The sequence below is a fragment of the Streptomyces sp. NPDC045701 genome (assembly GCF_056432045.1).
On record NZ_JBWKJV010000019.1, the window covers coordinates 1 to 57,179 of the forward strand.

At 71.8% G+C, this 57,179-nt stretch carries 49 protein-coding genes and 1 pseudogene (1 of these 50 running past the window's edge); 36 read left to right on the forward strand and 14 right to left on the reverse strand.

All coding sequences use genetic code 11. From position 1 onward, the window contains the following. Nucleotides 1–104 precede the first annotated feature (104 nt). From AC07DW_RS20320 to AC07DW_RS20330, 3 genes are read left to right on the forward strand one after another with little or no spacing between them, the layout of a single operon-like run. A complete protein-coding gene (locus AC07DW_RS20320; RefSeq protein ID WP_478859052.1) occupies nt 105–689 on the forward strand; it encodes a DUF5998 family protein in 585 nt (194 codons plus the stop codon). Beyond that, a complete protein-coding gene (locus AC07DW_RS20325) occupies nt 689–1,894 on the forward strand; it encodes an alkaline phosphatase family protein (protein WP_478859053.1) in 1,206 nt (401 codons plus the stop codon). Before AC07DW_RS20320 ends, AC07DW_RS20325 begins: the two co-directional genes overlap by 1 nt. A gap of 47 nt (nt 1,895–1,941) precedes the next feature. Further along, nucleotides 1,942–2,634, forward strand: a complete 693-nt coding sequence (locus AC07DW_RS20330) for a thymidine kinase (RefSeq protein ID WP_478859054.1) — start codon at nt 1,942–1,944, stop codon at nt 2,632–2,634. On the opposite strand, the gene AC07DW_RS20335 is transcribed toward AC07DW_RS20330, so the two are convergent. Beyond that, nucleotides 2,606–3,379 (reverse strand): VOC family protein, encoded by a 774-nt coding sequence (locus AC07DW_RS20335; RefSeq protein ID WP_478859055.1) that lies wholly within the window; start codon nt 3,377–3,379, stop codon nt 2,606–2,608. The genes AC07DW_RS20330 and AC07DW_RS20335 overlap by 29 nt on opposite strands. Before the next feature lie 275 nt (nt 3,380–3,654). Here AC07DW_RS20335 and AC07DW_RS20340 point away from each other — a divergent pair, with 275 nt between their 5' ends. Next, a complete protein-coding gene (locus AC07DW_RS20340; protein ID WP_478859056.1) occupies nt 3,655–4,482 on the forward strand; it encodes a sulfurtransferase in 828 nt (275 codons plus the stop codon). Between the two features lie 188 nt (nt 4,483–4,670). Here AC07DW_RS20340 and sepH read toward each other — a convergent pair whose 3' ends face one another. After that, nucleotides 4,671–5,714 carry a septation protein SepH gene (sepH, locus tag AC07DW_RS20345; protein WP_478859057.1) on the reverse strand — a complete coding sequence of 348 codons (1,044 nt, stop codon included), beginning with the start codon at nt 5,712–5,714 and terminating at the stop codon, nt 4,671–4,673. Nucleotides 5,715–6,244: 530 nt separating this feature from the next. Between sepH and AC07DW_RS20350 the strand changes: the two genes are divergently transcribed. Next, nucleotides 6,245–6,985: a hypothetical protein gene (locus tag AC07DW_RS20350; RefSeq protein ID WP_478859058.1), complete on the forward strand. Its 741-nt coding sequence runs from the start codon at nt 6,245–6,247 to the stop codon at nt 6,983–6,985. Between the two features lie 4 nt (nt 6,986–6,989). On the opposite strand, the gene AC07DW_RS20355 is transcribed toward AC07DW_RS20350, so the two are convergent. Both AC07DW_RS20355 and AC07DW_RS20360 read right to left on the reverse strand, forming a co-directional pair. Next, a complete protein-coding gene (locus tag AC07DW_RS20355; RefSeq protein WP_478859149.1) occupies nt 6,990–8,303 on the reverse strand; it encodes a D-arabinono-1,4-lactone oxidase in 1,314 nt (437 codons plus the stop codon). Then, nucleotides 8,269–9,525 carry an MFS transporter gene (locus AC07DW_RS20360; protein ID WP_478859059.1) on the reverse strand — a complete coding sequence of 419 codons (1,257 nt, stop codon included), beginning with the start codon at nt 9,523–9,525 and terminating at the stop codon, nt 8,269–8,271. Before AC07DW_RS20360 ends, AC07DW_RS20355 begins: the two co-directional genes overlap by 35 nt. Before the next feature lie 158 nt (nt 9,526–9,683). Between AC07DW_RS20360 and AC07DW_RS20365 the strand changes: the two genes are divergently transcribed. After that, entirely contained in the window at nt 9,684–10,811 is a 1,128-nt protein-coding gene (locus AC07DW_RS20365) for a ferrochelatase (protein WP_478859150.1), read from the forward strand. Nucleotides 10,812–10,820: 9 nt separating this feature from the next. Next, a complete protein-coding gene (locus AC07DW_RS20370) occupies nt 10,821–11,630 on the forward strand; it encodes an inositol monophosphatase family protein (protein ID WP_478859060.1) in 810 nt (269 codons plus the stop codon). Between the two features lie 282 nt (nt 11,631–11,912). Here the strand turns inward: AC07DW_RS20370 and AC07DW_RS20375 are convergent, their stop codons facing one another. After that, complete coding sequence (locus AC07DW_RS20375; protein WP_478859061.1) at nt 11,913–12,086, reverse strand: hypothetical protein; 174 nt, start codon at nt 12,084–12,086, stop codon at nt 11,913–11,915. Nucleotides 12,087–12,412: 326 nt separating this feature from the next. On the opposite strand from AC07DW_RS20375, the gene AC07DW_RS20380 reads away from it, so the two are divergent. The 4 genes from AC07DW_RS20380 (at nt 12,413) to AC07DW_RS20395 (ending at nt 15,942) form a co-directional block, all read left to right on the forward strand. Further along, a complete protein-coding gene (locus AC07DW_RS20380; RefSeq protein ID WP_189553714.1) occupies nt 12,413–13,066 on the forward strand; it encodes a response regulator transcription factor in 654 nt (217 codons plus the stop codon). Between the two features lie 4 nt (nt 13,067–13,070). Further along, nucleotides 13,071–14,300: a sensor histidine kinase gene (locus tag AC07DW_RS20385; RefSeq protein WP_478859062.1), complete on the forward strand. Its 1,230-nt coding sequence runs from the start codon at nt 13,071–13,073 to the stop codon at nt 14,298–14,300. A gap of 394 nt (nt 14,301–14,694) precedes the next feature. Further along, entirely contained in the window at nt 14,695–14,991 is a 297-nt protein-coding gene (locus AC07DW_RS20390) for a DUF4193 domain-containing protein (RefSeq protein ID WP_003955561.1), read from the forward strand. Nucleotides 14,992–15,003: 12 nt separating this feature from the next. Next, nucleotides 15,004–15,942, forward strand: a complete 939-nt coding sequence (locus AC07DW_RS20395) for a hypothetical protein (RefSeq protein ID WP_478859063.1) — start codon at nt 15,004–15,006, stop codon at nt 15,940–15,942. Between the two features lie 107 nt (nt 15,943–16,049). Here the strand turns inward: AC07DW_RS20395 and AC07DW_RS20400 are convergent, their stop codons facing one another. Beyond that, nucleotides 16,050–16,535, reverse strand: a complete 486-nt coding sequence (locus tag AC07DW_RS20400) for a DUF3093 domain-containing protein (RefSeq protein WP_478859064.1) — start codon at nt 16,533–16,535, stop codon at nt 16,050–16,052. Between the two features lie 58 nt (nt 16,536–16,593). Between AC07DW_RS20400 and AC07DW_RS20405 the strand changes: the two genes are divergently transcribed. The 7 genes from AC07DW_RS20405 to AC07DW_RS20435 all read left to right on the forward strand — a co-directional run bounded on the left by AC07DW_RS20405 (nt 16,594) and on the right by AC07DW_RS20435 (nt 23,165). Next, nucleotides 16,594–17,169, forward strand: a complete 576-nt coding sequence (locus tag AC07DW_RS20405; RefSeq protein WP_478859065.1) for a PaaI family thioesterase — start codon at nt 16,594–16,596, stop codon at nt 17,167–17,169. Continuing rightward, complete coding sequence (dut, locus tag AC07DW_RS20410) at nt 17,169–17,681, forward strand: dUTP diphosphatase (protein WP_156691883.1); 513 nt, start codon at nt 17,169–17,171, stop codon at nt 17,679–17,681. Before AC07DW_RS20405 ends, dut begins: the two co-directional genes overlap by 1 nt. A 1-nt stretch (nt 17,682) precedes the next feature. Next, entirely contained in the window at nt 17,683–18,444 is a 762-nt protein-coding gene (locus tag AC07DW_RS20415; protein WP_478859066.1) for a DUF3710 domain-containing protein, read from the forward strand. 267 nt (nt 18,445–18,711) lie between these two features. Continuing rightward, nucleotides 18,712–21,258 (forward strand): DUF4118 domain-containing protein, encoded by a 2,547-nt coding sequence (locus AC07DW_RS20420; RefSeq protein ID WP_478859067.1) that lies wholly within the window; start codon nt 18,712–18,714, stop codon nt 21,256–21,258. Next, the gene (locus AC07DW_RS20425; RefSeq protein WP_478859068.1) at nt 21,255–21,941 is read left to right on the forward strand and encodes a response regulator; all 687 of its coding nucleotides are present in this window, start codon (nt 21,255–21,257) and stop codon (nt 21,939–21,941) included. The genes AC07DW_RS20420 and AC07DW_RS20425 overlap by 4 nt, the downstream gene beginning before the upstream one ends. A gap of 33 nt (nt 21,942–21,974) precedes the next feature. Continuing rightward, the gene (locus tag AC07DW_RS20430; RefSeq protein ID WP_392276907.1) at nt 21,975–22,373 is read left to right on the forward strand and encodes an OB-fold nucleic acid binding domain-containing protein; all 399 of its coding nucleotides are present in this window, start codon (nt 21,975–21,977) and stop codon (nt 22,371–22,373) included. A gap of 3 nt (nt 22,374–22,376) precedes the next feature. Continuing rightward, nucleotides 22,377–23,165: a DUF3159 domain-containing protein gene (locus tag AC07DW_RS20435; RefSeq protein WP_478859069.1), complete on the forward strand. Its 789-nt coding sequence runs from the start codon at nt 22,377–22,379 to the stop codon at nt 23,163–23,165. 296 nt (nt 23,166–23,461) lie between these two features. On the opposite strand, the gene AC07DW_RS20440 is transcribed toward AC07DW_RS20435, so the two are convergent. Together AC07DW_RS20440 and AC07DW_RS20445 are read right to left on the reverse strand one after the other, a co-directional pair. After that, nucleotides 23,462–24,139 carry a potassium channel family protein gene (locus AC07DW_RS20440; RefSeq protein ID WP_478859070.1) on the reverse strand — a complete coding sequence of 226 codons (678 nt, stop codon included), beginning with the start codon at nt 24,137–24,139 and terminating at the stop codon, nt 23,462–23,464. Further along, the gene (locus tag AC07DW_RS20445; protein ID WP_478859071.1) at nt 24,139–24,807 is read right to left on the reverse strand and encodes a potassium channel family protein; all 669 of its coding nucleotides are present in this window, start codon (nt 24,805–24,807) and stop codon (nt 24,139–24,141) included. Before AC07DW_RS20445 ends, AC07DW_RS20440 begins: the two co-directional genes overlap by 1 nt. A gap of 460 nt (nt 24,808–25,267) precedes the next feature. Between AC07DW_RS20445 and AC07DW_RS20450 the strand changes: the two genes are divergently transcribed. The 10 genes and pseudogenes from AC07DW_RS20450 to AC07DW_RS20495 all read left to right on the forward strand — a co-directional run bounded on the left by AC07DW_RS20450 (nt 25,268) and on the right by AC07DW_RS20495 (nt 37,792). Next, nucleotides 25,268–27,316, forward strand: coding sequence for an APC family permease (locus AC07DW_RS20450; protein WP_478859072.1), 2,049 nt, complete (start codon nt 25,268–25,270; stop codon nt 27,314–27,316). A 72-nt stretch (nt 27,317–27,388) separates the two neighbouring features. After that, on the forward strand, nt 27,389–28,714 hold the full coding sequence (locus tag AC07DW_RS20455) for a class I SAM-dependent RNA methyltransferase (RefSeq protein ID WP_478859073.1): 1,326 nt from the start codon (nt 27,389–27,391) through the stop codon (nt 28,712–28,714). A 377-nt stretch (nt 28,715–29,091) separates the two neighbouring features. After that, a pseudogene (locus AC07DW_RS20460) lies at nt 29,092–29,590 on the forward strand (site-specific integrase); the annotation flags it as partial. Between the two features lie 2 nt (nt 29,591–29,592). Further along, nucleotides 29,593–29,766, forward strand: coding sequence for a hypothetical protein (locus tag AC07DW_RS20465; RefSeq protein WP_478859154.1), 174 nt, complete (start codon nt 29,593–29,595; stop codon nt 29,764–29,766). 70 nt (nt 29,767–29,836) lie between these two features. Further along, nucleotides 29,837–31,342: an ABC transporter substrate-binding protein gene (locus AC07DW_RS20470; protein WP_478859074.1), complete on the forward strand. Its 1,506-nt coding sequence runs from the start codon at nt 29,837–29,839 to the stop codon at nt 31,340–31,342. 116 nt (nt 31,343–31,458) lie between these two features. Next, nucleotides 31,459–33,267 (forward strand): ABC transporter permease subunit, encoded by a 1,809-nt coding sequence (locus AC07DW_RS20475; protein WP_478859075.1) that lies wholly within the window; start codon nt 31,459–31,461, stop codon nt 33,265–33,267. Further along, nucleotides 33,264–34,556, forward strand: a complete 1,293-nt coding sequence (locus tag AC07DW_RS20480; RefSeq protein WP_478859076.1) for an MDR family MFS transporter — start codon at nt 33,264–33,266, stop codon at nt 34,554–34,556. The genes AC07DW_RS20475 and AC07DW_RS20480 overlap by 4 nt, the downstream gene beginning before the upstream one ends. Before the next feature lie 384 nt (nt 34,557–34,940). Further along, nucleotides 34,941–35,969, forward strand: a complete 1,029-nt coding sequence (locus AC07DW_RS20485) for a FecCD family ABC transporter permease (protein WP_478859151.1) — start codon at nt 34,941–34,943, stop codon at nt 35,967–35,969. Continuing rightward, nucleotides 35,969–36,754, forward strand: coding sequence for an ABC transporter ATP-binding protein (locus tag AC07DW_RS20490; protein WP_478859077.1), 786 nt, complete (start codon nt 35,969–35,971; stop codon nt 36,752–36,754). The genes AC07DW_RS20485 and AC07DW_RS20490 overlap by 1 nt, the downstream gene beginning before the upstream one ends. A 15-nt stretch (nt 36,755–36,769) precedes the next feature. After that, nucleotides 36,770–37,792, forward strand: coding sequence for an ABC transporter substrate-binding protein (locus tag AC07DW_RS20495; RefSeq protein WP_478859152.1), 1,023 nt, complete (start codon nt 36,770–36,772; stop codon nt 37,790–37,792). Between the two features lie 648 nt (nt 37,793–38,440). Here the strand turns inward: AC07DW_RS20495 and AC07DW_RS20500 are convergent. After that, nucleotides 38,441–38,989 (reverse strand): tellurite resistance TerB family protein, encoded by a 549-nt coding sequence (locus AC07DW_RS20500; RefSeq protein ID WP_478859078.1) that lies wholly within the window; start codon nt 38,987–38,989, stop codon nt 38,441–38,443. A gap of 577 nt (nt 38,990–39,566) precedes the next feature. Here AC07DW_RS20500 and AC07DW_RS20505 point away from each other — a divergent pair. The 4 genes from AC07DW_RS20505 (at nt 39,567) to AC07DW_RS20520 (ending at nt 41,738) form a co-directional block, all read left to right on the forward strand. Further along, on the forward strand, nt 39,567–39,770 hold the full coding sequence (locus AC07DW_RS20505) for a cold-shock protein (RefSeq protein ID WP_004986771.1): 204 nt from the start codon (nt 39,567–39,569) through the stop codon (nt 39,768–39,770). 401 nt (nt 39,771–40,171) lie between these two features. Next, entirely contained in the window at nt 40,172–41,002 is an 831-nt protein-coding gene (gene trhA, locus AC07DW_RS20510) for a PAQR family membrane homeostasis protein TrhA (protein WP_478859079.1), read from the forward strand. Nucleotides 41,003–41,177: 175 nt separating this feature from the next. Then, a complete protein-coding gene (locus tag AC07DW_RS20515; protein WP_478859080.1) occupies nt 41,178–41,534 on the forward strand; it encodes a PRC-barrel domain-containing protein in 357 nt (118 codons plus the stop codon). A 36-nt stretch (nt 41,535–41,570) separates the two neighbouring features. Then, a complete protein-coding gene (locus AC07DW_RS20520; RefSeq protein ID WP_478859081.1) occupies nt 41,571–41,738 on the forward strand; it encodes a hypothetical protein in 168 nt (55 codons plus the stop codon). A gap of 79 nt (nt 41,739–41,817) precedes the next feature. On the opposite strand, the gene AC07DW_RS20525 is transcribed toward AC07DW_RS20520, so the two are convergent. Beyond that, nucleotides 41,818–43,056: a PP2C family protein-serine/threonine phosphatase gene (locus tag AC07DW_RS20525; RefSeq protein ID WP_478859082.1), complete on the reverse strand. Its 1,239-nt coding sequence runs from the start codon at nt 43,054–43,056 to the stop codon at nt 41,818–41,820. Nucleotides 43,057–44,113: 1,057 nt separating this feature from the next. Between AC07DW_RS20525 and AC07DW_RS20530 the strand changes: the two genes are divergently transcribed. Beyond that, nucleotides 44,114–46,336, forward strand: coding sequence for a GAF domain-containing SpoIIE family protein phosphatase (locus tag AC07DW_RS20530; protein ID WP_478859083.1), 2,223 nt, complete (start codon nt 44,114–44,116; stop codon nt 46,334–46,336). 7 nt (nt 46,337–46,343) lie between these two features. Here the strand turns inward: AC07DW_RS20530 and AC07DW_RS20535 are convergent, their stop codons facing one another. The 4 genes from AC07DW_RS20535 to AC07DW_RS20550 form a co-directional block, all read right to left on the reverse strand. Continuing rightward, nucleotides 46,344–46,466, reverse strand: a complete 123-nt coding sequence (locus tag AC07DW_RS20535) for a hypothetical protein (protein WP_478859084.1) — start codon at nt 46,464–46,466, stop codon at nt 46,344–46,346. A 331-nt stretch (nt 46,467–46,797) separates the two neighbouring features. Beyond that, nucleotides 46,798–47,220 carry an STAS domain-containing protein gene (locus AC07DW_RS20540; RefSeq protein WP_478859085.1) on the reverse strand — a complete coding sequence of 141 codons (423 nt, stop codon included), beginning with the start codon at nt 47,218–47,220 and terminating at the stop codon, nt 46,798–46,800. 82 nt (nt 47,221–47,302) lie between these two features. After that, nucleotides 47,303–49,741 carry an ATP-binding SpoIIE family protein phosphatase gene (locus AC07DW_RS20545; RefSeq protein ID WP_478859086.1) on the reverse strand — a complete coding sequence of 813 codons (2,439 nt, stop codon included), beginning with the start codon at nt 49,739–49,741 and terminating at the stop codon, nt 47,303–47,305. A gap of 147 nt (nt 49,742–49,888) precedes the next feature. Further along, nucleotides 49,889–50,245 (reverse strand): STAS domain-containing protein, encoded by a 357-nt coding sequence (locus AC07DW_RS20550; protein ID WP_478859087.1) that lies wholly within the window; start codon nt 50,243–50,245, stop codon nt 49,889–49,891. Between the two features lie 676 nt (nt 50,246–50,921). Here AC07DW_RS20550 and AC07DW_RS20555 point away from each other — a divergent pair. The 3 genes from AC07DW_RS20555 to AC07DW_RS20565 all read left to right on the forward strand — a co-directional run. Then, entirely contained in the window at nt 50,922–55,088 is a 4,167-nt protein-coding gene (locus AC07DW_RS20555) for a SpoIIE family protein phosphatase (RefSeq protein ID WP_478859088.1), read from the forward strand. Beyond that, a complete protein-coding gene (locus tag AC07DW_RS20560; protein ID WP_478859089.1) occupies nt 55,088–55,375 on the forward strand; it encodes an STAS domain-containing protein in 288 nt (95 codons plus the stop codon). Before AC07DW_RS20555 ends, AC07DW_RS20560 begins: the two co-directional genes overlap by 1 nt. Before the next feature lie 380 nt (nt 55,376–55,755). Continuing rightward, on the forward strand, nt 55,756–57,179 hold the 5' portion of the coding sequence (locus AC07DW_RS20565; protein WP_478859090.1) for a cellulase family glycosylhydrolase. The gene runs 253 nt beyond the window's last position; the window shows 1,424 of its 1,677 coding nt (coding positions 1–1,424); the start codon lies at nt 55,756–55,758; its stop codon lies off the right edge, out of view.

A 57,179-nucleotide genomic window follows, 5' to 3' on the forward strand; every position in this document is an offset into this window, starting at 1 on the left:
AGAGCCTGGATGGAGCCAGATGTGACGGCCCCGGCACACTCGAACAGCCCGCCCGCCTTCACAACCGGCCAGACCGCCCTTACCCGGGGATTAGGATGGAGCCCATGGCGAAGACCGGTACGACCACCCAGGGGCTGCGCGCGGCGATCGAGCGCAGCGGCTACTACCCGGCCCTTGTGGCCGAGGCGGTGGAGGCCGCCGTCGGCGGGGAGCCGATCGCGTCGTACCTGGTCCACCAGGAGACCACCTTCGACGCCAACGAGGTGCGCCGGCACGTCACGGTCCTCGTCCTGACGAACACCCGTTTCATCGTCAGCCACACCGACGAGCAGAACGCCGACACCAGCTCCCCGACGCCGTACGCGACGACCTCCACCGAGTCGGTCAAGCTCGGCCGGATCTCGTCCGTCGTCGTCAGCCGCGTCGTCGCCAACCCCGAGTCGTACACGCCCGGCACCCTGCCGCGCGAGGTCGTCCTCACGATCGGCTGGGGCGCCGTCTCCCGGATCGACCTGGAGCCCGCCGCGTGCGGCGACCCGAACTGCGACGCCGACCACGGCTACACCGGCAACTCCACGGCCGACGACCTGAGTCTCCGCGTCAGCGAGGCCGGTGACGGCCCCGAGACGGTGCGCCAGGCCCTCGCCTTCGCCCAGGCCCTGTCCGAAGCCACCGCGGCCACCCGCTGATGGTCCAGCCCGCGCACATGGCGTCCGCCTGGCCCGACGAACCGGTGCCGCTCGCCCTCGACACCGCGCCGGTCCCGGAGTACGGCTCCGGCTCCCTCGCGGACCTGCTGCCGACCATCGCCGCCGGCCTCGGCGTGCCCGGCTTCGAGCACCGCATCGCCGAGCTGACGCCCGCCGACCGCAACTGCGTGTTCCTGATCGACGGGCTCGGCTGGGAGCAGATCAAGGCCCACCCCGACGAGGCCCCCTACCTGGCCTCCCTCCTCGGCAGCTCCCGGGGCGGCACCGGACGGCCCATCACCGCCGGCTTCCCCGCCACCACCGCGACCTCCCTCGCCTCGGTCGGCACCGGACGCCCGCCCGGCGAGCACGGCCTGCCCGGCTACACCGTGCGCGACCCCGCGATCGGGGAGCTGATGAACCAGTTGCGCTGGAAGCCCTGGACACCGCCGCACGCCTGGCAGCCGTACCCGACCGTCTTCCAGCTCGCCGACACCGTCGGCGTCCACACCGCGCAGGTGTCCTCCCCGACCTTCCGGGAGACGCCCCTGACCAAGGTCGCGCTCAGTGGCGGAACGTTTCACGGCCGGCTCACCGGCGAGGAGCGGATGGACCTGGCCGCCGGGCAACTGGCCGCGGGGGACCGGTCGCTCGTCTACACGTACTACAGCGAGGTCGACGGCAGCGGCCACCGCTTCGGCGTCGACTCCGATGCCTGGCGCGGCCAGCTCATGTGCGTCGACCGGCTCGTCCAGCGCCTCGCCGAGCAGCTCCCGCCCCGGTCCGCGCTCTACGTCACCGCCGACCACGGCATGATCGACATCCCGTTCGACGAGCAGTCCCGCATCGACTTCGACGAGGACTGGGAGCTGCGCGCCGGAGTCGCCCTGCTCGGCGGCGAGGGCAGGGCCCGCCACGTGTACGCGGTGCCGGGAGCCGAGTCGGACGTACTGGCCTGCTGGCGCGAGGTGCTCGGCGAGCAGTTCTGGGTGGCGAGCCGCGACGAGGCGATCGAGGCCGGCTGGTTCGGTCCGAGGGTCGACGAGCGCGTCCGCGGCAGGATCGGCGACGTCCTCGCGGCCGCCCACGACGACGTCGTCATCACGGCCTCCGTCAACGAGCCGAACGAGTCCGCCATGGTCGGCATGCACGGCTCGATGACCCCCGTGGAGCAGCTCGTCCCGCTCCTCGAAGTACGTCCGTAGTCCCGTTCCCCCCATCGTGCCCCGACCCGAAAGGCCGTCACTTCCCCATGCCCGAGCTGGTGTTCTTCTCCGGAACCATGGACTGCGGAAAGAGCACCCTCGCTCTGCAGATCGAACACAACCGTTCCGCGCGTGGCCTCCAGGGCATGATCTTCACCCGTGACGACCGGGCCGGCGCGGGCAAGCTCTCCTCCCGGCTCGGCCTGGTCACCGACGCCGTCGAGGCCGCCGAGGGCTTCGACTTCTACGCATATCTGGTCGGTCACCTCTCCAGGGGCGGCCGCTGCGACTACGTGATCGCGGACGAGGCCCAGTTCCTCGCGCCCGAGCAGATCGACCAGCTCGCCCGCGTCGTCGACGACCTCGAACTGGACGTCTTCGCCTTCGGCATCACCACCGACTTCCGCTCCAAGCTGTTCCCCGGCTCCCAGCGCCTCGTCGAGCTCGCCGACCGCGTCGAGGTGCTCCAGGTCGAGGCGCTGTGCTGGTGCGGTGCCCGCGCCACCCACAACGCGCGCACCGTCGGGGGCGAGATGGTCGTCGAGGGCGCCCAGGTCGTCGTGGGTGACGTCAACGCCGGCGACGAGGTGGGCGAGGTCGGGTACGAGGTGCTCTGCCGCCGTCACCACCGGCGCCGGATGACCGCCGCCACCGCCCGTGCCGCGGCCCTGTCCCCGGACGTGCTGCCCGTACCGGCCGAGGAGTTCGGCGTCAGCGACCGGCCGACCGCACGATCGTGAAGACCGCGCCCTCCGGGTCCGTCACGGTCGCCAGCCGCCCGGCCGGGTCGTCGCACGGCGCCCGCAGCACCTGACCACCCAGCTCGGTCACCCGACGCGCGGCGGCATCGGTGTCCGCCACCTCGAACCAGGTCATCCAGTGGGCGCCCCGATCGCGCGGCAGGGAGGCGCCGACGCCGTGCAGGGAGGCGACAGGCCGCTCGCCGACCTTCAGCATCACCAGGTCGGGACCGGCCGAGCCCGCCGGGTCCAGCTCGTACCCGAACACCGTCTTGTAGAACTTGCTGACCGACTCCGTCTCGCGGGTCAGCAACTCGTTCCAGGCCGGGGTGCCATGAGCGCCCACGACGGTGCTGCCGTGGTGCGCGGCGGCCTGCCAGACGCCGAAGACGGCCCCCGCCGGATCGGAGCAGATCACCAGCCGCCCCGCGTCTGCCGCGGTGAGCGGACCGACGGCGACCGTGCCGCCGCTGCACCGGATCGCCTCCGCGGTCTCGTCCGCGTCGTCCGTCGCGAGATACGTCGTCCAGGCGGGCGACAGGTGCCGGTCGGCCGGCAGCTGGCCGATGCCCGCCACGTCCCTGCCGTCGAGCAGCCCGCGGACGTACGGGCCCAGCTGCTGCGGCCCCGGCTCGAACTGCCAGCCGAACAGCTCCCCGTAGAACTCCTGCGTCGCGTCAAGGCGATGCGCCATCAAGCTCACCCAGCAGGGTGTACCGGGTTCGTGCCGAGTCGCCTCGGTCATCGTCACTCTCTCCTCGGACCATCGTCGTGGCCGTACGGGGACCGGGCGTGCGCCGCGCCGGTGCGGGTCGCCGGTGCGGTCCCGCCACCAGCCGCGGGTCCGGCTCCACGCCCCGTCAGATGCTCGCACCGCCGGCCGCGCGGTGCGTCCCGGCCGCGCCGTGGAATGGCGCGATTCCGCGAGAGGATGCCCGGAAAATCGTTGGTCATCCCCACGTCGGCCCGCAAGAAACGTCCCCGCGCCCGTCACGCCCGCTTCTGCGCGAGGATGGCGTCATGAACCCCATCATCTCGGCAGCAGAACTCGGCGACGAGCTGGCCGGCGCGCGCCCTCCCGTCGTCCTGGACGTCCGTTGGCAGTTGGGCGGGCCGCCCGGCAGGCCGGCCTACGAAGCGGGGCACATTCCGGGTGCCGTGTACGTCGACCTCGACACCGAGCTGGCGGGCCCGCCCGGCGCGGGCGGCCGGCATCCGCTGCCGGACGTGGCGGAGTTCGGCGCGGTGATGCGCCGCGCGGGCGTGCGTGCCGACTGCCCGGTCGTGGTGCACGACGGTGGCCAGGGCTGGGGGGCCGCCCGCGCGCGGTGGCTGCTGCGCTGGGCGGGGCACGCGGACGTACGGGTGCTCGACGGTGGGCTGGCCGCCTGGCGCGGCGAGCTGACGACCGACCCGCCCACGCCGGTGCCCGGCGACTTCACGCCCGAGCCGGGCGCCCTCCCGCTGCTGGACGCGGACGGGGCGGCGGCGCTGGCGCGCAGGGGCCTGCTGCTGGACGCGCGGGCGGGGGAGCGGTACCGGGGCGAGGTGGAGCCGATCGATCCGGTGGCCGGCCACATCCCGGGCGCGGCCTCGGCCCCGACGACGGAGAACGTCGACGAGAGCGGCCGGTTCCTGCCGGCCGAGGCACTGGCGGCCCGCTTCAAGACCCTGGGCGCGGCCGACGCCCCGGAGGTCGGCGTGTACTGCGGCTCGGGTGTCTCCGGTGCCCACGAGGTGCTGGCCCTGGAGATCGCGGGCATCCGGGCGGCGTTGTACGCGGGCTCCTGGTCGGAGTGGTCGTCCGACCCGGCCCGTCCGGTCGCCACCGGTTCCGCCCGCGGCTAGGGCCTGTCGTTGGGAGCAGGGCGCAGGAAAGGGGCGGGTGCTGTCCAGGGCCGGTGAGCGTGGTCCGAAGGACAGGCCCTGGTCCCGGGCGCGGTGCGGGCCGGCCCCGAAGCCGCCCACGCCGACCCGGGCCGGACGGGCCGGGCGGTGCGCCCGGGGTGGCCCCGGCCCCGGCACCACTCCCGGTGCTACTCCTGTTTCTTGCGGCGCGTGCCGAAGACGATCTCGTCCCAGCTGGGGACCGCCGCGCGCCGCCCGGGCCGGACGCCGTCCGCCTCGGCCTGCCGGTCGGTCGTGCCCGTCAGCCGGTCGCGGTGACCGCTCACCGCGCGGGGCATCAGCACGTCCGCGTACGCCGAACCGGCGCCCGCCGAGGCGGCGGGAGCCGGGGGCTCCTCCGCGTCGGGATCCTGGACGGGCTCGGTCACGGAGGGGTCGACCGCCGGGCGTTCGGGAACGACCATGTCGCCCCGGAAGCTCGGCACCGCCTCCAGCAGGCTGGTCAGCGAGTCGCGCTCGGGCTCCTCCTCCGGCTCGGGAGCCGGGACGGGCGCCGGGCGCTCCATCTGCCGGTCGAGCGCGCGGTCCAGCGGCCGGTCGCGCGGGAGGCGCGCGATGCGCGGGACGAAGGGGAAGCTCGGCTCCTGCACGGCCACCGCGTCGTCGGTCTCGCCGATCAGCGCGCGGGCCTCGTCGTCCACGGCCTGGACCAGCCGGCGGGGCGGGTCGTACGTCCAGCTCGCCGAGTGGACCTCACCCGCGACGCGGTAGACCAGCAGCACTTCCCACGTGCCGTCGTCGCGGCGCCAGGAGTCCCAGATCACCGTGTCCTTGTCGGCGCCGCGCAGCAGCAGCCGCTCCTGGACCGCCTCGCCCAGTTGCGGGCCGGTGTTCTCGCCGGGCCGGCGCACCGGGGTCTTCCGGGCCCGCTCGGCCATGAAGGCGCGCTCCGCGAGGACGGGGCCCTCGAAGCGGCGTACCCGCTCGACGGGGATGCCCGCGAGCTGGGCGACCTCTTCGGCGGAGGCTCCCGCGCGTATACGCGCCTGGATGTCCCGGGGGCGGAGGTGGCTCTCCACCTCGATCTCGATCTGACCGAGGCGGGCACGGTCGTTGCGCACGGCGGCGCGGAGCCGCTCGTCGATCGGAAGCGTGTACTCCGTGTTGTCAGCAGCCTTCAGCACCAGTCGTGTGCCGTCATTGGAGACGGCCACGACACGCAGTTCGGGCATGGGGACCTCCCGGGTGGTGCCTGCCGACGTCACCTGCGTCGCTGCTTCCGCTAGTCGAGTGTGGCCTGCCCGGGTGCAGCCTGCCACAACCTTGCCGAGTTGCCCGGCGTGTCGGGCGTGGGCCCTGGAACGCCGTTATGGCACGGTTACCTGTTTACCACTCAGAGTGACCGTCCTGGTCACTCCGTGCAGCAGGCGGCCGTGCGGTGCTGCGGCGCCGCCGGAACGAGTGCCGCTTTCGGCCCCCTCCCGTTGGTCCCGGACGCCCGAAAAGGGAACGGGGCCCAGGGCTCGCCACAGTACTCCATTCGGGCCACCTGGGTGGACCGGCGCGCCGCCGTAGTTCTCCCCGGGTCCGGCGGATGGATTCCCTGATCGGCCGTCATACGTGGTGACCTTCACAGAATCCCCTGAACTGGAACCATTCACTTCGCCCAAAGGTCTCCTCTCCCTGCATGCTGGTACGGATGGGTGAACCAAGGACGAAAATGGATGAGAAGGTGTACACGCGCTATAGCCGGACAGAAGGGGTGCGAGAGAACGGGAAGCGGCTCGACCTGAACGTCGCGCAGGTCGCGGGAAGCGCCGTGGCGGCCGTCGTGGCCGCCAAACTCGCCTCCAACATGGGGGTGTACGGCACCGTGCTGGGCGCGGGCGTGATCAGTGTCATCGCCACGTGCGGGGGCTCGGTCTTCCAGCACATGTTCCGGAGTACCGGGGAACGGGTGCGCGAGGTCGCGGCACCGGTCGGCCGGACCCGGCCGGGTCACCGGGAGGAGCGGCCGGGCGCGCCGGGGGAGTTCGGCGGGGCCACCGTGTACGGCACGCGGGTCCGTGGCTGGAAACGTTCGGTGGTCGCGGCGGCGCTGGTCTTCGGTGTGGCCATGGCGGGCATCACCGCGTACGAGCTGATGTCCGGTCAGGACCTGAGCGGCGGCAGGGGGACCACCATCAGTGGCGTCGTACGCGGCGGCCACTCCGGGCACCACCCGGCCACCACCCCGTCACCCACCCACCCGGAACAGCGCCCGGAGCGGCACCGGGACGAGCACGACCCACAAGAGCCGACGCCGGAGCCGGACGACCGGGACACCGGACGGGACGGCGACGCCCGCACCGCGACCCCGGCGCCGGACCCGGCCGGCCCCACGGTCCCCGCGCCGACCCCGCCCCCCACTCCGACGCCGCCCGCGCCGACTCCGACCTCCACACCGTCGGCCCCCGTGCCACCGTCCGCCGCGGCGCCGTCCGGGGACACCCCGGCCGGGTGAGCGGTCAGGCGCCCAGGACCCGCCGCAGGTAGTCGTTGCCGAACACCCGGTCCGGGTCCAGGCGGTCACGCAGCGCGGTGAACTCCCCGAACCGCGGGTAGACCTCCGCGAAGTACGCCGCGTCCCGCGTGTGCAGCTTGCCCCAGTGCGGCCGTCCGCCGTGGGCGGTCATGATCCGCTCCGCCGCCGTGAAGTACGAGCGGTACGGCGTGCCCTTGTACATGTGCACCGCGATGTAGGCGGTGTCCCGGCCCGAAGCCGTGGAGAGCGTGATGTCGTCGGCGGGTGCCGTCCGGACCTCGACGGGGAAGCTGACGCGCAACGGCGACCGGTCGACCATCGCCCTCAGCTCGCGCAGGGCGTCGACCGCCGTCGCCCTCGGCAGCGCGTACTCCATCTCCACGAACCGCACCCGCCGGGGGCTCGTGAAGACCTTGTAGGGGATGTCCGTGTACGTACGGGCGGACAGCGCGCGGCTGGAGACCCTGGCGATGGCGGGAACGGTCGCGGGCACCGCCCGGCCGAGCGAGTTCACCACCTGGAACAGGCCGTTGGACAGCAGCTCGTCCTCGATCCAGCCGCTGACCCGGCCGGGCGGCGCCGCCGGGCCCGCGCTGCGGTTGTTGCGCTTGGTGTTGCAGTTGCCGGTGTGCGGGAACCAGTAGAACTCGAAGTGCTCGTTCTCCGCGTGGAGCGCGTCGAACTCCGAGGTGACCCGGTCGAAGGACATGGGCTCCTCGCGCGCGGTGAGCAGGAAGATCGGCTCCACGGCGAGGGTGAGGGCCGAGACGATCCCCAGGGCGCCCAGCCCGATCCGGGCGGCCGCGAAGACCTCGGCGTTCTCCTTCTCGGAGCAGGTCAGCACCCGGCCGTCCGCCGTGACCAGCTCCAGCTCCCTGATCTGCGCGGCGATCGAGGCCGAGTCCCGGCCCGTGCCGTGCGTACCGGTGCTGGTGGCGCCCGCCACCGTCTGCTCCATGATGTCGCCCATGTTGGTGAGCGACAGGCCCTCCCGGGCCAGGACCGCGTTCAGCCGCTTCAGCGGAGTGCCCGACTCCACCGTCACCGTCATCTCGTGGCGGTCGATCCGGCGGATGCCGGTCAGCAGGTCCGGACGGACCAGTACGCCGTCGGTGGCGGCGATGGACGTGAACGAGTGACCCGTACCGACCGTCTTGACCCGCAGACCCTCCCGGGCGGCCGACCGCACGGTCTCCGCCAGCTCGCGCACGGAAGCGGGACGGGCCTCCCGCACCGGCCTGGCGGCGACGGTCCCCGCCCAGTTACGCCACGTGTCCTTCTCGTTCCGGCTCCGCAGAGCCCTGAGAGTCCCGCTCACGCTGCCCCTCCCGCGTCGGCACCGGCCTGCGCAGCCGGCGGTACCCCAGGAACGCCACCACGGCCGCGAGCACTCCGGCGATGCCGGGCACCGCGTACCCCGCGGCCGCCCCGTGGGAGTCGACCACCCAGCCGGCGGCCGAGGAGCCGAGCGCCACGCCGACCGCGAGCCCGGTACTCGTCCAGGACATGCCCTCGGTCAGTTTGGTGCGCGGTACGTGGGTCTCGACGAGGGCCATGGTCGTCACCATCGTCGGCGCGATGGCGAGGCCCGCGACAAAGAGCGCCACGGCCAGGAACGGCAGGCTCCCGGCCAGTTGGAGGGGGATCATACTCACGGACATCGCACACACACCCACGACCCACCTGCGCGACGGCTCGCCCTTGAGGTGCAGCAGCCCGAAGACGGCACCCGCCACGCACGAGCCCAGCGCGTACACCGCCAGCACCAGGCTGGCCGCCGCCTTGTGACCCTCCTCCTCGGCGAACGCCACCGTCACCACATCCACCGCGCCGAAGATCGTGCCGGTGGCGACGAACGCGGCCACCAGCACTTGCAGGCCGGGGGACCGCAGCGCCGAGCCGCCGGTGTGCTGCTCGACCGGGTGGGGCTTCGGCTCGGTGGCGCGCTGGGCGGTCAGCCACCACACGCCGACGGCCAGGAAGACGGCCGCCAGCAGCGGACCCGCCTCGGGGAACCACACGGTCGACAGCCCGATGGAGATGATCGGGCCGAAGATGAAGCACACCTCGTCGATGATCGACTCGAAGGAGTACGCGGTGTGCAGCTCGCGCGGCGAGCCCCGGTAGATCGTCGCCCACCGGGCCCTGGTCATGGCGCCGACGCTCGGCACGCAGCCGGCCGCCGCCGAGAACACGAACAGCGTCCACTCCGGCAGCCCCAGTTGTGTACAGGCCAGCAGCCCGGCCACGGCCGCGACGGTGACCAGGGTGGCCGGGCGCAGCACCCGCCGCTGGCCGTACCGGTCGACCAGCCGCGAGACCTGGGGACCCAGCACGGCGGCGGAGACGGCGAGCGTCGCGGAGAGCGCGCCGGCCAGTCCGTAGCGGCCGGTGACCTGGGAGATCATCGTGACGATGCCGATGCCCATCATGGCCAGCGGCATGCGGCCGAGGAACCCGGCGGTGGAGAAGCCCACGGTGCCGGGAGCGGAGAAGATCGCGCGGTAGGGACTGGGCAAGGTGGTACTCCGGCCGGAAGGCGTAGGGCGCGCGTGGCGTAAGGCGTATGGGCAGCCTTGACAGGTTACGTCCGAAAGGGTGACGACGCACGGCGGTTTCCCGGCGGCCGGACCCGGGTGGCAGGATCGATCCCATGTCCGATGCCATGGCCGACCCCGTGTCCGATCAGCGCGATCCCGCCCCGTACGACGCCTTGCTGCTGCTCTCCTTCGGCGGTCCCGAGGGCCCCGACGACGTGGTCCCGTTCCTGGAGAACGTGACCAGGGGCAGGGGCATCCCCAAGGAACGCCTCAAGGAAGTGGGGCAGCACTACTTCCTCTTCGGCGGCGTCAGCCCGATCAACGACCAGAACCGCGCGCTGCTCGCCGCGCTGCGCAAGGACTTCGCGGACGCCGGACTCGACCTGCCCGTGTACTGGGGCAACCGGAACTGGGCGCCGTACCTCACCGACACGTTGCGCGAGATGGTCACCGACGGCCACCGCCGGATCGCGGTGCTCGCCACCAGCGCCTACGCCTCGTACTCCGGCTGCCGCCAGTACCGGGAGAACCTGGCGGACGCCCTCGCCACGCTGGAGGCGGAGGGCCTGCCGCTGCCGCGGGTCGACAAGCTCAGGCACTACTTCAACCACCCCGGCTTCGTCCGGCCCATGGTCGACGGGGTCCTCGCGTCGCTGGCCCAGCTCGACGAGTCCGTGCGCGCGGGCGCCCACCTGGCCTTCACCACGCACTCCATCCCGACGTCGGCGGCCGACACCTCCGGTCCCGCGGAGGAGCACGGGGAGGGCGGCGCCTACGTGAGGCAGCACCTGGACGTCGCCCGGCTCGTCGCCGACGCCGTACGGGAGCAGACGGGCGTCGAGCACCCCTGGGAGCTCGTCTACCAGTCCCGCAGCGGCGCCCCGCACATCCCGTGGCTGGAGCCGGACATCTGCGACCACCTGGAAGCCCTGCACGGCGCCGGGGCGCCCGCGGTCGTCATGGTGCCGATCGGGTTCGTCTCGGACCACATGGAGGTCCTGTACGACCTGGACACCGAGGCCACCGCCAAGGCCGCCGAGCTCGGCCTCCCGGTGCGCCGGTCGGCGACCGTGGGCGACGACCCGCGCTTCGCGGCAGCCGTCCGCGACCTGGTCCTGGAGCGCGCGGCGGCCGAGCGCGGGACCGCGGTGGAGCGCTGCGTGCTGGGTGCCCTCGGCGCCTCGCACGACCTGTGCCCCATCGGCTGCTGCCCGGCCCGCACCGCGCGGCCCGCGGCGGCCGGCGCCGACAGCCCGTACGCCTGAGGAGGCGCCGTGACCGACCCGCGTGACCCGCTGCTCACCGAGCTCCTCGACCTGGCCCTGGAGGCCGGCCGCCGGGCCGGTGCCCTGCTGCGCGACGGCCGCCCGGCCGACCTCGGTGTCGCGGCGACCAAGTCGAGCCCCATCGACGTCGTCACCGAGATGGACATCGCCGCCGAGAAGCTGATCACCGGCTTCCTCGCCGAGCACCGCCCCGACGACGGGGTCCTCGGCGAGGAGGGGGCCGCCGCCGAGGGCGTGAGCGGCGTCCGCTGGGTCGTCGACCCGCTCGACGGCACGGTCAACTACCTGTACGGCCTGCCGACCTGGGCGGTGTCCATCGCCGCCGAGCGGGACGGCGAAACCCTTGTCGGGGTCGTCGAGGTGCCGATGCGTGGCGAGACGTTCCGGGCGGTCCTCGGCGGCGGTGCGTTCCTCGACGACCGGCCCGTCCGCTGCCGGCCCGCCCCGCCGCTGGACCAGGCCCTGATCTCGACCGGTTTCAACTACGTGGCCGAGGTCCGCGCCCACCAGGCCGACGTGGCGCAGCGCCTGATCCCCAGGCTCCGCGACATCCGGCGCGGCGGCTCGGCCGCGACCGACCTGTGCGACGTGGCCGCCGGCCGCCTGGACGGGTACTACGAGCGGGGGCTCAGCCCCTGGGACCTGGCGGCCGGCGCCCTGATCGCCCGCGAGGCCGGCGCCCTGACCGGCGGCCGGCCGGGGACGCCGCCGACGGGCGAGCTGACGGTGGCGGCGCCCCCCGGCGTCTTCGAACCGCTCCAGGCCCTCCTGGAGGACTTCGGCGCCTGGCACGACTAGCACGGGGCCTCCACCGCGGCTCCGGCCCGCCACGCCGCCGCAGCCGGGCGGACCCGCCACGAGCCCCTTGAGCGGCCGCGCGGACCCGCCACGAGCCCCGGCAGCCGCAGGCCGGCACACGCCCCTTCAGCGGCCGCGCGGGCCCAGCCCCGGCCACGAGCGCCCCTCCCGCGTCCGTTCGCCCATCCGGCGACCGGCTCCCGCACAGGGGCGGCACAGCGAAGGGCCCCGGCCGTCCCGCGGGTGTCCGCGCGACGGCCGGGGCCCCGGCGCCGTCCGTGGTCAGGCCATCGCGGTGGTGATCTCCACGCCGTGCTCCGCCGCGAGGCGGCGCAGGTCGTCGAGCTCAGCCTGCTCGACATCGGCCAGGAAGTCGTCTCCCGTCTCGCGAGCCCGAGTGAGGTCGGTCTCCGTGGTCCTTATGCGCTGCAGCAGTCCTGCGGTGAAAGCGTCCATCGTGCGCCCCCTCGTCATGAGTCGGTGGCACGGGGGTGTGCCGAGGGTTGTCGTTCGATCACGCACAGCACCTCTGGGGGACAGAGCGATTTGTGGCGCGCCACATACGGGGCGTGATCTCGGGTGTGCAGTCGTCCTCCCCAACGGCTTCCTCATGGAAACCTCAACTCGTGCGCGGATTCCGTTGATTCCCGTACCGCCGCACCGGGCCACCCTCCCCTCGCAGGCCGCCTTACAGCCGGTTTACGCGCGTTCGGGGCAGGATGGACACGCACAGTCAGTGCGAGGAATACGCCCGGGACCGGGCTCGGAGGAAGGAACCACCTGTGCGCGTACTCGTCGTCGAGGACGAGCAGCTGCTCGCCGATGCGGTGGCCACCGGTCTGCGCCGGGAGGCCATGGCCGTCGACGTCGTGTACGACGGGGCGGCCGCCCTGGAGCGCATCGGGGTCAACGACTACGACGTGGTCGTCCTCGACCGCGACCTTCCCCTCGTCCACGGTGACGACGTCTGCCGCAAGATCGTCGATCTCGGCATGCCCACCCGCGTCCTGATGCTCACCGCGTCCGGTGACGTCAGCGACCGGGTGGAGGGCCTGGAGATCGGCGCCGACGACTACCTCCCCAAGCCGTTCGCGTTCAGCGAGCTGACGGCCCGGGTACGGGCGCTCGGACGGCGTACGACGGTGCCGCTGCCGCCCGTCCTGGAGCGGGCCGGGATCAAGCTCGACCCGAACCGGCGCGAGGTCTTCCGGGACGGCCGGGAGATCCAGCTGGCGCCCAAGGAGTTCGCGGTCCTGGAGGTCCTCATGCGCAGCGAGGGCGCCGTGGTCTCGGCCGAGCAGCTGCTGGAGAAGGCCTGGGACGAGAACACCGACCCCTTCACCAACGTCGTGCGTGTCACCGTGATGACCCTGCGCCGCAAGCTCGGCGAACCGCCGGTGATCGTCACCGTGCCGGGTTCCGGGTACCGGATCTGATCCCGTGGCCGCGACCCCGACGCCGGTGCCACCACAGGCGCCCCCCAAGCCGACCTGGGACCCCAGAGAGCCGGTCCGCCCCTGGCTGCGCCCGACGATCCGCATACGGCTCACGCTGCTGTACGGCGGGATGTTCCTGATCGCCGGCATCCTGCTGCTGTCGATCATCTACCTGCTGGCCGCCCAGGCCCTCCACATCGGCAGCGAACTCCCGTTCAAGATCGTCAACGGCCAGGTGACGAGCAACGTCTGCAACTTCCCGGTCGAGGCCGGCCCCGACGAGTTCAACCGGGCGATGAACTCGTGCGTCAACGAGCAGCGCCAGCACGCCCTCGACGATCTGCTGCGCCGTTCGCTGTTCGCCCTCCTGGGCCTCAGCGTCATCGCCTTCGCCTTCGGTTACGCGATGGCGGGACGGGTGCTGTCGCCGCTGGGCCGCATCACCCGCACCGCCCGGAACGTGGCCGGTACCGACCTCTCCCGCCGGATCGAGCTGGACGGCCCGGACGACGAGCTGAAGGAGCTCGCCGACACCTTCGACGACATGCTGGACCGGCTGGAGCGGGCGTTCACCGCCCAGCAGCGGTTCGTCGCCAACGCCTCGCACGAGCTGCGGACGCCGCTGGCGATCAACCGCACCCTGCTGGAGGTGCACCTGTCCGACCCCGGGGCCCCGACCGAGCTGCACCAGCTGGGCAAGACGCTGCTGGCCACCAACGAGCGCAGCGAGCAGCTCGTGGAGGGCCTGCTGCTGCTCGCTCGGAGCGACAACGAGATCGTGGAGCGCAAGCCGGTGGACCTGGCGGAGGTCGCCTCGCGCGCCCTCGACCAGACGCGGGCGGAGGCCGAGGCCAAGGGCGTGGAGATCCGCGGTGAGCGCGCCCCCGCCGCCGTACAGGGCAATGGCGTCCTGCTGGAGCGGATCGCCCTGAACCTGGTGCAGAACGCCGTCCGGTACAACGTGGACGGAGGCTGGGTGGAGGTGACCACCGGGACGCAGCCCGGGCAGGCGGTGCTGGTGGTGTCGAACACGGGGCCGGTGGTCCCGGCGTACGAGATCGACAATCTCTTCGAACCGTTCCGGCGGCTCCGGCAGGAGCGCACCGGGAGCGACAAGGGCGTCGGCCTGGGCCTCTCGATCGCCCGGTCGGTGGCGCGGGCCCACGGGGGCCGTATCATCGCGGAGCCCCGCGAGGGCGGCGGCCTCGTCATGCGGGTCACACTTCCGGTGTGACGCGCCGGACGAGCCGTCCCTGGTGTTCGCTTCACGCGGAATTTTCGTGACCGGTTCATGAGACTTCCGTGTGTGATCGATCACAAGGGACCGTTTCCGGTCATCTACTCTCCGTGATCAAGAATTCCCCCGGAAAACCGGGAAAAGTCCGGGTTTCCGGGGGGTGTAATCACGGGAAGTACACGGGGTGGCGCCCGTCGGGCGCGGCTTCCGGACCGTGTACGGTCCCGTTCGCCATCCAAACCCGATCCCTCTCCAGGGGTCCGGTTGGGTGTCGATTGAGTAACAGACCTTGATGTGAGGCAAAATCTCCGCCTCAGGTCGGGCACAAGTCCGGCCTCTCACGCGTTACGTGCGCTGGAGACACCGCAACCACCCAGAGGGGGAGAGCGACATGGCAACGGATTACGACACCCCACGCAAGACCGACGACGACGTCGACTCGGACAGCCTTGAAGAACTGAAGGCCCGGCGCAACGACAAGTCGACCTCGACCGTCGACGTCGACGAGTTCGAGGCGGCCGAGGGTCTGGAGCTGCCCGGCGCGGACCTTTCGAACGAGGAACTGGCCGTCCGGGTGCTGCCCAAGCAGGCCGATGAGTTCACCTGCATGAGCTGCTTCCTGGTCCACCACCGCAGTCAGCTGGCCCGCGAGAAGAACGGCCAGCCGATCTGCCGCGACTGCGACTGAGGTCCGTCGGCCGTGGCAGGCGACACCCCTTCTCGGAAGCGACGCTTCCGGCTCCACAGGAAGCCGGAGGCGTACCAGGGCGGCACAGACCCGGCACCAGGCGCTCACGACGCGCCCGCCGAGCACTCCGCCCTCCTGCCCCCTCCCGGCGCGCGTGACGACGAGCGGGGCCCCTCGGCCTCGCTCGAGGCGGCCGGAAGGGCAGGGGCGCCGGCCGGGCAGGACGGAACGGCCGGTGCGCCGGCCGGGACGCCCGCCAAGGGCCGACGTCTCGGCGCCGTCATGCGCGGCGTGCACAGGAGCCGTGAGGGCGTGAGGGCGGGCCTCGCCCACCTCGCCGACCGGCTCATCGAGAACGCCCCGCGCGTTCCCGTCCGGGACCTGGCGACCCTGCGCGGGCAGTTCCCGGGCCTGACCCCCGAGCAGCTCGCGGACAAGCTGATCGCGGGCGCGGCCAACGCCACCTCCACCGTGGGGGCCGGTATCGGCGCGGCCGCCATGCTGCCCGTACCGCCGGCCATGCCGGCCGAGATGGCCGCCGAGATCACCGGCGTCGCGGCGATCGAGCTGAAGCTCATCGCCGAACTCCACGAGGTCTACGGACAGCGGCCCCCGGGCAACCTCAAGGAGCGCGCGACCGCGTATCTGACCTCCTGGACGGAGGAGCGCGGGATCGACGTCACCAAGCCCACCACTCTCAACGCCGCCCTCGGCGGTCGTATGAAGCGCGAACTGCGCCAGCAGATCACGAAGCGCATGGTGCGCAACCTGCCGAACCTGATGCCGTTCATGGTCGGGGCGGCCGTCGGCGCCGTCATGAACGGGCGCGACACCAGGAAACTCGCCGAGCGCATCCGCAAGGACCTCCGCAGCCGGCAGGTGCCCTGGGACGCGCTTCCCCAGCTGCCCCCTCTGGAACAGCCGGAGAACCCCAAGGAGATCGGCTTCTAGCGCCCGGGCCCGCCGTCCACGATCGCCGGCCACCGCGCAGCCGCGCCTCCTCGGCACTGCCGCCCATGCGGCCGCACGTCCGGCCCCGCGCGCCGTACGCCGTTTGCCTAGCCCCGCGCCCGTACGCCGGTCAGCGCGGCCGCCAGCGCCTCCGGGTCGCGACTGGACAGGTACACGTACGGCGTCGGATCGGCCGGGTCCGTGACCTCGACGCGGACCGCCCCCGGGACGTACCCGCGCATCAGCATGAACGCGCGCGTGTCCGCCTTGTACGTCCGCCAGGCGCGCGCCTCCTCGGCGTCCAGCACCTCGGGCTCGCCCAGCGCCGACACCGGGATGCGCGCGTCCCCGGCGACCAGCGAACCGGCCACGACCCTGACCCGGGCGGAGCCGTACGAACTGACCCCCATGCACGCCAGCGCACCGGCCAGGATCACACCGCCCAGCATGGGCAGCGTGCCCAGCGGCAGCATGATCAGCCCGCCCGAGACCCCCACCAGGGCGGCCAGCAGCCACCAGGAGCGGGGAGCGGTGAGACGCTCGTCGTACTGCGGGGCGGAGGCCGGGACGGAGGCCGCTGCGGAAGGCTGCATACACCCAAGCTTGGCACGGCGCGACCGGTGGTCCGCCGCGCGGGTAAGGTCTCCCGCTGTGAGCACTGCACTGACGCCCCCGGCCGACGCCATACCGCCGGTACGGCACCCCGACGCGCCCGCCCCCGGCGAGCTCCTGGGCGCCCATTACGAGCACTGCTTCGGCTGCGGCGGCGGACAGCCCCACGGGCTGCACCTGGCGGCGCGGGCCGGCGAGGGCGTGACGATCACGGCCGAGTTCACGGTCACGACCGACCACCAGGGCGCCCCCGGCCTGGCGCACGGCGGGATCCTCGCCACCGCGCTGGACGAGACGCTCGGCTCGCTGAACTGGCTGCTGCGGGTCGTCGCGGTGACCGGTCGGCTGGAGACCGACTTCGTGCGCCCGGTGCCCGTGGGCACGGTGCTGCACCTGGAGGCCGCGGTCACCGCCGTACACGGCCGGAAGATCTACTGCACGGCGACGGGCAGGATCGGCGGCCCCGAGGGGCCCGTCGCGGTCCGTGCCGACGCCCTCTTCATCGAGGTCAAGGTCGACCACTTCATCGACAACGGCCGCCCGGAGGAGATCCGGGCGGCGATGGCCGACCCCGACCAGGTCCGGCGCGCCCGCGCCTTCGAGGTGAACCCCTGATGCGCAACCCCGTCGACGTCCTGATCCGCCGCGTGGACCCGGAGGTGCCCATTCCGTCGTACGGGCACCCGGGCGACGCGGGCGCCGATCTCGTCACCACCGAGGCCGCCGAGCTGGCCCCCGGCGAGCGCGCGGTCCTGCCCACCGGGGTGTCCATCGCGCTGCCCGACGGGTACGCGGCGTTCGTGCACCCGCGTTCGGGTCTCGCAGCTCGTTGCGGAGTGGCCCTCGTGAATGCCCCAGGGACGGTGGATGCCGGGTACCGTGGGGAGATCAAGGTGATCGTGGTCAACCTGGACCCGCGCGAGAGCGTGCGGTTCGAACGGTTCGACCGGATCGCCCAACTGGTCGTTCAGCAAGTCGAGAAGGTCCGTTTCCACGAAGTGGCGGAGCTTCCCGGCTCGGCGCGGGCCGAGGGGGGCTTCGGGTCCACCGGCGGCCATGCCGCCACGGAGGGCTGGACGGGTGGGAATCGATACGCTTCGGTCGTATCCGACCGGGAAGGACAGTGACGTGTTCGGACGTCGCAAGAAGAGCGGTGCCGCTGTCGAGGCAGCGGGCGAGGCCGAGCAGGTCGTCGACGAGGTCGGCACCGACGACGCGGACGGCGAGCCGCGCCGGGTGAACCTTCCGCCGGCACCCCGGCCCGACGGTCCGTGGGACGTCTCCGAGGTCTCCAGGCCCGACGAGGGCCGGGTGGACCTGGGCGGCATGTTCGTGCCCGGGGTCGAGGGCATGGAGCTGCGGGTCGAGGTCGCGGGCGACGCGATCGTCGCGGCGACGGTGGTGCTGCGCGACAGCGCCATCCAGCTGCAGGCCTTCGCCGCCCCCAAGAAGGAGGGCATCTGGGGCGAGGTCCGCGAGGAGATCGCCTCCGGCATCACCCAGCAGGGCGGCATCATCGACGAGGTCGAGGGCCCGCTCGGCTGGGAGCTTCGCGCCCAGGTGCCCGTCAAGCTGCCGGACGGCACCGGTGGCGTGCAGCTGGTGCGCTTCGTCGGCGTCGACGGCCCCCGCTGGTTCCTGCGCGGTGTCATCTCCGGGCAGGGCGCGGTGCAGCCGGAGGCCGCGGGGCTGCTGGAGCAGATCTTCCGTGACACCGTCGTGGTCCGGGGCGAGGGACCGATGGCGCCCCGCGACCCGATCGTCCTGAAGCTGCCGAACGACGCGCAGATGGTGCCCGAGGGCGTGCAGCAGGAGGACCAGGAGACGTCGCGCTTCTCCGGCGGCATGGGCCACCTCCAGCGCGGCCCGGAGATCACCGAGGTCCGCTGAGTCCTCCGCCGAGCGGTCGCACCACCGCGTGAGGACCGCGCGTCATGGGCCGCACCCCGTACTCCGGGGTGCGGCCCATCGCGTTGTCCACAGGCGCCGCCGGCCGTGACCGGGCCCGCACACACGCCCGTCCCGCCCGGCCCGGAGCGGGAGTATCAGAATCCCGTCAAGGGGTCCGGGAAGCGACCTCCCTGTCCCATTCGCCACGCCACCTGGTCGTAAGGTCTACGCACGAGCAGTCGAACGACACACAGCGACAATGAGGCCATGGGACGCGGCAAGCTTCGGATCTACCTCGGTGCGGCACCGGGCGTCGGCAAGACGTACGCGATGCTCTCCGAGGCACACCGCCGCGTCGAGCGGGGCACCGACTGCGCCGTCGCCTTCGCCGAGCACCACGACCGCCCCCGTACGGAGGCGATGCTCGACGGCCTCGAGCGCATACCGCCCATGGAGCTCGCCCACCAGAACACCGTCCTCGCCGAAATGGACGTGGACGCGGTGCTGGAGCGGCGTCCCGCCGTCGCCCTGGTGGACGAGCTCGCCCACACCAACCTCCCCGGCGCCCGCAACGCCAAGCGCTGGCAGGACGTGGAGGAACTGCTCGCCGCCGGCATCGACGTGATCTCCACCGTCAACATCCAGAACCTGGAGTCGCTGGGCGACGTCGTGGAGTCCATAACCGGCGTACGCCAGCGGGAGACCGTCCCCGACGAGGTCGTCCGGCGCGCCGACCAGATCGAACTGGTCGACATGTCGCCCCAGGCGCTGCGCCGCCGCATGGCCCACGGCAACATCTACAAGCCGGACAAGGTCGACGCGGCCCTCTCCAACTACTTCCGGCCCGGCAACCTCACCGCCCTGCGTGAACTCGCCCTCCTGTGGACCGCCGACCGGGTCGACGAGTACCTCCAGCAGTACCGCGGCGAGCACAACATCCGCACCACCTGGCAGGCCCGCGAGCGCATCGTCGTCGGCCTCACCGGCGGACCCGAGGGCCGCACCCTGATCCGCCGCGCCGCCCGGATGGCCGCCAAGGGCTCGGGCAGCGAGATCCTCGCCGTGTACATCGCCCGCAGCGACGGCCTCACATCCGCGTCCCCCAAGGAGCTGGCCGTCCAGCGCACCCTGGTGGAGGACCTCGGCGGCTCCTTCCACCACGTCATAGGCGACGACGTGCCCTCCGCGCTGCTGGAGTTCGCACGCGGGGTCAACGCCTCGCAGATCGTGCTCGGCTCCAGCCGCCGCAAGACGTGGCAGTACGTGTTCGGCCCCGGCGTCGGCGCGACCGTCGCCCGGGACTCCGGACCCGACCTCGACGTCCACATCGTCACCCACGAGGAGGTCGCCCGGGGCCGGGGCCTGCCCGTCGCGCGCGGCGCCCGCCTCGGCCGCTCCCGGATCATCTGGGGCTGGCTGACCGGCGTGGCCGGCCCCGCCCTGCTCGCCCTGCTGCTCACCCACATCGACGCGGACCCCGGCCTCGCCAACGACATGCTGCTGTTCCTGTCGCTCACGGTGGCGTCCGCGCTGCTCGGCGGCCTGGCCCCGTCCCTCGCGTCGGCCGCCTTCGGGTCCCTCCTCCTCAACTGGTTCTTCGCCCCGCCGCTGTACCGGTTCACCATCGCCGACCCCCGGAACATCGTCGCGATCGCCGTCTTCTTCGGGGTCGCCGTCTCGGTCGCCTCCGTCGTGGACCTGGCCGCCCGCCGCACCCACCAGGCGGCCCGGCTGCGCGCCGAGTCCGAGGTGCTGTCCTTCCTGGCCGGCAGCGTCCTGCGCGGCGAGACCGCCCTGGACGCCCTGCTGGAACGCGTCCGCGAGACGTTCTCCATGGAATCGGTGGCGCTGCTGGAGCGCGAGAGCGACGTCGAGCCGTGGACCCGCGCCGGCAGCGTCGGCCGCCGGCCCGTGGCGCGCCCCGAGGACGCCGACGTCGACATGCCGGTGGGCGACCACATGGCGCTCGCCCTGTCGGGCCGCGTCCTGCCCGCCGAGGACCGCCGGGTGCTGGGCGCGTTCGCCGCCCAGGCCGCCGTCGTGCTGGACCGGCAGCGGCTGGTCGGCGAGGCCGAGGAGGCCCGCAAGCTCGCCGAGGGCAACAAGATCCGTACGTCGCTGCTGGCGGCCGTCAGCCACGACCTCCGCACCCCGCTCGCGGGCATCAAGGCGGCCGTGTCCTCGCTGCGGTCCGACGACGTCGAGTGGTCCGAGGAGGACCGCGCCGAGCTCCTCGAAGGCATCGAGGCGGGCGCCGACCGGCTCGACCACCTGGTGGGCAACCTCCTGGACATGTCCCGCCTCCAGACCGGCACCGTCACGCCGCTGATCCGCGCCATCGATCTCGACGAGGTCGTCCCCATGGCGCTCGGCGGAGTGCCCGACGGCAGCGCCGAGCTGGACATCCCCGAGAGCCTGCCGATGGTCGAGGTCGACAAGGGCCTGCTGGAGCGGGCCGTCGCCAACGTCGTCGAGAACGCCGTCAAGTACGGTCTGGGCGCCGCCCCCGTCCTGGTGTCCGCCAGCGCCATGGCCGACCGCGTCGAGCTGCGCGTCGTCGACCGGGGCACCGGCGTGCCCGACGAGGCGAAGGACCGCATCTTCGCCCCCTTCCAGCGCTACGGCGACGCACCGCGCGGCGCCGGGGTGGGCCTCGGCCTCGCCGTCGCGCGCGGCTTCGTCGAGGCGATGGGCGGCACCATCACGGCCGAGGACACCCCCGGCGGCGGCCTGACCATGGTCCTCACCCTCAAAGCGGCAGCCCCCGCCGCCGCTCCCACCGTCCCCTCACTGGAGAAAGCAGGCCCCTCATGACGCGGGTGCTCGTGGTCGACGACGAGCCGCAGATCGTACGCGCCCTCGTGATCAACCTGAGGGCGCGGAAGTACGAGGTCGACGCGGCGCCCGACGGTGCCACCGCGCTGGAGCTGGCTGCCGGCCGCCACCCCGACGTCGTCATCCTCGACCTCGGCCTGCCCGACATGGACGGCGTCGAGGTGATCAAGGGACTGCGCGGCTGGACCCGCGTACCGATCCTGGTGCTCTCCGCCCGCCAGACCTCCGACGAGAAGGTCGAGGCCCTGGACGCGGGCGCCGACGACTACGTCACCAAGCCCTTCGGCATGGACGAGCTGCTGGCGCGGCTGCGCGCCGCGGTGCGGCGGGCCGAGCCGGTGGGTGGCGGCGACGACGGCACGGTCGTCGTCGAGACCGCCGGCTTCACCGTCGACCTGGCGGCGAAGAAGGTTCAGCGCGACGGGCGGGACGTGCGGCTGACCCCCACCGAGTGGCACCTGCTGGAGGTGCTCGTCCGCAACGGCGGCAGGCTCGTCAGCCAGAAGCAGCTGCTCCAGGAGGTGTGGGGACCCTCGTACGGCACCGAGACCAACTATCTGCGGGTCTACATGGCCCAGCTGCGCCGCAAGCTGGAAGCGGACCCGTCGCACCCCGAGCACTTCATCACCGAGCCCGGCATGGGATACCGGTTCGAGCGCTGATTTCCCGGCGGTGGGGGCCGGTACGCTTTCTGTATGAGCGCTGCACCGCGAACCGAGAAGCAGACCGGCCGTTTCCGCCGGATGCTCGACCGGCTGTCCAGCTCCCAGGGGGAGCTGGAGTCGGAGGAGCTCCGGGAGGACACGCAGGCTTCGGGGTGCATCCGTATCTCGGACTGCGACGACCGGCAGATCGTCAAGGTGACTGGTACCTTGCGGACGGTCACTCTGCGCCCCCGGGCCGGTGTGCCCGCCCTGGAGGCGGAACTCTTCGACGGCACGGCCCCCCTGGACGTGGTGTGGCTGGGCCGCCGTTCCATCGTGGGCATAGAGCCCGGCCGCAAGCTCATCGCCTCCGGCCGGATCTCCATGAGCCACGGACGCAGGGTCCTCTTCAACCCCAAATACGAACTCCGACCGCTCGGACAGGAGTAGCCGGTGACGTCAGTCGACAAGCCGACCACCACCGATCAGGACGCCCCCGTGGGCAACGCCTCCCAGGGCGCGCAGGACGCGAACGACGCGAAGGCCGTGACGGAAGCGGCCCTGTTCGACGCCTTCGGCGGCGTACGCGGCATGGTGGAGACCGTCCTCCCCGGCCTGCTCTTCGTCACGATCTTCACGATCAACAAGGACCTGCACCTCTCGGCCATCGCGGCACTGGGCGTCTCCCTGCTGCTCGTCGCGGTCCGCCTGATCCGCCGCGACACCGTGAAGCACGCCTTCAGCGGCGTCTTCGGCGTCGCCTTCGGCGTGGTCTTCGCGATGATGACCGGCAATGCCAAGGACTTCTACCTGCCCGGCATGCTGTACACGCTGGGCCTGGCGATCGCCTACATCGTCACCACGATCGCGGGCGTCCCGCTGATCGGCCTGATGCTCGGCCCGGTCTTCAAGGAGAACCTCTCCTGGCGCACCCGCAACCCCGGGCGCAAGAAGGCCTACGCCAAGGCCAGCTGGGCGTGGGGACTGATCCTGCTCGCCAAGTGCGCGATCCTCTTCCCGCTCTACTGGTGGGCGGACACCACCCAGCTCGGCTGGGTGCTGGTCACCCTGAAGATCCCGCCGTTCCTGCTGGCGGTCTACCTGACGTGGGTGTTCCTGGCGAAGGCGCCGCCGCCGATCGACGTGTTCGCGGAGATGGAGGCGGAGGAGCGCGCGGAGGAGGCCCGCAAGGCCGCCGCGGCCGCGCAGGCCGCCCGCCCACAGCCCCACGGCGAGGTGTGACCCCTCCGCCGCGGTCCGACTGGCCCGGCCGGTACGCCGTACGTGGGCACCCCGCCCACGTACGGCACGGCCACGCGCGTGTCCCGCACCCGCCGCGTACGCCGCGACCAACCCGCGTCCCGCGCCCGACCGGCACCCACGCCCGGCATGCGCCGACCGGCAGCACCCGACCGGGTCCAGCGGCCGGCAGCACCCTCCGACCGGCCCGGCCTCCTTTCCCCCGGACGCCGGAGGGCCCGGAACCGTGCGGGTTCCGGACCCTCCCGGGCGGACGAAGCCGTACGGACGGCGCGTCGTCAGCCCGCCGCGTCCTCGCGGCGCACCGACAGCAGGTCCTCCAGCTGCTCCTCCCGCGCCTGGGCCGCGACGAAGAGCAGCTCGTCGCCGGCTTCCAGAGTCTCCTCGGCGCTCGGCGTCAGGACGCGCGAGCCGCGGATGATCGTCACCAGGGAGGTGTCCTGCGGCCAGGCGACGTCGCCCACCGACGTACCGGCCACCGCCGACTCCGGCGGGAGCGTCAGCTCGACGAGGTTCGCGTCGCCGTGGCTGAAGCGCAGCAGCCGGACCAGGTCGCCGACGCTCACCGCCTCCTCCACCAGCGCCGACATCAGGCGCGGCGTGGAGACGGCGACGTCGACGCCCCACGACTCGTTGAACAGCCACTCGTTCTTCGGGTTGTTGACCCGCGCGACCACCCGGGGGACGCCGTACTCGGTCTTGGCGAGCAGCGAGACGACGAGGTTCACCTTGTCGTCGCCGGTCGCCGCGATGACCACGTTGCAGCGCTGCAGCGCGGCCTCGTCCAGCGAGGTGATCTCGCACGCGTCGGCCAGCAGCCACTCCGCCTGCGGCACCCGCTCCACCGAGATGGCGGTCGGCGCCTTGTCGATGAGCAGTACCTCGTGCCCGTTCTCCAGCAGCTCGCCCGCGATGGAACGGCCCACCGCGCCGGCGCCCGCAATAGCGACCCGCATCAGTGACCGCCCTCCTCAGGGCCTTCGGCGAACGCCGCCTCGACCTTCTCGATCTCGTCCGTCCGCATCATCACGTGCACCAGGTCGCCCTCCTGCAGCACCGTCTGCGACGTCGGCAGGATCGCCTCGCCCAGCCGGGTGAGGAAGGCGACGCGTACACCCGTCTCCTCCTGGAGCTGACTGACCTTGTGCCCGATCCAGGAGGGGGACGTGTGCACCTCGGCGAGCTGGACGCCGCCGCTCGGGTCGCGCCACAGCGGTTCGGCGCCGGACGGCAGCAGCCGCCGCAGCATCTGATCGGCGGTCCAGCGCACGGTGGCGACCGTCGGGATGCCCAGGCGCTGGTACACCTCGGCACGCCGGGGGTCGTAGATCCGGGCGGCGACGTTCTCGATGCCGAACATCTCCCGGGCCACCCGCGCCGCGATGATGTTGGAGTTGTCACCGCTGCTGACCGCGGCGAACGCCCCGGCCTCCTCGATCCCCGCCTCACGCAGCGTGTCCTGGTCGAACCCGACGCCGGTGACGCGCCGTCCGCCGAAGCCGGAGCCGAGGCGCCGGAAGGCCGTGGGGTCCTGGTCGACGACGGCGACCGTGTGGCCCTGCTGTTCCAGGGTCTGCGCGAGTGCGGCTCCCACTCGTCCGCAGCCCATGATGACGATGTGCACGTCTGCTTACCCCGCACTCCTGGTCATCCTGCTGACCTGCGAAAACACCCTGCTCACTCTTCTCTCTCAGCCTGCGTGCGGTGTTGCCCGACGACGAGCTTATGCCGCTACCGCGCTGTTGCCCTCATCCGAGGCGGCCGACGCGTCCGCGGCTCCTTTCGGCCACTCACCGGTACGGAACCCTCCATAGGGACGCCGCCGTCGTCCGCCCGGTTGCCGCCGGAACCACGGACGAACCGCGCACGGACGAGGAGGACCGTAAAGAGCGCGAAGCCGCTCCGCCGAGCGGGAACCCGGCGGGAAGACCGCCCGGACCAGGGGCGAACGGACGGCGAACGGACGGATCGGTGACCCGTCCCACAGCCTCCCGGCGGTGTCGGCGTTAAGGGAGTGCAAGTTTCTGGTGCAACCAGGGGTGGTGGGTGGGCCGGGCTCATTTCAAGCGCTTACGATCCTCTGCGTGTCCAAACTGACCGACGTGCCCAAACGGATCCTGATCGGCCGGGCGCTGCGCAGCGACAGGCTGGGAGAAACCCTTCTCCCCAAACGCATCGCGCTCCCCGTCTTCGCATCCGACCCGCTTTCCTCGGTGGCGTACGCGCCGGGAGAAGTCCTGCTGGTCCTCTCCATCGCGGGTGTGTCGGCGTACCACTTCAGCCCCTGGATCGCGGTCGCCGTCGTGGTCCTGATGTTCACGGTCGTCGCCTCGTACCGGCAGAACGTCCACGCCTATCCCAGCGGTGGCGGGGACTACGAGGTCGCCAACACCAATCTCGGCCCGAAGGCCGGCCTCACCGTCGCCAGCGCGCTCCTCGTCGACTACGTGCTCACCGTGGCCGTATCCATCTCCTCCGGAGTGGAGAACCTCGGTTCGGCCATTCCCTTCGTCGTCGAGCACAAGGTTTTCTCCGCCATAGCGATAATCCTCGTCCTCACCCTCATGAACCTGCGGGGTGTGAGGGAATCGGGGAAGCTGTTCGCGATTCCCACCTATGTCTTCGTCGCCGGCGTGTTCATCATGATCGCGTGGGGCGCGTTCAAGGGAATCGTCCTCGACGACACCATGAAGGCGCCGACCGCCGACCTCGAGATCCGGCCGGAACACGAGGGCCTCGCGGGCTTCGCCCTGGTCTTCCTGCTCCTGCGGGCCTTCTCCTCCGGCTGTGCCGCGCTCACCGGCGTCGAGGCGATCAGCAACGGCGTCCCCGCCTTCCGGAAGCCCAAGAGCAAGAACGCCGCGACCACGCTCGCCCTCATGGGCGGCCTGGCCGTGACGATGTTCTGCGGCATCATCGGCCTGGCCATGGCCACCGACGTCAAGATGGCCGAGCAGCCGGCCCACGACCTGATCCGCGACGGCGTGCCGGTCGGCGACGGCTACGTCCAGAACCCGGTGATCTCGCAGGTGGCCGCCGCGGTCTTCGGCGAGCACACGTTCTTCTTCGTCCTGCTGGCCGCCGCCACCGCGCTCGTGCTGTTCCTCGCCGCGAACACCGCGTACAACGGCTTCCCGCTCCTCGGCTCGATCCTCGCCCAGGACCGCTACCTGCCGCGCCAGCTGCACACGCGCGGCGACCGGCTCGCGTTCTCCAACGGCATCGTGCTCCTCGCCGGCGCCGCCATGCTGCTGGTGTGGCTGTACGGGGCGGACTCCACCAAGCTGATCCAGCTCTACATCGTCGGCGTGTTCGTCTCCTTCACGCTCAGCCAGACCGGCATGGTGCGGCACTGGAACCGCCACCTGCGGACCGAACGCGACCCCGTACGCCGCCGCCGCATGGTCCGCTCCCGCGCCATCAACACCTTCGGCGCGTTCTTCACCGGCCTGGTCCTGGTCGTCGTCCTCGCGACCAAGTTCACCCACGGTGCCTGGGTCGCCCTGCTCGGCATGGTCATCTTCTACGGGACGATGACCGCGATCCGCAAGCACTACGACCGGGTCGCCGACGAGATCGCGGCCCCCGACGAGCCGAGCGACGACACCGTCCGCCCGTCGCGCGTCCACTCCATCGTGCTGGTCTCCAAGGTCCACCGGCCGACGCTGCGGGCCGTCGCGTACGCCCAGCTGATGCGCTCCGACAAGCTGGAGGCGCTCAGCATCAACGTCGACCCGGCCGAGACCAAGGCGCTCAAGGAGGAGTGGGAGCGGCGCGGCATCAACGTCCCGCTGAAGATCCTCGACTCCCCGTACCGCGAGGTCACCCGGCCCGTCATCGAGTACGTCAAGAACATCCGCCGCGAGAGCCCGCGCGACGCCGTCAGCGTGATCATCCCCGAGTACGTGGTCGGCCACTGGTACGAGCACCTGCTGCACAACCAGAGCGCGCTGCGCCTCAAGGGCCGGCTGCTGTTCACCCCGGGCGTGATGGTCACCTCGGTGCCGTACCAGCTCCAGTCATCCGAGCTCGCCAAGCGGCGGGCGAAGAAGCGCCAGGAGTGGAACGCGCCGGGTTCGGTGCGCCGCGGCCCCGCGCTGGAGCGCCCCAAGGAGCCGACGGCGAAGAGCTGACCCCCGAGGCACGTAGACTGGAGGGCTGCCGCCTCCTGGCAGCCCCCTCTCATCCCTTGGAGTCACCCCTTCATGCAGAACGCACCCGAGTCCTCCCTCGTCGGGGCGGAGTACGAGGTCGAGGTCGGCCCCGTCGCGCATGGCGGCCACTGCATCGCCCGCACCGACGAGGGCCGTGTGCTGTTCGTCCGGCACGCGCTGCCCGGCGAGAAGGTCGTCGTGCGCGTCACGGACGGGAACGAGGACTCCCGCTTCCTGCGCGCCGACGCCGTACGCGTCCTAGACGCCTCCAAGGACCGGGTCGAGGCGCCCTGCCCGTACGCCGGGCCCGGCAAGTGCGGCGGCTGCGACTGGCAGCACGCCAAGCCCGGCGCCCAGCGCCGGCTGAAGGGCGAGGTCGTCGCCGAGCAGCTGAAGCGGCTCGCCGGCCTGACGCCCGAGGAGGCCGGCTGGGACGGCACGGTCATGCCGGCCGAGGGCGACAAGGTCCCGCCGGGCGAGGTCCCGGCCTGGCGCACGCGCGTCCAGTACGCCGTGGACGCCGACGGACACGCGGGGCTGCGCAAGCACCGCTCGCACGAGGTCCAGCCGATCGACCGCTGCCTGATCGCCGCGCCGGGCGTCAGCGAGCTGGGCATCGAACAGCGCGACTGGTCGGGCATGGAGTCGGTCGACGCCATCGCCGCGACCGGTTCGCAGGACCGCCAGGTCGTCCTGACCCCGCGCCCGGGCGCCCGCCTCCCGCTGGTGGAGCTCGACAGGCCGGCCTCGGTGCTGCGGGTCGCGGAGGACGGGGGAGTGCACCGCGTGCACGGCCGCCCCTTCGTGCGGGAGCGCGCCGACGACCGTACGTACCGCGTCGGCAACGGCGGCTTCTGGCAGGTTCACCCCCAGGCGGCCGACACCCTGGTGCGCGCCGTCATGCAGGGCCTGCTGCCCCGCAAGGGCGACACGGCCCTGGACCTCTACTGCGGCGCCGGCCTTTTCGCGGGCGCGCTCGCCGACCGGGTGGGCGACAAGGGAGCGGTCCTCGGCATCGAGTCGGGCAAGCGAGCGGTGGAGGACGCCCGGCACAACCTCCAGCACTTCGACCGCGTCCGCATCGAGCAGGGCAAGGTCGAGCAGGCCCTCCCGCGCACGGGCATCACCGAGGTGGACCTCATCGTCCTGGACCCGCCCCGCGCCGGCGCCGGCAAGCAGACGGTCAAGCACCTGGCCGGCCTGAGCGCCCGCCGCATCGCCTACGTCGCCTGCGACCCGGCCGCCCTGGCCCGCGACCTCGCCTACTTCGCGGAAGCCGGCTACCGGGTGCGCACGCTGCGGGCGTTCGACCTGTTCCCGATGACGCACCACGTGGAGTGTGTCGCCATCCTCGAACCGGCCGCGAAGGGCTCCTGACCTGGTGCAGCGGTGCGTGGGAACGAGGGGCGCGTATCGGACCGTCATCAACGGTACGAGGGTGGGGCCGGTCGTCACTGGCCGCCGGCCGGCGCTGGTCCGGCCCGCCGCAGTCGTGAAACCAAAGTGATGCCTGCCGCGCAGGGGCCGGCGGGCTGAGCGCCGGGGTCGCTGCGAGACCGCCACCCACGGCACCGAGGAGCGTCCGCCCTCTGTCCCGTGTCGGGGCGCCCGGCCTGCTCTCCCGTCCGGCCGGCCTCCACCCCGCCACAGGGCGGGGCGCGATCCACCGGCCGCCTCCATGGCGGCAGCCCGTCGCCGTCAGCTGACGGGGAGGAGGCGGGCAGTCCTGGTCGGCGGCCAGGGACTGTGTGACCGTCCGCACGTGGCTCAACCAGCTCCGCACCATCTGCCAGTGCTGTGCGCCCGGGCATCGACGCCCGGGGTGATCAGCCTCGCCGCTGCGCCACGGGGGCCTGCTGCCGCAAACTGCTGTCCCCGTCGACGCTGACACATCCGCTCCGTGCTCAAGTCCGCCCGGGAGTACGCCGTCCGCGGGGAAGAGATCCCACGCAACGTCGCGTGCAACGAGCGCACCGGCACTCCCCGCCCTCGGCGGCTCGAACCCCTCACAGCCGACGAAGCCCGTCGGTTCCTCACCCGCCGTGCGCGGACACCGGCTGCACGCCTTGTTCGAGCTCGTTCTCCACACCGGACTCCGCAAGGGCGAACTCCTCCGCCTACGCTGAGGAGTTTCGACCTCGATGCCGGGTGCCGCAGGCATCCGCCGAACCTTGCGCGCACCGACGCAGGCGGCCTCACCACGTTGCCCACAAGACCCGGGCCTCCGAGCGCCGCAGTTTCTCTCCCCCCCGCTGGTGGCGTTGGCGAAGGCCGGCGGCGGCTACCGGTCGGTCTACCCGCACACCTGTCCGGCGTCCCCGGGGGCAGAGGCCCTGCGGTGGTCGCAGGCGAAGCCGGCGTACGACGAACGGGCCGAGGAGCCGGACGGCGGACAGGGGATTCTGCGCTTCGAGATCCCGCCGGTTTAATTGGAAACGATTATCATGTACTCTCCGATACTCCCGTGATCGGCACTACCGGAAGACATGAGCGCGAGCCATGAGAACACCCCGCCGCCACCTGATGGCCGGCCTCCTCCTCACCCCGCTCCTCACCGGCTGTTTCGCCCCCGCCGGCGACAGCTCGTCCTCCGGCTCCTCCGGCTCCGGCGACGGCAGCCGGCTGCGGGTGGCGCTCGCGTTCACTCCGACGCGGAACTTCTCCCCGCACAGCCAGGACGCCTTCCACCTGTCCCGGCTGGGTGTCTCCGAGGGCCTGACCGAACTGGACGCCAACGGCACCGCGGCCCCCGCCCTCGCCGAGTCCTGGACCAGCGAGAACGGCGGCCGCAGCTGGTTGTTCACGCTGCGGGACGCGAAGTTCCAGGACGGCACCGCGGTCACCGCGCGGGCCGTCGCCTCCGCCCTCACGCACGCCGCCGAGGCCGAGCCCGCCCCCAACGCCCTCTCCGGCGTCAAGCTGACCGCCGAGGCGGTGGGCGACGACCAGGTGCGGGTGGGCACCGGCGCGGCCGACCCGATACTGCCCCTGCGCATGTCCAACCCGAACCTGGCGGTGTTCTCCCCGAAGGCGTACGGGAAGAAGGGCGCCGTGAACCCCGTCGGCACCGCCACCGGCCCCTTCGCGCTCACCAGGATCAGCGGTGACACGGCGGCCACTCTGGAACGCTTCGACGACTACTGGGGCGGTCGGGCCCAGGCACCCGGCATCGACGCCACGTTCGTCGCTGACGGCACCGCCCGCGCCAACGCCCTGCGCACCGGCCAGAGGGACATCGCCGAGGCCCTCCCCGTGGCGCAGATCGCGTCCCTGGACAAGGGCGCCGTCCACGAGACGAACACCGCCCGCAACACCAGCCTCTACCTCAACACCAGGTCCGGTGTCTTCACCGACGCGGGGCTGCGCGCCGCCGCGCGCGAGGCGATCGACACCTCCGTCATCGCCAAGGACGTCTACGAGGGCCACGCCGAGGCCGCCCAGGGCATCTACGGCCCCGCTCTGAACTGGGCGGCGAGCAAGCGGATCGAGCCCACCGGACGGGCCAAGGCCACCGAACCCAACGCGAAAAGCATCACCATCGCCACCTACACCGGCCGGCCCGAGCTCTCCGAGACCGCCCAGGTGCTGCAGCAGCAACTGGAGAAGGCCGGGTTCAAGGTGAAACTGGAGGTGCGCGACTACGCGCGCCTCGAAAGCGACCTGCTCGCGGGCAAGTTCGACGCCGCTGTCGCCTCCCGCAACATGATGCTCGACACCGGCGACCCGGTCACCGTCCTCGGCAGCGACTTCACCTGCGACGGGACCTACAACCTGTCGCTGCTGTGTGACAAGAGGGTCGACAGGGCCGTGGTGGACGCCCGGGCCGTGGCCGACACCGCCAAGCGGCAGGACGCCGCCATGAGGGCGGAGGCTGCCATCCTCGGCACCGACGCGGTGGTTCCGCTCGTACACCTGAAGGTCGCCACCGGCATCCGCGCCTCCGTGCAGGGCACGCTGCTCGACCCGTACGAGCGGCAGTTCGTCGGAACGGGGACCCGGCGCTGAACGGCATATCCGACCGCTCCCGGGGCGGCACGGCCGCCCTGACCGCCGCTCTGCACACCTTCGGACGGGGCGGCGGGCCCCCGCTGCTGTGGCGGGCCCTCCTCGCGGCGGCCCTGGTGTGCGGGATCGGTCTGCTGCCGTGGCTCTCGCGCACCGACCCCGCGCTGACCGTGCTCAAGGCCCGCTCGGCCGAGCACGACCCGTCCCCGGGGGCACTGGCCGCCGTACGCGAAGAACTCGGCCTGGACGAGGGCCCGCCGGCCCTGCTCACACGCTGGCTCGGCGGGCTGTCGCGCGGGGACGCGGGCCGGTCCTGGATCTCCGGCACCGACGTCCTGCCGTCCGCGACGGATGCCCTCGGCGTCTCGCTCCTGTTGATGGCCGGTTCCCTCGCGGTCGCCGTGGGCACGGCCACCGCGGTGTGTGCCCGCACCCTGTGGCTCGGTTCACGGCGCCGACTTGGCGAGCGCACCCCCGGCGGGACCGCGACGGCGGTGCTTGCCGCGCTGCCGGAGTTCCTCGTCGCCGCCGTACTCGCCTCGGTGGTCGGTGTGCGGCTGGGGTGGCTTCCGGCCCTGGGCTGGTACGGCCCGCAGTGGATGGTGCTGCCCTCGCTCGCCCTCGGGCTGCCCGCCGGCGCGGTCCTCGGGCGGATGCTGGACGATCTGCTGCCCGGCGCGTTCACGGCGCCGTGGGCGTCGGCCGCCGCCGCACGAGGCATCCCGCCGCGCTCCGTGGTGCGGCATGCCCTGCGTTGCTGCGTACCGGGACTCCTGCCCAGCCTCGGACTGTTCGTCGTCGGCCTGACCGGCGGCTCGGTCGCCGTCGAGCAGGTCTTCGACATTCCCGGCCTGGGCCGGCTCACCCTGCGCGCCGCTCTCGCCCAGGATCTGCCCGTCCTGCAGACCGGCACGCTCAGCCTGGTGCTGCTCGCGGCCGCCGTCGGCGCCATGGCCCGGTTCTCCGCCCGCCTGCTGATCGGACCCGCGCTGCGCGACGGCGCCCTGCTCTCCCTGCACCGGCCCGCACCGCCCGCACCGCGGACGCCGCCCCTGCTGTACGGGACGCTGCTCGCCGTCCTCATCGGAGTCGGCCTGCCGCGCGACCCGCTCGCCCTGAACACCGGCGCCCGCCTCCAAGCCCCGTCCCCGACCCACCCGTTCGGCACCGACGCGCTAGGCCGGGACATCCTGGCCCGTATCTCGCACGGTGCCCTGACGACCCTCGGCATCGCCCTCGCGGTGAGCGCCGCCGCCCTCCTGACCGGTGTGCTGCTGGGGCTGCTCCCCCGACTGTCCGGGCCCGTGGTCGACACCGTCAACGCCGTGCCGCCCGTACTGGCCGGTCTCCTCGTCACCGGTGTCGTCGGCAGCGGCCCGTGGACCCCCGCGCTCGCGGTGGCCGCCGTCGCCTGGTCGCCGCTGGCCACCCACGCCTCGGCCCTGCTCCAACAGGAGCGCGCCGCCACCCACCTGGCCGCCACCCGCTCCCTCGGCGCCAGTCCGTGGTACGTCCTCACCCGCGTACTGCTTCCGGCCGTCCTGCCGCCAGTCACCCGCCACGCCCTGTTCCGGCTTCCCGGCGTCGCCCTGTCACTGGCCGCCCTCGGCTTCCTCGGCCTGGGCTCCCAGCCGCCGTCGCCCGAGTGGGGCCTGCTGCTCGCCGAGAACCAGCCGTACGTCGAACGAGCCCCCTGGGCCGTCCTCGCCCCGGCCGCCGTCCTCGCCCTCCTGGGCGCGCTCGCGGTCACGGCGGCGAGCGCGGCGAGATGGGGCTCACCCCGGCCGAAGGCTGGAGGGGGAGCAGGCGTCCCCCGGCCGGGGAGGCAGGCGTCGGTGCATCCCACGGCACCCGCCGAGCCGGCGCCGAGCGTGCCGGAGTACATCCGTCCTGGCACTTCCCGCGGACTGGCGGGAACACGATGACCGACATCTTCTCCCGCGTCCTGCCCCGTCGAGCCGCCCGGGCTGCGAAACCTCCGCGCGAGCGGACCTGGAAGCACCTGTCACCGCTGCTGCGCCTGCTGATCCTGACCCAGTTGGCCTTCAACATCGGCTTCTTCGCCGTGCTGCCGTTCCTGGCCGAGCACCTGGGCACCGCGATCGGCATGGCCGGCTGGATGGTCGGCTTCGTCCTCGGCCTGCGAACCTTCAGCCAGCAGGGTCTGTTCGTGGTCGGCGGATGGCTCGTGGACCGCTACGGCGTACGGCCGGTCGTCCTGATCGGCTGTGTGCTGCGGATCGCCGGGTTCGCCTGGCTGGGTTGCACGGAGGCAACCTGGGCCGTGATCGGCGCGGTGCTGCTGATCGGCTTCGCCGCCGCCCTGTTCTCCCCGGCCGTGGAGTCAGAGGCGGCCCGGCAGGCGGTGGTCTGGGAGGAGGAGGGCCACGGCCCGCGCACCCGGGTGCTGGCCCTGTTCAGCGCGGCCGGCCAGGCGGGTGCCTTCGTCGGACCGCTGCTCGGCGGCCTGCTGCTGGCCGTGGACTTCCGTACCGCGTGCCTCGCCGGAGCCGGGGTCTTCGCCCTGGTCCTCGCCGGGCACGCACGGCTGATGCCGCAGCACATCCCGGGCCGGATCCGCACCCGGGGGCGGGGCGGGTTCCGCGTGATGCTGCGCAACCGCCAGTTCCTCGCCCTGTGCTGCGCGTACGGCGCCTATCTGCTCGCCTACAACCAGCTCTACCTCGCCTTGCCCGACGAGGTGGAGCGTGTGACCGGCTCACAGGCGTCCTTGTCGTGGCTGTTCGCCCTCTCCTCCCTGCTGGTCGTGTGCGCCCAGCTCCCGGTGACCGGCTGGGCGGGCGATCGGCTCGGCCTGCGCCGCTCCATGGCCGCCGGGCTGCTGCTGGTCGCGGCCGGCTTCACGGTCGTGGCCGTCGCGCGTCCGGCGGAGTGGACGGGACTCGCCGGACTACTGCCCGCCGTGGGGTACGTCGTCCTGCTCACCCTGGGCCAGATGCTGGTCGTCCCCGCCGCCCGGGCCTGGGTCCCCGACCTCGCCGAAGACGGGCGTCTCGGCCTCTACACGGGGGCGCTGTCCTCCGTCTCCGGCGTGATCGTCCTCGCAGGCAGCTCGGCCACCGGCGCCCTCCTCGACCTGGGCCTCCCACCCGCCGTTCCCTGGCTGGCCCTCGCCGCCGTCCCCGTCCTCGCGGTCGGTCTGCTGCCCCGTGGCCCCGGCCCGGTGCATGGTGCCAACCGCGGATCACGGTGAGGCACGACCGACCGCCCGTCCCCGTCGTATCCGAAGCCGTCCCCGTGCCTGTCGATGACGGAAGGGCACCCGAGCGTACGCGCTATGCTGCAAGCCGCCCCGCGGGGGAAGTCCGGTCGAAGTCCGGCGCTGACCCGCAACGGTAGGCGGAGCCAACACGGCTCCGTGAGCCCGATTACCCGCGGTGGTGAACGCTCCTGACAATCGCCGTGGACTGCGAGAGGGTGCTGCGAGGGCGCCCCGCGCCCAGGGCCGCTCCTGTGCTCACGTAGGTGTACGGCCCGAGGCGAAGGCGATCCGCCCGTGGGCACCCCCCTCCAACTCGAACCGGACGCGTCACATCACGCGGCGCGCACCGGCGTCCGCCCCGCGCCGTCCAAGCGCGTGTCCCTGCCCCTTCTCCTCTTCACCCTGTGCGCCGTGCTCGTGCTCTCCATCGTCTGCGGGGCGGGGATCGGGGCGTCAGGGCTGTCGTGGGGCGAGGTGCTGCGTCATCTGTGGGCCGGGCTGACAGGCGGAGCCATATCCCGGGGCGAAGTCCCGGCGTACACCATCGTGTGGGAACTGCGCTTTCCACGAGCCGTGCTGGCCGCCGTCGTCGGGGCCGGCCTGTCGGCCACCGGTGTCGCCGTGCAGGCCATGGTCCGCAACGCCCTCGCCGACCCGTTCGTCCTCGGTATCTCCTCGGGCGCGGCCGTGGGAGCCAATGCCGTCCTCCTCTTCGGAGCCTTCGGCGCTCTCGGTCTGTGGGCCCTGTCCACGGCGGCGTTCCTCTCCGCGCTTCTCGCCATGACGCTGGTGTACGTGATCGCCCGCACCGCTGATGGCCTGACTCCGCTGCGGCTCGTCCTGACGGGTACCGCGATGTACTACGGCTTCTCGGCCGTCACCACGTTCATGGTGTTCGCGGCCGAACGCGGCGAGGCGGCCCGCTCCGCCATGATGTGGCTGCTCGGCAGCCTCGGCGGAGCCAGCTGGGCCTCCGTGCCGATCGCCGCGGAAGCCGTGCTCGCCGGCCTCGCCCACCTCACCGTGTCGGCGCGTCGCCTGAACGCCCTGGCGATGGGTGACGAGACCGCGGCCGCCCTGGGGGTGGACGCGGGGAGGCTGCGCAAGGAGCTGTTCCTGGTCTGTGCCGCCGTCACGGGGGCCGTGGTCGCGGTGAGCGGTGCGATCGGTTTCGTCGGCCTGATGGTTCCGCACGCCGCACGGATGCTGGTCGGCGCGGACCACCGCCGGCTGCTGGCCGTCGCCCCACTCGCGGGCGCCGTCCTGCTGATCTGGGTGGACATCCTGTCGCGCGTGGTGCTCGCGCCCGTCGAGCTGCCGGTGGGCGCACTGACCGCCGTCATCGGCGTGCCGTGCTTCGTCCTGCTGATGCGCCGCCGCTCCTACACCTTCGGAGGCGCGTGATGCGAGTCGAGACAGACGCGCTGACGGTAGAGATCGCCGGCAGGCGGCTGGTGGAGGAAGCCACGCTCCGAGCGGGCAGCGGGCAGGTCGTCGGCCTCGTCGGGCCCAACGGCAGCGGTAAGTCCACCCTGTTGCGCTGCGTCTACCGGGCCCTGCGCCCCTCGTCAGGCACGGTCCGGCTCGGCGGTGAGGACCTGCACTCCCTGAGCGCGCGCGAAGGCGCCCGCCGGCTGGCCGCCCTGCCGCAGGAGGCGGTCACCGAGTTCGACTTCACGGTCGCCGAGGTCGTGGCGATGGGGCGGCTGCCGCACCAGGGGTCGGTGGCCCGGACCACCGATGAGGACCGGAAGGCGTGCGAGGCCGCATTGGTGAGGGTCGGCGCCGGTCACCTCGCCGACCGCGGCTTCCTCACCCTCTCCGGCGGCGAGAAGCAGCGGGTCCTGATCGCCCGCGCGCTCGCGCAGCAGCCGCGCGTACTGGTGCTCGACGAGCCCACCAACCACCTCGACATCGCTCAGCAGTTGGAAGTGCTGGCTCTGGTGCGAGCCAGTGGGCTGACCGTGCTCACGGCGCTGCACGACCTCAACCTCGCCGCGCTCCACTGCGACCTGCTCCACGTCATCGACAGCGGCCGGATCGTCGCCTCCGGCGCCCCGCACGACGTGCTCACACCCGAGTTGCTGGCCGAGGTCTTCGGCGTACGGGCGCACCGTGTGCCGCATCCGGAGTCCGGCGCCGTACAGCTGCTCTTCGACCGTCTCCTGCCCACTCAGCCCGCTCCTTGAGGAGTCATGACCAACATGCCGAACCTCGTACGCCCCGCCGTACTCGCATTCGCCGCCGCCCTGGTGCTCACCGGATGCGGCGCGGAGGTCACCGCTCAGGACGGGGAGAGCGGTGGTGCCACGGCACGTGGCGGCCGCTATCCGGTGACCATCGAGAACTGCGGCCAGGAGAAGAGCTACGACAAGGCGCCACAGCGCGTGGTCACCAATGACGTCGGCATCACCGAGATCATGTTCGCGCTCGGACTCGAGGACCATATGGCGGGCTACGTCATGCCTGACGACAGGGGCGATCTCACGTCCGTTCCGTGGAAGGACGGCTACCGGAAGACGACGTGGCTCTCGAAGAAGACGATCAACAAGGAGCTGGTCCTCGACGCCCGCGCAGATCTGGTCTTCGCGGGCTGGAACTACGGCTTCAACGAGGGGGAGGGCTTCAGTCCCGCCGAGCTGGAGAAGGTGGGCATCGACTCGTATCTGCTGAGCGAATCGTGCCGCAACGGGCAGGGAAAGGCACGCGGGGTGATGCCGCCGCTCGAAGCGCTGTACACCGATCTGCGAAACCTGGGAAAGATCTTCGATGTCGAGGACCGTGCCGAAGCCCTCGTCGCGGACTTCCAGAAGCAGGTGGCCCAAGCGCAGGCGAAGGCCCTCAAGGGCGCTGACCGCCCCCGCGTCTTCCTCTACGACGACGGGCGGGACAAGCCGCTGACCTCGGGCCTGTACGCCGGGCCGCACGACATCATCACCAGAGCGGGCGGCGATCACGTCATGAAGGACCTCAAGGACAGCTGGGCGACGGTCGGCTGGGAGACCGTGGTGGAGCGTGACCCCGAGGTGATCGTCATCAACGATTACGGAGACACCACCGCGGACCAGAAGCGGAAGTTTCTGAAGTCCTATCCGCCGCTCGCAGGCGTCTCGGCCGTCAAGAACGACCGGATCGTCGTCCTTGACTACGCGGAGCTGGTGGAAAGCCCGCGCAATCCCGCGGCCATCGCCTCACTCGCCGCGGACCTGAGGAAATTCGCTTCGTGACCTGACCCGCAGAGGTACTTCGGCCGCCGCCTCAACATGTGGGCGGCGGCGCCAGCCGCCGCAGCAGCGCCACATCGGTCCACCCGGCGGCAAACACCGGACCGGCTCTTATGGCGGAAGCCTGCGCGCCGGGCGAGGGACCGCTGCCCTCTCCGGCGGATCCGCGGGCACTGTTGGTCGTGACGCCCGTTCGACGCTGTGGGCGCCGGCACGCGGGGCAACGAGCCGATGAACGGCTCCTGACCTGGCCTCTTCCGCGGCTCGTGCACGCCGACATCTTTTCGCTGGCGCCCCACGCCGAGTGCGTGGCGATCCTGGAGCCGGTGAAGCAGGATGCCTGATCCGCGGTTTGGCCGGTGCGCATGATGGGCGTGTGGGCGTTGCGGGCGATATCTCGACGCCGGGATGACGCATGGTCGAGCCCGTTCCGATGGGTTGTCAGGTCGAGTTTCGCGCAGGTGGCGGCGGGCGCAGCCCGCCCGCACGGGGATTCGCTTCGAGGTTGTTGCCGGCGTCCGGCCGATGGACCGGACCCCGGCATCCTCTTCGGCCTTCCGGGCGCCGTTCCCGGCCGCCGGACGGCATGCCCGTCCGGCCGCCCCTCACGTGACCCCGCGTCAGCCGCCTGGGATCCGGGCCGTGGGCGGATCAGAGCTGGAACTCCGCAGGAGACACTCCCAGCACTGTGCATGCTTCCCGGATGATCATTTGCTCGGCCTGGGAGAAATCGCCGTCGGCCCCGGCGATGACGATGCCGGTCTGGATCACCGCCCTCGCTTCGGCCGGCTTCTTGGCGGTCTTGGCGATGTCCTGCATCGCCTCGGCCTTGCCCTGCGGGAAGTTGTGGGTCAACTGGTCCACGTGCTTGTTGAAGCGCTGGCGCAACTGCTCCGACGGGAAGTTCTGCAGCACCTCATTGCTGAGGATCATCGACTCGACGCGCTGCCGCTCGGCCGGGTCCACACGTCCGTCCGCGGCCGCGACCAGTGCGCACATCGCCATGCTCGCGTCCCGGTACGCCCCGCTCTTCAGCTCGGTCTTGAGGGAGCCGAGCTGCGTCTTCAACGCGCTTACCAACTGGGCGCGTGAACCACCGCCGGACCCCGTGCCGCGGCTCGGTCCGTGGGCCGTACCGCCTCCGCGCTGTGCCTGCTGAAGATTCTTGGCCTGGTCCTTGAGCCGGTCCCACATGGCCATTGACGTCACCTCGGTATCCCTCTGAGTCGTCGCTCACGATTCCGCTCGCGCGTTCACCTGATCAACGGCTGCCTCCAGGCGAAGGTTCCGCAAAATGCGCCCGCCCTCCCGGTCAGGCTTCAAGGCGGCAGGGAACCGGTGGGAGGTCTGGAAGGGGTTCACCGCCGTGTCCTGGGGCCGCCGCCAGGTCCACCGGATCGAGAGCCCGACCCGATGAAATGTCCTCGGCGATCACCACACGCACGGCAGCCCCCGTCAGGGCTCCGCGACGAGGGACTGTGCGAGGCACGGGGGCCGAGCGATATCTGCGCTCGCGAGCGGAGAATTTGGCGGACGGCGTAGTGAGGCTTATTGCGGCAACGGCCGGAGTGGAATTATGCGACGGCCGCAGACCGTTGCGGCATGCTACTGTGGATCTCAGTTGCAGTTGTGGTTCCCGAAACTTCAAGTGCCCTCACTCGGTTCTACCGGTGGGAGCGCTTTTTTATTTCCGGTCATTTCCGGCGGGGTAATCATCGCGGCGACACGGTGTCCGCACAGTGCGGATTCCGATGTACTGCCCCAAAGGAGAAATGACATGGCTACTGGTACCGTGAAGTGGTTCAATGCGGAAAAGGGCTTCGGCTTCATCGAGCAGGACGGTGGCGGCGCTGACGTGTTCGCCCACTACTCGAACATCGCCGCCCAGGGCTTCCGTGAGCTGCTCGAAGGCCAGAAGGTGTCCTTCGACATCGCGCAGGGTCAGAAGGGCCCGACCGCCGAGAACATCGTTCCGGCCTGACGCTGACGCACCTTTCGTAGCTGGGGCCCGCATCCTTCGGGGTGCGGGCCTCAGCTGCATGTGTCCCGTGGGACCGACCGGCGCGCGCCGGTCGGTCCCACACTGCTTGTGACGGGTTCCCGCGGCCCGCCGCCATCGCACCGGAGAGCGCCCGGATGGAAGCCCGGCGCGTCAACGCCGCATACCTCTGCGCCGCCGGACCATCCCGTCCCACGCCCGCAGCGTGGGACGAGCGTTACCGTCGCCATTGGCGGCTGGTGCGCGAGCGAGGCAGGCACAGGAGGCGGACCTTGGGAAGCATGGGCGCTTCTTGCGTGCGGGCGAGCGGAGATGCCCAGGGGCGCTCGCTCGGGACCCGCCTCCCCGAATGCCGTCCGGGCGAAATCTCTTAGCATGAGCGCATGATGACCGGTGACGCCCAGGAGGCCCGGGGAGGACGAGAAGCCGTGTCCCGCGACCCCGCGGAAGTCGAACGCATTCATGTCGCCTCGACGCGTGAAGAATGTCGTGAAGACCGGCTGCCCCGTGCATCACGAGGTGACGACGCGGGCGAAAACGCTCACCCGGTCGCGGCTCTGCTGGAGCGGGCGGCCGACCTGGCCGAACCGATCAAGCCCAGGTTGCGCGGCTGGCTCCATGCCGGAATGGTCCCCGCCGCGCTGGTCGCAGGCGTCGTGCTCATCTGCCTGGCCCGTACTCCGCAGGCGGCCCTGGCCTGCGCCGTCTACTCGGTCACCGCCTGGATGCTGTTCGCGACGAGCGCCATCTACCACCGCGGCACCTGGGGCGCCCTCGGTGAGGCTGTTCTGCGCCGCCTCGACCACGCCAACATCTTCCTCATCATCGCCGGTACCTGCACCCCCCTGGCCGTGCTCCTCCTTCCGGCGGAACAGCGTTCCATGCTGCTGTGGATCGTGTGGACGGGCGCATCGGCGGGCATCGCGTTCCGGGTCCTCTGGGTCCAGGCTCCGCGCTGGCTGTACACCCCTTGCTATCTGGCCCTGGGGTGGGCACCGGTGCGCTACCTGCCCGACTTCCTGCACGCCGGCGGAGCGGCCGTACTCGCCCTGATCGTGGCCGGCGGTCTCCTCTACAGCGCGGGCGCGGTCGTCTACGCCCTCCAGCGCCCCGATCCCTCGCCCCGCTGGTTCGGCTTCCACGAGGTGTTCCACTCCCTGACCGTGGCAGCCTTCACCGCGCACTACATCGCCATCTCCCTGGCCGCCTACTGACCGTGACGGGCTGGGCGACCGCCGAGGCATCGCCCACGCGAGAGAGCCGTCCGCCCTACCGGCCCGCAAGTGGGTTGCTCTCCCGGGGTGTGACGTCTCGTAGGCAGGTAAGGAGGGAGGAGCGAGAGAAGAACGAGACAGCGGCCTTCGGCCGACCTGTGACAGAGGGGGCCCCGTGTTCGAGGCGGAAGACGTCAGGGAGTGGCGTGGTCACCCTGTGGTCGACCACGAGCGGCACAAGATCGGCGTCCTGGAGGCGGTCTACGTCGACACCGCCACGGACCAGCCCGCGTTCGCGACGGTCACGGTCGGCCTGCCGACCCGGCACCGGCTGGTGTTCGTCCCCCTGGCCGGCGCGACGGTCGGTCCCGGGTATCTGAAGGTCGCCTACGACAAGAAGCGGGTCAAGGAAGCGCCTTCGATGGGCACGGACGGCGAACTGCTCGCGGAGGACGAGAAGGCGGTTTTCGCACACTACGAGCTCGCCCACCGAACGGGTGCGGGCGGCGAACGCCGCCTCGCCCGCCGCTGATGCACCACCGACTTCCCCCACTTCGAGGTGACACGGATGGCTCTCTTCCTCCTGCTGGTCATCGTGGCCATCGTGCTCGGCATCATCGGAGTGGTGGCGAAGGGCCTGTTCTACCTGTTGGTCATCGGTGTGGTGGTCCTGGTGGCCGACTTCGTCCTCCTCGGCCTGCGCCTGGGCCGCCGCCGGAGGAACCCGCCCCGGTGACGCGGCCCCTTCGGGGCAGAGCGCCCCGCTTCGCCCGCCCCGGGTGGTCGACACCGAACGGGGTGGAGCGGTCATCGAGTCATTGCCCCGGAGCGGTCCGCCCCGTCCGCGATGCGGCGGAGGCATCGGCGAGGTCGGCGCCGGTGTCGGCGTCCCGCCGGGAGTGGCCGACGCCGTGCCAGTCCAGGCACATGACGGTCGCATCGTCCTGCAAGTGACCGTGGTTGGCGTCCACGACCGCCGCGATGAGGGTGCGGGCGGCCTCACGCGGATGCAGCGCGCGAGTACGGACGATCAGGTCCTGCAGATCGAGGCTGTTGGCATTGCGCTCCAGCATGCCGTCGGTCAGCATCACCAGCCGATCGCCCGGCCGCAGGTCCAGCGACTGGACCCGGTAGGTATGAGGGGCATGGAAGCCGAACGGCATATCGATCTCCGGACTGACCTCCCGCACCCGGCCGTCGCGCATCCGCAGCGGCCAGGGGTGGCCGGCGTTGATGAACTCGGTCCTGCCGTCGAGCAGGCTGATGCGAAGGAGCTGGCCGGTGACGTAGGTCTGGCGGCCGTGCTCGCGCATGGCCAGGTCGGCCTGGCGGGCCTGTTCGGCGAGGTCGGCACCGGCCCGCCGCGCCCGGCGCAGGGCACCCACCAGGAGAGTCGCCAGCAATGCGGCGTCGACGTCGTGCCCCATGGCATCGGTGACGGAGAGCTGCACCGTGTCCCGGTCGATCACGTAGTCGAAGGTGTCGCCCCCGACGTGATCGGCCGGCTCCAGCGCCCCGGCCACCGCGAACTGCGCCGCCTCACACGCCAGCGACGCCGGGAGCAACCGGTGCTGGATCTCCGCGGCCAGGCTCAGCGGGCTGGTGCGGCGGCCCCACTGGTAGACGTCCGTGAAGGACCGGTTCGCGATGACGATGTACGCCAGGGCGTGCGCGGTCTCGCCGACCTCCCGCATCATCTCCGCGTCCGGCGCCGCGGGGAGGAACAGCTCCAGGAGCCCGATGGCGTCCCCGCGGTTGGTCACCGGCGCGACGATCCGCACCAGCGCGCCCTTGCCGTGGTCCTCCACGCTCGGCCGCTGGGTGCGGATGACGTCGTCGTACAGGGTGCCCCGCAGTCTGATGCGCCGCGCGGGTTCATCGGTATCGACGCTGCCCGCCGCCCCCAGCCGTACGACCGATCCGCCGGTGAAATCGGTGATCAGGAACGATACCGACGCGGCCCCGAGGTGCTCCTTGAGCATGCGCGCGACCACGTCGAGCGACTCCACGGGCGCCGCGCTCTCCGCCGCCGCCAGCGCCCCCGCCAAGGTCATCGCCCTGCCCCGGCCGCCCCCGTTCTCAGAAGCGCGAGGGTTGGCCGCACCGTCCCCGTCAGGTTCACGTACGGTCACGGCGACTCCTCGCTACTGGCTGACTCTCAGGGCTCCGTCCCGGCTGCGCGACGGGCGCGGACCGGTGCCGGGCAGATGTCATTGCACCACATGGCGCCTGCACGGATGAGCCTCTCACCGGTGACCGTGGTGCCCGGCCGAGACGCCTGCCACACCACGATTCGCATGTTCGCCGGCGAACTGCGAGCGGCTCCCCCGACCGTCTGGTGCTTCTGCGTGAGCGGCCTGCTGCCTTCGAGGTGGAGGCGCCGACTCGGGTATGCCTGACGCTTTCGGCGTCGGTCCGGAAGCGAACCGGTGCCCTCGGTCCCCGCCGGCCGGCCTGCCCGGAATCCGGCCGTCCGGGTTGGCGTCGTGACGTGCACGGAAGCGTTGCGACACCGCTTCGAGGAAACCGTCGGCATCGGACGCAAGACGTCACCGGTCGACGTCCGGACGGACGCCGGCGCCTCTCCCTCACGGATGAGCCGATCGGGGAGGGGCGCGCCCGCGGGATTGCGCGAGGCCGCCCGCCGCTGAGGTGCGGCTACCTGGTCGTCGCGGGCCGGCACGCGACGGTCCCGTGTGTCGCCACGACCCCGTTCGGCCGGCCCGGGCAGGCACCGGCGCGGGCGCACCGGTTCCCCGTCATCGCCGGCCGGCCGGGCCGTTCCGATCGGCTCTGCCTGGTCAGTGGCCGGGGAGAAGGGTGCGCACCTGATCTGCGACCCGGTGGCGGATCCGGACACCGCGGTCCGGTCTCGTACGATTGCACCTGACGATGGGCTGCGTGGTGAAGTCGGGGCGGGCGCGCCGCTGATCCTTGTCCGACCCGCTGACTGCCCCGAAGGTCCCGGCGTTCGCGCGCCGGGGACGCTCGGGGTGTTCCAGCAGGCGTGGACCGGCTCATCCTGCGCATACGGGCGTGAGGCATTGACCAATGCCGCACGGGATGATGGCCTGCCCGGTGTCCGGGGCAGACGGTCGACGAGGGGGCGACATGACGGCTGAGCTTGAGCGGCGGCGGTCCACGAGCGAAGTCAGTCGGTCCGCAGCGGTGCATGACACCGACGAGGACCTGTCCTTGCTCTTCGGAACGTCGACCGCGCTGTTCGCGTCCATGGCGGGGCCCGCTCACGTGCTGGAGGCGGCGAACCCGGCCTTCTTCACGGCGATCGGGGGCGGAGGGCGGGAACGTACCGGCGTGCCGCTGGTGCAGCTCATGCCTGAGCTGGCCGCCCAGGGCTTCATCGAACTGCTGGACCAGGTGTACCGGTCGGGGGAGCGGCACGTCGGCCGGGACGCCCGCGTCGTCATCGGCGTCGGCCCGGACGCCCGCGAGGCGTACTTCGACTTCACCTACGAGGCCCGTCGCGACACCGGCGGCAACGTCATCGGCGTGCGGATGATCGGCGTGGAGACCACTCAGGTCAAGCACGCCCGGCGACTGGCCGCCGAGCAACGCGCACTGCTGGAGCAGATCGCCCGCCAGGCGCCGCTGCCGGACGTGCTGGAGGGGATGTGCGGGACGATCGAGAAGCTGTCGCCGGAGGTGCTCGCATCAGTCCTGCTGGCCGACGAGGACGGCCGCCGGCTGCGCCACGGCGCGGCTCCCGGCCTGCCCGACTTCTACAATCAGGCCATCGACGGCATCGCCACCGGTGAGGGCGTGGGCTCCTGCGGCACGGCCGCCCACCGGCGCCGGAACGTGATCGTCAACGACATCGCCACCGATCCTCTGTGGGACGACTTCCGCGACCTCGCCGCGCAGGCGGGACTCGCGGCCTGCTGGTCGACGCCGATCCTCGCCCGTGACGGGCGGCTCCTGGGCACCTTCGCGATGTACCACCGCACACCGCGGGCTCCCCAGGACACCGATCTCGCGCTGGCCCGGGTGTTCGCCGACACCGCCGCCCTCGCCATCGAACGCCAGCACGTCGAGCAGGCCCGGCAGGCGGCTGACGCGAGGGAGAAGGCGGTCCGCGACGACCTCGCCTTCCTGCTGGCCGCCAGTACCACCCTGGCTGATCGGCTGGACGAGGAACAGACACTGCGGCGCCTCGCCGCCCTGTCGAGCCCGGCCCTGGCGCCCTTGGCCGCGGTCGATGTGGTCAAGGCCGGACGTGTGTACCGGGTGGCGACCGCCGCGCCGACCGAGGAGGCGCGCAGCCTGCTCGCCTCCCACACACCGGTCCGCGCCGCCGAGGACGACGCCGTGGCCCGCGTCCTGGCGTCCGGCTTGACCGAAGTGGCCCGCCGCACCCCGACCGGGCCCGGCCCCTGGCGGGATCTGGGCGTCACCGGCTACGTCTGCGTGCCCCTCGTGGATTGCGGGCGGACCTTCGGCGCGCTGACCCTGTTGTCCACCGACGGGCACCTGTTCGACGGTCACCGGGTCGCACTGGCGGAGGAACTGGCCCGCCGCGCCGCCTCGGCCGCCCACAACGCACGGCAGTACGCGCAGCGCGCCGCTCTGGCGCGGGACCTGCAGACCGGGCTCTTGCTGCCTGAACTGCCCGACATCCCCGGTGCCCAGCTCGCCGCCTTCTACCATCCGGCCGGCGAAGGGCTGGAAATCGGCGGTGACTTCTACGACGTCTTCGCCCGCGGTGAAAACAGCTGGGCCTTCATCCTCGGCGATGTCTGCGGGCGCGGAGCCATGGCTGCCACCACGACTGCCCTGGTCCGCCACACCGCCCGTGCGGTCGCCTGCCTGCTCGACGACCCCGTCGACATCGTCAAGGCCGTCGACAAGGCTCTGAACGAACGGTATGCCACCCAGAACAACGGCTTCGTGACCCTGATCTACGGCCACCTCACGCCGACCGCCGACGGACTGGCCGTCGACCTCGTCCGGGCGGGCCACACGCCACCCCTCCTGCTGGACACCGATCACGTGGTCGACTCGGTCGAAGCGTCCGGCGGGCTGCTGGGCATCGGCATCCCGCCCAGACTCACCGCGCGCCGCTTCACTCTGCGTCCCGCCGAGAGCCTGCTCCTGTACACCGACGGCATCACCGAGTGCCGGACCGCCGGCACCGAACAGTACGGTGACAGCCGACTGGCCAAAGCGCTGGCCTCCGCCCCGCGTCGGCCGACCGCCACCGACATCGTCCGAATCGTGGCGGAGGACGTCCGCGGCTTCGTGGAAGGCCGGGAGGTGGAGGACGACCAGGCCGCTCTGGTCATCACCGCCGACGAGCCGGCGCCCTGCCGCGAGTGACCATCCGTCACCACCCGGCCGGTGGGGCGATCGCCAGGGGCGCGCCGTCCACGTCCCGTACGAGCCCCGGGAAGGCGGTCGGGGCCGGGGTCGCGGTGGTACGGCCGTCCTGGTCAGGGGAGGCCGCCACCTTCCGTCAGGGCGAAGCGGTGCGGGTCCAAGGCGTGCGGCCCGCCGCCACCGACCGGGCACGCTCGGCCGACCGGGGGCGGGCTCAGCTCCCCACCGCACGAGGCCGGCCCGTTGCGGGGCGGTGTGCGAACTTGTTCCGTCGCGCCGGTGCGTGCGGACACCCTCGGCTCGGTGCCGTGCCGCCGGTACGTGTACGTGGCGTCGACGACAGGCCGGGCATGAAGCCGCGGACTCGGCGGACGGGTCGTGTGGTGGAGGTGCCCCGGGCCACCGCCGTCCGGACCGCCCCTGTTCCTCCGCGGTGGGCGGTGGCCCGAAGGCGAGAGGCGTCAGTTTTCGGAGAGCACGTCCTGGACCGTCGCGTGGAGCGTCAGGACGGACGTGAGACGGGTGAGTTCAAGGATGCGTCCGACCTCGGGTTGGACGCCGGTCAACGCGAACCGGTGCCCGGCGTCCGTCCGGCGGCGGTGGATGTCGACGAACGCTCCGAGAGCGCTGGAGTCGCAGAAATCCACATGAGTCAGGTCCAGGACCAGCAGCGGGACGTTCTGCACCTCCGCAGTGGTGAGATGCCCCAGCAACTGGGGCGCGGTGTGGAAGTCGATGGGGCCGTCCACGGTGACGACCGTGTGCCGGGGGCCGCGATGCGATGCGAGGGTCAGGGTCGGCCCGGTGGGGAGCAGGGTGCCGGGGTCAAGCGGGGGTGAGCTGCCGGCGGGCTCCCGCGCCTCGGAGTCGGGTGAGGGGATCATCTGGGGCGGCTCTCCTGCATCCGGGGCGAACGAGTCGGCTGGTGGTCCTGGTGCCGGTCGAGGAGCTGACCGGGGTAAGTCGTCACGAGGCGTTGACCTCCGCCCACACCACTTTCCCTCCGTCGATCCAGCGGGTGCCCCATCGTTTCGCGATGGCGTCGACCAGGAAGATGCCCCTGTGCCCGAACTCCCCGGGTGGGGAAACGATCAGACGAGGCTCCTCGGGACTGCTGTCCGTGACCTCCAGGACGATGCGTTCACCAGCGCGCCGCAGCTCCACACGCAGCGGTGTTCTGGCATGACGGACGGCGTTGGCGACCATCTCGTCCGCGATCAGCATCATGTCGTTCGCCAGATGCCGCAGGCCCCACTCGCACATGGTCTGGGACACCAGGTCGCGGGCGTCGGGGACCGCGCCGGAGACCGGGGGGTAGTCACGAGCGACCGCGACCACTTGGTGCGACGCGTCCTCGGGCCGGTGCAGGTACAGCAGGGCGATGTCGTCGTCCTGCTGCTCACCGGCCAGGGCGTCCAGCCACGAGTCGCAGTCCGCCTCGATCTCGCCCACTGGCCCGGCCAGCAGCTCGCGCAACCGACGCAGCCCCTCGTCGATGGGGCGACTGCGGCTTTCGACCAGGCCGTCGGTGTACAGCAGCAGCCGCGAGCCGGGCGGCAGAGGGACTTCCTGTTCCGAATAACGGCGCCTGCCCACCCCCAACGGCGGTCCCACCTGCTCGTCCAGGAACCTCACACTGCCTCCCGGATCCCGCTGGGCCGGAGGCAAGTGCCCGGCCACGGCGGCGCGCAGCCGGTCCCGGGGCGTGTCGAGCACCGCGTAGACGCAGGTGGCGATGGAACCGGGGGCGATGTCGTCCACGAGGACGCTCAGCTGTTCCAGTACCTCGGCGGGTGCGAGCCCGAGCTGTGCGTAGGCGCGGCAGGCGGTGCGGATCTGACCCATGACGGCCGCCGCCTTGACGCCTTTGCCCATCACGTCCCCGACGACGAGGGCGACCTGGCCCTCCGGGAGCGGTATGAGATCCACCCAGTCCCCGCCGGCGCCGCGGTTCCGTGCGGCGGGCAGGTACCGCGACGTGCTGGCGATCCCTTCCAGGCGCGGCAGAGCCGGCAGCAGGTGACGCTGCAGCTCCATGGCCGCTTCCCGCTCCCGGCGGTAGGACTGGGCGTTCTGCAGGGCCACGGCGGTCTGCGCGGCGACGCCGGTGACCAGGCGCTCGTGCCGTTCGGTGAAGACCCCCCGCTCGGGGTGGCCGAAGAAGAACCCGCCGAGCACGGTCCCCCGGGACATCACCGGAACGGCCAGATAGCTGCGGACCGGCAGGTGCCCTTCCGGCATGCCCTGGTGCGGTGCGTTGTGCCCGTACCGCGGGTCCGCGGTGATGTCGTCGGACCGGACCACGCCGAGACCCCGGAAGGTCTGCTCGAAGACCCGGGTGTTGCGCGGCATGGGGAACTTGTCGAAGGCCGACCGGTCGACACCGGAGATCACATAGAGCAGGTACGACTCCCCGGTCTCGCCCAGCACGTTGTAGAAGAAGGCGCCGAACGCCGCGCCGGACAGACGGGTGGCGGCGTCGGCCGCGTGCTGGACCAGCGCGTCGAGGTCCAGTTCCGCCGCCAGCACACTGCCCACCTCCTGCAGCAGCTCGACGATCGCCGCTTCCTCGCGCAGTTCCCGCTCCCGCTGCTCCAGTTCCCGCTGGGACCGGCGCAGCTCCGTCGTGGCGGAGCGCAGCTCGGTCACCACTGTCTGCAGCTGGGCGGCCCGCTGTGCCGCCAGGTTCTCCACGCCCTCCAGGAGGGCGCGCGTCGCTCGCGCCTCCACTGTGGGGGACGGCCGGCCGGCGGACAGCAGTGCCAGGCGCGTGCTGCCGGTGACGGTACGGAAGAGCGTGGCGGCCCCGGCGGGCAGCGGAACGCGGGAGAACAGCACGACCGCGAACTGCTCACCAGGCGACAGGGGCCCGCCGAACGCCAAGGCGGAACGGACGCCCTGCCCCGGGAGGAGCTCTTCCAGCCTGTGCGCGTGCTCGTCGGACACGTGCACGACCTCGATGTCGCTTTCAGACCGGGCGGCGCCGTCCACGTCCTCGGTCGCGACCCCCAGGTGTTCGAGCAGCCGACGCACCAACGGTGCCTCGTGGGCGGCCCCGGACGACGCGGGCACGTACAGCGGGGCCGAGCCGTCCGCGCCGGGCCACCGCATGGACGGGCCGCGGTACCCCACCGGGGTCGGACGCCACCCGTTCTCGGCGGAAGGCTCCGTGACCGCCGGGTCCGCGTCCCCCGGCCCGGTGAGAAAAACGCCCACCGCAGGACAGGCGCGGCCGTCACGCTCGTCGACCAGGCTGTCGTAGAAGAAGTCGGCGACCACTTGTGCCGCCGCCTCCGGTGACGGCGCACCGGTGACGGCTTTCCGCACGCGGGCGCCGCATCGGGCGGTCTCGCTGAGGCCGAAAGCCGACAGGTCGAACCGGGCGTCGTGCACTTCGCGTCGCACCTCGATAACCGAAATTGGTGGGGCCATGGACGAACAGCAGGAACACGGCCCTCACAGATTAGACCTTGGCCCGCTCGAGCTGTGCCCCGATGCGATGCCGCCGTCCCGGGACCCGGCCGCTCCGCCCGGATCCGGCGTGAGCCGTGGTCAGGGACGCTGCACGGTGAAAGCGTCGTCGATGGTGGCGTGCAGGGTGAGCACCTGGTCAAGGCCGACCACCTGGAAGACCCGGGTGAGGTTGTGGTTGAGCCCGGCCAGGCTGAAGGAACAGCCGGCCGCCTCGGTGCGGTGGTAGGCGGTGACGAGCACGGTGATGCCGGTGGAGTCGCAATAGGTGACGCCGGAGAGGTCGATCACCAGGGCGGTGCCGGCGGAGAGGGAGACATCCTCCAGCGCCTGGGTGAGCTGGGGAGCGGTGTGATGGTCGAGTTCGCCGGTCACCGTCAGCACGACGGTGCCGGACTCGCGGGGCTGGTGTTCGACGGTCAGGGTGGGCTCGGTCACCGGTTCTCCTGAGGGGTGATGCAGGCGGTACGGGCGGACAGGGCGAGGAAGGTGCGGTGTGGTCGCCGACTCCCGGTCCCAGGCTGTTGAGGAGGCCGTCCACGGTGTGCGGCGAGCGGTCCGCCGACGGGGAGCCCGCGGTCGCGAGACGGCGGCGGGACGCTCCTGGCCGGGCGGGCGCACGCCGGGTGTGCGGGCCCGGTGAGGCCGTCGCGTGCAGCGGCCGGGCCGGTGCCGGGGGATGGCCACCGCCGCCGGGCGGCGTGATGGTGCAGCGGCGGTCGGCCGCCGACGGGAGATTCTCTCCAGGGCATGGCGGGGCCAGGTGTGCGCGGTGGGGTACTCGCGGACCGTGGCCGTACATCTGTCCTCGCCGGACGTCATGGTGAGGGGACGTGGCGACGCTTTCGTCCTCATGGCCCGCCCCCTCCTGAGTGAGTGGTTTTTTCACCATGCCGAGTGCTGGCACCTCCGACCGGTCTGTCTATCCTACGGAGCGATCCTTACCGCGAGGACAGATCGGTCGCGGCGCCGGCGGACGGACATGCCGCGCGGGGGCGCTGCTCGTGCCGACGACGGTGCGCGGACGCCGCCTCGCCTCGGACGCGGGGACGGTGTCGCCGCGGTGCGGTCGACGCGGTGGCTGAGGTTGGGTGGCGTGATGAAAGGGTTTCCTGTGGCAGGTTCCGCGGGTGCTGAGCACCGGCCGTCGAGCGCGGCGGCCGATGTCTTCGCCGCCGACGCTGAGATCGGCGGCGATCTTGCCGCAGTGGACTGGGCCGCGACCCCGCTGGGACCGCCGGACGGCTGGCCGCAGAGTCTGCAGACAGCGGTGAGCATCCTGCTGTCGTCCCGGTTCCCCATGTGGATGGCTTGGGGGCCCGAGCTGACGTTCTTCTGCAACGCCGCCTACCGCCGGGACACCCTGGGGCAGAAGTACCCCTGGGCGCTGGGCCGTCCGGCGAGCGAGGTGTGGGCGGAGATCTGGGACGACATCGGCCCGCGCATCGGCACCGTTCTGGCCACGGGCGAGGCCACGTGGGACGAGGCGCTGCTGCTGTTCCTGGAGCGCTCGGGCTACCCGGAGGAGACGTACCACACGTTCTCCTACAGCCCGCTGCGGGACGATTCCGGCGCGGTGGTCGGGATGCTGTGCGTGGTGAGCGAGGAGACCGAGCGGGTCATCGGCGAGCGGCGCATGGCGACGCTGCGGGACCTCGGTTCGGATCCCAGCGTGGTGCGGACCGAGGAGGAGATGCTGGCCTTCGCCGCGCATCAGCTCGGCCGCAACCTGCGTGACCTGCCCTTCACGGCGACGTACCTGTTCCAGCCGGACGGGGGTACCGCACGGCTTGCGGCGTCCGCCGGTCTGCCCGGCGAGCACCCCGCCGCGCCCTCCGTACTGTCACCCGGCGACGGGGACGCGCTGTGGCCGGCCGAAGCGCTGGCCCGGGGCGAGTCCGCGATCGTGCCCCTCGACGGCGGTGGGTTCGGCGCTCTGCCCACGGGGGCGTGGCCGGAGCCGCCCGCCGAGGCCCTGGCGGTACCGCTGCTGCAACAGGGGGGTTCCCCTTACGGGTTCCTGGTGGCCGGACTGAACCGCTACCGAAGCCTGGACCCGGGCTACCGCGGTTTCGTCGAGCTGGTCGCCGGACACATCGCAGCCGGCATCTCCAGCGCGCGCAGCTACCAGGCCCAGCAGCAGCGGGCCGAGGAACTGGCGGAGCTGGACCGGGCGAAGACCACTTTCTTCTCGAACATCAGTCACGAGTTCCGCACCCCGCTGACGCTGATCATGGGGCCGGTGGAAGAGCTCCGCACGCACTTCGACGGGGGCGACCCCAGGGTGCGCGACGAGCTGGAGGCCATTCACCGCAACGGTCTCAGACTGGGCAAGCTCGTCAACAGCCTGCTGGACTTCTCCCGGATCGAAGCCGGACGGATGCGCGCCAGGTACGAGCCGGTCGACCTGGCGGCGGTCACGGCCGAGCTGGCCAGCGTCTTCCGCTCGGCGGTGGACCGGGCGGGACTCGCCTTCGAGGTCGACTGCGCCCCGCTGGACGCGCCGGTGCACATCGACCGGAGCATGTGGGAGAAGGTCGTCCTCAACCTGCTGAGCAACGCACTGAAGTTCACCTTCGAGGGATCCATCCGCGTCTCCGTGCGTACCGAGGCCGGCCAAGCCGTGGTCACGGTCGCCGACACGGGCATCGGCGTGCCCGCCGAGGAGATGCCCAGGCTCTTCGAACGTTTCCACCGCATCGAGACAGCCCGCTCGCGATCCAACGAGGGCAGCGGCATCGGTCTCGCTCTGGTCAGGGAGCTGGTAGGGCTGCACGGCGGCACCATCGCCGCCGAGAGCGAGGTGGGCGAGGGCACCCGCTTCACCGTCCGCCTGCCTTTCGGTACGGCACATCTGCCCGCCGACGCCCTGGCGTCGGACGCTTCCACCGCGGCTGTCTCGGGCAGCGCCGAGCCCTACGTCGAGGAGGCCCTGCGCTGGCTTCCCACCGACAAGTCCGGCGTGGAGCCGGCCGTGGTGGCGGCGACGGGCGACGCGGGCTACACGTCGGGACCCGTCGTGTCGGCGCGGGTGCTGATCGCGGACGACAACGCCGACATGCGCGAGTACCTCACCCGAATCCTGAAGGGTGCCGGGTACCAGGTGCAGGCGGTCACCGACGGGCACGAAGCCCTGCGGGCCGTCCGCGCGGACGCTCCCGACCTGGTGGTGAGCGACGTGATGATGCCGCGCCTGGACGGGCTGTCCCTGGTGCGGGAGCTGCGCACGGACCCGCGTACCGCGGCCGTGCCCGTGCTGCTGCTGTCCGCCCGGGCCGGGCAGGAGTCGTCCATCGAGGGTCTGCAGGCGGGTGCCGACGACTACCTCGTCAAGCCGTTCGTGGCCGCGGAGCTGCTGGCCCGGGTGCGGGCCAACGTGGAACTGTCCCGTTTGCGAAACCACCAGGCCCGCTGGCGTACCGCGTTGGTCGATTCCCTGCAGGAGGCGTTCTTCGTCTGTGACGAGGAGGGCGCGGTCGTCGAGATCAACGCGGCGTTCACCGACATCCTCGGCTACGGCTCCGAGGACCTGCCCTACAGGCCGATCCACCCCTGGTGGCCGAAGGCCGACAGTGATCCGGAGGGTCACGCCCAGGTCGGCCGCGCGTTCGCCGGACTGATGGAGGAGGGACAGGGCCGCTACACCATCCCCGTCACCCACCGTGATGGGCACCGGCTGTGGATCGACGTCGCCTTCAACCACGCCCAGGACCCGGACAGCGGCCGCCGCGTGGTCGTCGGCACTTTCCGGGACGTCACTGCCGAGCACTACGCCATCCAGCGCGACAGCGCCCTGGCGGCGCTGAGCCTCGGAGTCTCCCGAGCCACCAGCCTGCCCGAGGCGTTGACCGGCGCCCTGATCGCGCTCAAGGAACTGTGGCGCGCCCGACAGGTTCTGGCGGTCGTCTTCGGCCATCACTCGGAACCCGTGGTGACCGCCGCCACGGCCGACGCCCCCGACTGGCAGGAGTTGCCCGCCGCCCTGCGCGAGGCACTCATCGCCCTGCGCGAACGGCCGCCGCTGACCCCGGTCACCGACCACACCAGCGCGGGCGTCACCCTGGAACATCCCGACGGCCCCATGGCGCTGTGGGTGGATCTCGGCGCCAGCCGACCGTTCACCGACGAGGACCAGCTGCTGCTGTCACTGCTGGCCGGACACCTGGCTCAGGGCCTGGTCCGCGTCCATCAGATCGACCAGCAGCGCGAGACAGCCATCGCCCTTCAGCGCGCCATCCTCGGCCCCTCACACCTGCCCGACGGTTTCGCCGTCCGCTACGAACCGGCCACCCAGCCCCTGGAGGTGGGCGGTGACTGGTACGACACCGTGGCCCTTCCCGACGGACGGATCGGCATCGTCGTCGGCGACTGTGTCGGCCGGGGACTGGAAGCGGCCAGCGTCATGGGCCAGCTGCGCAGTGCCTGCCGGGCCCTGCTGTTGCAGGACGCCAGCCCGGCCCAGACCCTCATGGCTCTGGACCGCTTCGCCGCAGGCGTGCCCGGTGCGCTGTGCACCACCGTCTTCTGCGGCGTGCTCGATCCGGTGACCGGCCGGCTGACCTACTCCAGCGCCGGACACCCGCCGGGCATCCTCGCCCACCACGACGGCACCACCCGCCTGCTCGAGGAGGGGCGGTCCCTGCCCCTGGCCGTGCGGCCCGGCAGGGCGCGCCCCGAGGTCGAGTGCACGATTCCGGCCCGCGCCACCCTGCTGCTGTACACCGACGGCCTCGTCGAGCGGCGACGGCGACCGCTGAGCGCGGGCATCGACGAGGCGGGCGAAGCCGTCCAGGCCGGCAGGGACGCCGCCGTGGACGACCTCGCCTCGCAGGTCATGACGCGGTTGGAGCCGGTGAACGGCTACGACGACGACGTCGCCCTGCTGTTGTACCGGCACCCGGCCCCCCTGGAGATGACCTTCCCCGCCGAATCGTCACAGCTGGCACCGGTCCGCCAGGCTCTGCGTACGTGGCTCGAACGGTGCCAGCTTCCCCCGCAGACGGCGCAGAACATCCTGGTCGCAGCCGGCGAAGCCTGCGCCAACGCCGTCGAACACGGCCACCGGCACACCCCGGGTGAGCCGGTCCGGCTGCGGGCCGAGGCGTACGTGGACGACCTGCGCCTGGTCATCGCCGACACCGGGCAGTGGAAGACCCCGCAACCCGAGGCCAACGCCCACCGCGGCCGCGGCATGACCCTGATGAAGGCCATGATGCAGCACGTCACCGTCACTTCCGGCGCAGCCGGTACCACCGTCCAGATGCACACAAGGATCGCGTGATGACCACCCCGCTCACCCTGACCCCGGGCCGGCGTCCCGACGGCACCGCGCTGATCACAGCCGTCGGTGAGATCGACATGACCAACACCGACGCCCTTGCCGAGGCCCTGGACACCTCGCAGGGCACGGTCGTCCTCGATCTCACCGGCGTCGAGTACCTGGACAGCGCCGGCCTCAACGTGCTCTTCTCCCACGCCGACCGCATCGAACTCGTCGCCACTCCGCTGCTCGCCCCCGTCCTGACGATCTCGGGACTCACGGACCTCACCACTGTTCACGGCCTGTAGCGGATCCCGCGGCCGCCCTGCCCGCACCCGCGAGGTGCGCGGGGAGCGGACCCGCCGGTCGGCCGGCTTTTCCGGACGGAGGTCCGTCGGGCGGGGCGCGTCGGGGGAGACGGACGAGGCAGTGACGGTCCGTCCCCCTCCCTGGCGACACCGCGACGCGTCCCCGCGACCCTGACAACGGCGCCACATGGTCGCGGGCCGTACGGCCCCAACAGCCCTGGCGCGGGGAGCGTCACCTGCGGTGGGCGTGTCGCGGTCCGTGTTCGTCTTCCCGCGCGGCTTTGCTGCCCGGCTCTTGACGTGCCCCTGGCGCAAGTGGCTGTATGGGAGCGCTCCCATCGCTCCTGCCCCGCTTCCTTGCCTCACTCCCTGGAGTCGCAGTGAGAACAGCACGAAGCACGACATGGAACAACCCGGCAGCCGCCCTGGTCGCAGCCGCCGCCGTCCTCGCCACACTTCTCGGGCTGTTCGGCCTCGCCCCGGCGCCCGCCCACGGTGCCGAAGCGCGGGCCACCGGTGCCGCCGCGGCCGGGCTGCACGTCAGCAACGGCCGCCTCCTCGAGGGCAACGGCAACGACTTCGTGATGCGCGGGGTCAACCACGCGCACACCTGGTACCCGGGCCAGACGCAGTCGCTGGCCGACATGAAGGCGCTCGGGGCCAACAGCGTGCGGGTCGTCCTGTCCGACGGGTACCGCTGGAGCCGGAACAGCGCCGCGGACGTGGCCGCCGTCATCGACAACTGCAAGGCCAACCGCCTGATCTGCGTGCTGGAGGTGCACGACACGACCGGGTACGGCGAGGAGGCCGCCGCCGGGACGCTCGATCACGCCGCCGACTACTGGATCAGCCTCAAGGACGTGCTGGCCGGCGAAGAGGACTACGTCGTCATCAACATCGGCAACGAGCCCTGGGGCAACACCGACCCCGCCGGCTGGACCGCTCCCACCATCGCCGCCGTCAAGAAGCTGCGCGGGGCCGGGTTCCAGCACACGATCATGGTGGACGCGCCCAACTGGGGCCAGGACTGGCAGGGCGTCATGCGGGCCAACGCCCGGACGGTGTACGAGGCCGACGTCACCGGCAACCTGATCTTCTCGATCCACATGTACAGCGTCTTCGACACCGCCCAGGAGATCACGGACTACCTCGGCGCCTTCCGCGCCGCCGGGCTGCCCGTCGTCATCGGCGAGTTCGGCGGTCCGGCCGACCAGTGGGGCGACCCGGACGAGGACACCATGATGGCCGCCGCCGAGCAGTTCGACCTCGGCTACCTGGCCTGGTCCTGGAGCGGCAACACCGACCCCGTCCTCGACCTGGCGATCGGGTTCGACCCCGCACGGCTCAGCTCCTGGGGCCGGCGCATCTTCCACGGCGCCAACGGCATCGCCCAGACCTCCCGCGAGGCCACCGTCTTCGGCGGCACCGCCCCCGACACCCGGGCCCCCACCGCACCGGGTGCCCCGACCGCCTCGGGCGTCTCCGCCTCCTCGGTCACCCTGACCTGGCCGGCCGCCACGGACGACGTCGGCGTCACCGGCTACGAGGTGGTCCGCGTCAACGGCGCCGCCGAGACCGCGGCCGCCTCCGCCACGACCACCACGGTCACCGTCACGTCGCTGGCCGCGGACACGACCTACACCTTCGCGGTGTACGCCAAGGACGCGGCCGGCAACCGCTCCCCCCGGTCGGCCACCGTCACCGTCACCACCGGGAAGGGCACCGGCACCCCGGGCGCCGGCTGCTCCGTCCGCTACCGCGTCGCCGGCGAGTGGCCCGGCGGCTTCCAGGGCGAGATCACCCT

What these genes read in the sequence shown, in the direction of transcription:
- AC07DW_RS20320 (WP_478859052.1), top strand. Translation starts at nt 105, where the DNA reads ATGGCGAAGACCGGTACGACCACCCAGGGGCTGCGCGCGGCGATCGAG.
- AC07DW_RS20325 (WP_478859053.1), top strand. Translation starts at nt 689, where the DNA reads ATGGTCCAGCCCGCGCACATGGCGTCCGCCTGGCCCGACGAACCGGTG.
- AC07DW_RS20330 (WP_478859054.1), top strand. Translation starts at nt 1,942, where the DNA reads ATGCCCGAGCTGGTGTTCTTCTCCGGAACCATGGACTGCGGAAAGAGC.
- AC07DW_RS20335 (WP_478859055.1), bottom strand. Translation starts at nt 3,379, where the DNA reads ATGACCGAGGCGACTCGGCACGAACCCGGTACACCCTGCTGGGTGAGC.
- AC07DW_RS20340 (WP_478859056.1), top strand. Translation starts at nt 3,655, where the DNA reads ATGAACCCCATCATCTCGGCAGCAGAACTCGGCGACGAGCTGGCCGGC.
- sepH (WP_478859057.1), bottom strand. Translation starts at nt 5,714, where the DNA reads ATGCCCGAACTGCGTGTCGTGGCCGTCTCCAATGACGGCACACGACTG.
- AC07DW_RS20375 (WP_478859061.1), bottom strand. Translation starts at nt 12,086, where the DNA reads ATGGACGCTTTCACCGCAGGACTGCTGCAGCGCATAAGGACCACGGAG.
- AC07DW_RS20390 (WP_003955561.1), top strand. Translation starts at nt 14,695, where the DNA reads ATGGCAACGGATTACGACACCCCACGCAAGACCGACGACGACGTCGAC.
- AC07DW_RS20400 (WP_478859064.1), bottom strand. Translation starts at nt 16,535, where the DNA reads ATGCAGCCTTCCGCAGCGGCCTCCGTCCCGGCCTCCGCCCCGCAGTAC.
- dut (WP_156691883.1), top strand. Translation starts at nt 17,169, where the DNA reads ATGCGCAACCCCGTCGACGTCCTGATCCGCCGCGTGGACCCGGAGGTG.
- AC07DW_RS20420 (WP_478859067.1), top strand. Translation starts at nt 18,712, where the DNA reads ATGGGACGCGGCAAGCTTCGGATCTACCTCGGTGCGGCACCGGGCGTC.
- AC07DW_RS20425 (WP_478859068.1), top strand. Translation starts at nt 21,255, where the DNA reads ATGACGCGGGTGCTCGTGGTCGACGACGAGCCGCAGATCGTACGCGCC.
- AC07DW_RS20430 (WP_392276907.1), top strand. Translation starts at nt 21,975, where the DNA reads ATGAGCGCTGCACCGCGAACCGAGAAGCAGACCGGCCGTTTCCGCCGG.
- AC07DW_RS20440 (WP_478859070.1), bottom strand. Translation starts at nt 24,139, where the DNA reads ATGCGGGTCGCTATTGCGGGCGCCGGCGCGGTGGGCCGTTCCATCGCG.
- AC07DW_RS20455 (WP_478859073.1), top strand. Translation starts at nt 27,389, where the DNA reads ATGCAGAACGCACCCGAGTCCTCCCTCGTCGGGGCGGAGTACGAGGTC.
- AC07DW_RS20470 (WP_478859074.1), top strand. Translation starts at nt 29,837, where the DNA reads ATGAGAACACCCCGCCGCCACCTGATGGCCGGCCTCCTCCTCACCCCG.
- AC07DW_RS20480 (WP_478859076.1), top strand. Translation starts at nt 33,264, where the DNA reads ATGACCGACATCTTCTCCCGCGTCCTGCCCCGTCGAGCCGCCCGGGCT.
- AC07DW_RS20490 (WP_478859077.1), top strand. Translation starts at nt 35,969, where the DNA reads ATGCGAGTCGAGACAGACGCGCTGACGGTAGAGATCGCCGGCAGGCGG.
- AC07DW_RS20495 (WP_478859152.1), top strand. Translation starts at nt 36,770, where the DNA reads ATGCCGAACCTCGTACGCCCCGCCGTACTCGCATTCGCCGCCGCCCTG.
- AC07DW_RS20500 (WP_478859078.1), bottom strand. Translation starts at nt 38,989, where the DNA reads ATGGCCATGTGGGACCGGCTCAAGGACCAGGCCAAGAATCTTCAGCAG.
- AC07DW_RS20505 (WP_004986771.1), top strand. Translation starts at nt 39,567, where the DNA reads ATGGCTACTGGTACCGTGAAGTGGTTCAATGCGGAAAAGGGCTTCGGC.
- trhA (WP_478859079.1), top strand. Translation starts at nt 40,172, where the DNA reads ATGATGACCGGTGACGCCCAGGAGGCCCGGGGAGGACGAGAAGCCGTG.
- AC07DW_RS20520 (WP_478859081.1), top strand. Translation starts at nt 41,571, where the DNA reads ATGGCTCTCTTCCTCCTGCTGGTCATCGTGGCCATCGTGCTCGGCATC.
- AC07DW_RS20525 (WP_478859082.1), bottom strand. Translation starts at nt 43,056, where the DNA reads ATGACCTTGGCGGGGGCGCTGGCGGCGGCGGAGAGCGCGGCGCCCGTG.
- AC07DW_RS20530 (WP_478859083.1), top strand. Translation starts at nt 44,114, where the DNA reads ATGACGGCTGAGCTTGAGCGGCGGCGGTCCACGAGCGAAGTCAGTCGG.
- AC07DW_RS20540 (WP_478859085.1), bottom strand. Translation starts at nt 47,220, where the DNA reads ATGATCCCCTCACCCGACTCCGAGGCGCGGGAGCCCGCCGGCAGCTCA.
- AC07DW_RS20560 (WP_478859089.1), top strand. Translation starts at nt 55,088, where the DNA reads ATGACCACCCCGCTCACCCTGACCCCGGGCCGGCGTCCCGACGGCACC.